Annotated in this window: 41 protein-coding genes; 12 read left to right on the top strand and 29 right to left on the bottom strand. The window is 74.9% G+C overall.

Going from position 1 to position 55,786, the window contains the following annotated elements; genetic code table 11:
- From GC722_RS17595 to GC722_RS04400, 10 genes are all read right to left on the bottom strand, one after another.
- Positions 1 to 1,019, bottom strand: a 1,019-nt coding sequence (locus GC722_RS17595; protein WP_197429775.1) for a hypothetical protein, incomplete at its 3' end; no start/stop codon positions are given.
- Positions 1,019 to 1,363: a hypothetical protein gene (locus GC722_RS04440; protein ID WP_156608292.1), complete on the bottom strand. Its 345-nt coding sequence runs from the start codon at positions 1,361 to 1,363 to the stop codon at positions 1,019 to 1,021. The genes GC722_RS17595 and GC722_RS04440, both read right to left, overlap by 1 nt.
- Complete coding sequence (locus GC722_RS04435) at positions 1,360 to 1,923, bottom strand: hypothetical protein (protein ID WP_156608290.1); 564 nt, start codon at positions 1,921 to 1,923, stop codon at positions 1,360 to 1,362. The genes GC722_RS04440 and GC722_RS04435 overlap by 4 nt, the downstream gene beginning before the upstream one ends.
- 43 nt (positions 1,924 to 1,966) lie before the next feature.
- Positions 1,967 to 2,542, bottom strand: coding sequence for a dCTP deaminase (dcd, locus tag GC722_RS04430; RefSeq protein ID WP_156608288.1), 576 nt, complete (start codon positions 2,540 to 2,542; stop codon positions 1,967 to 1,969).
- Between the two features lie 40 nt (positions 2,543 to 2,582).
- Positions 2,583 to 3,644: an AI-2E family transporter gene (locus GC722_RS04425; protein ID WP_156608286.1), complete on the bottom strand. Its 1,062-nt coding sequence runs from the start codon at positions 3,642 to 3,644 to the stop codon at positions 2,583 to 2,585.
- A gap of 145 nt (positions 3,645 to 3,789) precedes the next feature.
- Entirely contained in the window at positions 3,790 to 5,217 is a 1,428-nt protein-coding gene (locus GC722_RS04420; RefSeq protein WP_156608284.1) for an RDD family protein, read from the bottom strand.
- 135 nt (positions 5,218 to 5,352) lie between these two features.
- Positions 5,353 to 7,767, bottom strand: coding sequence for a transglutaminaseTgpA domain-containing protein (locus GC722_RS04415; RefSeq protein WP_156608282.1), 2,415 nt, complete (start codon positions 7,765 to 7,767; stop codon positions 5,353 to 5,355).
- The gene (locus GC722_RS04410) at positions 7,764 to 9,149 is read right to left on the bottom strand and encodes a DUF58 domain-containing protein (RefSeq protein WP_156608280.1); all 1,386 of its coding nucleotides are present in this window, start codon (positions 9,147 to 9,149) and stop codon (positions 7,764 to 7,766) included. The genes GC722_RS04415 and GC722_RS04410 overlap by 4 nt, the downstream gene beginning before the upstream one ends.
- Entirely contained in the window at positions 9,146 to 10,117 is a 972-nt protein-coding gene (locus GC722_RS04405) for an AAA family ATPase (RefSeq protein ID WP_156608278.1), read from the bottom strand. Before GC722_RS04405 ends, GC722_RS04410 begins: the two co-directional genes overlap by 4 nt.
- 46 nt (positions 10,118 to 10,163) lie before the next feature.
- A complete protein-coding gene (locus GC722_RS04400) occupies positions 10,164 to 16,292 on the bottom strand; it encodes an Ig-like domain-containing protein (protein ID WP_156608276.1) in 6,129 nt (2,042 codons plus the stop codon).
- A 158-nt stretch (positions 16,293 to 16,450) separates the two neighbouring features.
- Between GC722_RS04400 and GC722_RS04395 the strand changes: the two genes are divergently transcribed.
- Positions 16,451 to 18,112 (top strand): HNH endonuclease signature motif containing protein, encoded by a 1,662-nt coding sequence (locus GC722_RS04395; RefSeq protein ID WP_156608274.1) that lies wholly within the window; start codon positions 16,451 to 16,453, stop codon positions 18,110 to 18,112.
- On the opposite strand, the gene GC722_RS04390 is transcribed toward GC722_RS04395, so the two are convergent.
- From GC722_RS04390 to GC722_RS04375, 4 genes are read right to left on the bottom strand one after another with little or no spacing between them, the layout of a single operon-like run.
- Positions 18,093 to 19,718, bottom strand: coding sequence for an alpha-L-arabinofuranosidase C-terminal domain-containing protein (locus tag GC722_RS04390; protein WP_156608272.1), 1,626 nt, complete (start codon positions 19,716 to 19,718; stop codon positions 18,093 to 18,095). The genes GC722_RS04395 and GC722_RS04390 overlap by 20 nt on opposite strands.
- 49 nt (positions 19,719 to 19,767) lie before the next feature.
- On the bottom strand, positions 19,768 to 20,667 hold the full coding sequence (locus GC722_RS04385) for a carbohydrate ABC transporter permease (protein WP_156608269.1): 900 nt from the start codon (positions 20,665 to 20,667) through the stop codon (positions 19,768 to 19,770).
- Entirely contained in the window at positions 20,664 to 21,635 is a 972-nt protein-coding gene (locus tag GC722_RS18115) for a carbohydrate ABC transporter permease (RefSeq protein ID WP_156608268.1), read from the bottom strand. The genes GC722_RS04385 and GC722_RS18115 overlap by 4 nt, the downstream gene beginning before the upstream one ends.
- Entirely contained in the window at positions 21,632 to 23,128 is a 1,497-nt protein-coding gene (locus tag GC722_RS04375) for an ABC transporter substrate-binding protein (RefSeq protein ID WP_156608265.1), read from the bottom strand. The genes GC722_RS18115 and GC722_RS04375 overlap by 4 nt, the downstream gene beginning before the upstream one ends.
- Positions 23,129 to 23,272: 144 nt before the next feature.
- Here GC722_RS04375 and GC722_RS04370 point away from each other — a divergent pair, with 144 nt between their 5' ends.
- The 3 genes from GC722_RS04370 to GC722_RS04360 all read left to right on the top strand — a co-directional run bounded on the left by GC722_RS04370 (position 23,273) and on the right by GC722_RS04360 (position 26,804).
- On the top strand, positions 23,273 to 24,523 hold the full coding sequence (locus GC722_RS04370; RefSeq protein WP_156608263.1) for an ROK family transcriptional regulator: 1,251 nt from the start codon (positions 23,273 to 23,275) through the stop codon (positions 24,521 to 24,523).
- The gene (locus GC722_RS04365) at positions 24,520 to 25,998 is read left to right on the top strand and encodes a sulfatase-like hydrolase/transferase (protein ID WP_156608260.1); all 1,479 of its coding nucleotides are present in this window, start codon (positions 24,520 to 24,522) and stop codon (positions 25,996 to 25,998) included. The genes GC722_RS04370 and GC722_RS04365 overlap by 4 nt, the downstream gene beginning before the upstream one ends.
- A 158-nt stretch (positions 25,999 to 26,156) precedes the next feature.
- Complete coding sequence (locus GC722_RS04360; protein WP_156608258.1) at positions 26,157 to 26,804, top strand: class I SAM-dependent methyltransferase; 648 nt, start codon at positions 26,157 to 26,159, stop codon at positions 26,802 to 26,804.
- Here the strand turns inward: GC722_RS04360 and GC722_RS04355 are convergent.
- Genes GC722_RS04355 through GC722_RS04340 form a run of 4 tightly spaced genes read right to left on the bottom strand, consistent with a single transcriptional unit; the run spans position 26,801 to position 31,924 of the window.
- On the bottom strand, positions 26,801 to 27,670 hold the full coding sequence (locus GC722_RS04355) for a carbohydrate ABC transporter permease (RefSeq protein ID WP_156608256.1): 870 nt from the start codon (positions 27,668 to 27,670) through the stop codon (positions 26,801 to 26,803). The two genes, GC722_RS04360 and GC722_RS04355, sit on opposite strands and share 4 nt — an antisense overlap.
- A gap of 3 nt (positions 27,671 to 27,673) precedes the next feature.
- Positions 27,674 to 28,618: a carbohydrate ABC transporter permease gene (locus GC722_RS18110; protein WP_197429774.1), complete on the bottom strand. Its 945-nt coding sequence runs from the start codon at positions 28,616 to 28,618 to the stop codon at positions 27,674 to 27,676.
- Between the two features lie 46 nt (positions 28,619 to 28,664).
- Positions 28,665 to 29,987, bottom strand: coding sequence for an extracellular solute-binding protein (locus GC722_RS04345; RefSeq protein WP_156608254.1), 1,323 nt, complete (start codon positions 29,985 to 29,987; stop codon positions 28,665 to 28,667).
- On the bottom strand, positions 29,984 to 31,924 hold the full coding sequence (locus GC722_RS04340) for a glycoside hydrolase family 127 protein (protein ID WP_156608252.1): 1,941 nt from the start codon (positions 31,922 to 31,924) through the stop codon (positions 29,984 to 29,986). The genes GC722_RS04345 and GC722_RS04340 overlap by 4 nt, the downstream gene beginning before the upstream one ends.
- Positions 31,925 to 32,156: 232 nt before the next feature.
- On the opposite strand from GC722_RS04340, the gene GC722_RS04335 reads away from it, so the two are divergent.
- Positions 32,157 to 33,116: a LacI family DNA-binding transcriptional regulator gene (locus tag GC722_RS04335; RefSeq protein ID WP_331714373.1), complete on the top strand. Its 960-nt coding sequence runs from the start codon at positions 32,157 to 32,159 to the stop codon at positions 33,114 to 33,116.
- Between the two features lie 101 nt (positions 33,117 to 33,217).
- Positions 33,218 to 35,425, top strand: a complete 2,208-nt coding sequence (locus tag GC722_RS04330; RefSeq protein ID WP_156608248.1) for an outer membrane protein assembly factor BamB family protein — start codon at positions 33,218 to 33,220, stop codon at positions 35,423 to 35,425.
- A 57-nt stretch (positions 35,426 to 35,482) separates the two neighbouring features.
- On the opposite strand, the gene GC722_RS04325 is transcribed toward GC722_RS04330, so the two are convergent.
- The 4 genes from GC722_RS04325 to GC722_RS04310 are packed head-to-tail and all read right to left on the bottom strand — an operon-like array spanning position 35,483 to position 41,117.
- Positions 35,483 to 36,892, bottom strand: a complete 1,410-nt coding sequence (locus tag GC722_RS04325) for a serine/threonine-protein kinase (RefSeq protein WP_156608246.1) — start codon at positions 36,890 to 36,892, stop codon at positions 35,483 to 35,485.
- On the bottom strand, positions 36,889 to 39,291 hold the full coding sequence (locus GC722_RS04320; protein WP_156608244.1) for an FHA domain-containing protein: 2,403 nt from the start codon (positions 39,289 to 39,291) through the stop codon (positions 36,889 to 36,891). The genes GC722_RS04325 and GC722_RS04320 overlap by 4 nt, the downstream gene beginning before the upstream one ends.
- Positions 39,288 to 40,079 carry a PP2C family protein-serine/threonine phosphatase gene (locus GC722_RS04315; protein ID WP_156608242.1) on the bottom strand — a complete coding sequence of 264 codons (792 nt, stop codon included), beginning with the start codon at positions 40,077 to 40,079 and terminating at the stop codon, positions 39,288 to 39,290. Before GC722_RS04315 ends, GC722_RS04320 begins: the two co-directional genes overlap by 4 nt.
- Positions 40,080 to 40,139: 60 nt before the next feature.
- Entirely contained in the window at positions 40,140 to 41,117 is a 978-nt protein-coding gene (locus tag GC722_RS04310; RefSeq protein ID WP_156608240.1) for a bile acid:sodium symporter family protein, read from the bottom strand.
- 133 nt (positions 41,118 to 41,250) lie between these two features.
- Here GC722_RS04310 and GC722_RS04305 point away from each other — a divergent pair, with 133 nt between their 5' ends.
- On the top strand, positions 41,251 to 42,300 hold the full coding sequence (locus tag GC722_RS04305; protein WP_156608238.1) for a class I SAM-dependent methyltransferase: 1,050 nt from the start codon (positions 41,251 to 41,253) through the stop codon (positions 42,298 to 42,300).
- A gap of 14 nt (positions 42,301 to 42,314) precedes the next feature.
- Here GC722_RS04305 and GC722_RS04300 read toward each other — a convergent pair whose 3' ends face one another.
- Positions 42,315 to 42,929: a methylated-DNA--[protein]-cysteine S-methyltransferase gene (locus GC722_RS04300; RefSeq protein WP_156608236.1), complete on the bottom strand. Its 615-nt coding sequence runs from the start codon at positions 42,927 to 42,929 to the stop codon at positions 42,315 to 42,317.
- Positions 42,926 to 43,429, bottom strand: a complete 504-nt coding sequence (locus tag GC722_RS04295) for an RNA polymerase sigma factor (protein ID WP_156608234.1) — start codon at positions 43,427 to 43,429, stop codon at positions 42,926 to 42,928. The genes GC722_RS04300 and GC722_RS04295 overlap by 4 nt, the downstream gene beginning before the upstream one ends.
- Before the next feature lie 178 nt (positions 43,430 to 43,607).
- Between GC722_RS04295 and GC722_RS04290 the strand changes: the two genes are divergently transcribed.
- Genes GC722_RS04290 through ggt form a run of 3 tightly spaced genes read left to right on the top strand, consistent with a single transcriptional unit; the run spans position 43,608 to position 47,745 of the window.
- Positions 43,608 to 44,354 (top strand): class I SAM-dependent methyltransferase, encoded by a 747-nt coding sequence (locus tag GC722_RS04290; protein ID WP_197429773.1) that lies wholly within the window; start codon positions 43,608 to 43,610, stop codon positions 44,352 to 44,354.
- Positions 44,351 to 45,859 carry an FAD-dependent oxidoreductase gene (locus GC722_RS04285; RefSeq protein WP_331714372.1) on the top strand — a complete coding sequence of 503 codons (1,509 nt, stop codon included), beginning with the start codon at positions 44,351 to 44,353 and terminating at the stop codon, positions 45,857 to 45,859. Before GC722_RS04290 ends, GC722_RS04285 begins: the two co-directional genes overlap by 4 nt.
- Positions 45,860 to 45,918: 59 nt before the next feature.
- The gene (ggt, locus tag GC722_RS04280) at positions 45,919 to 47,745 is read left to right on the top strand and encodes a gamma-glutamyltransferase (RefSeq protein WP_156608232.1); all 1,827 of its coding nucleotides are present in this window, start codon (positions 45,919 to 45,921) and stop codon (positions 47,743 to 47,745) included.
- Positions 47,746 to 48,080: 335 nt separating this feature from the next.
- On the opposite strand, the gene GC722_RS04275 is transcribed toward ggt, so the two are convergent.
- Genes GC722_RS04275 through idi form a run of 5 tightly spaced genes read right to left on the bottom strand, consistent with a single transcriptional unit; the run spans position 48,081 to position 53,208 of the window.
- Positions 48,081 to 49,115 (bottom strand): DUF5914 domain-containing protein, encoded by a 1,035-nt coding sequence (locus tag GC722_RS04275; protein WP_197429772.1) that lies wholly within the window; start codon positions 49,113 to 49,115, stop codon positions 48,081 to 48,083.
- Complete coding sequence (locus GC722_RS04270; protein ID WP_331714371.1) at positions 49,112 to 50,038, bottom strand: phytoene/squalene synthase family protein; 927 nt, start codon at positions 50,036 to 50,038, stop codon at positions 49,112 to 49,114. The genes GC722_RS04275 and GC722_RS04270 overlap by 4 nt, the downstream gene beginning before the upstream one ends.
- Positions 50,035 to 51,510 (bottom strand): phytoene desaturase family protein, encoded by a 1,476-nt coding sequence (locus GC722_RS04265; RefSeq protein WP_331714370.1) that lies wholly within the window; start codon positions 51,508 to 51,510, stop codon positions 50,035 to 50,037. Before GC722_RS04265 ends, GC722_RS04270 begins: the two co-directional genes overlap by 4 nt.
- 2 nt (positions 51,511 to 51,512) lie before the next feature.
- Positions 51,513 to 52,634: a polyprenyl synthetase family protein gene (locus GC722_RS04260; protein WP_156608230.1), complete on the bottom strand. Its 1,122-nt coding sequence runs from the start codon at positions 52,632 to 52,634 to the stop codon at positions 51,513 to 51,515.
- Entirely contained in the window at positions 52,627 to 53,208 is a 582-nt protein-coding gene (idi, locus tag GC722_RS04255; protein ID WP_156608228.1) for an isopentenyl-diphosphate Delta-isomerase, read from the bottom strand. Before idi ends, GC722_RS04260 begins: the two co-directional genes overlap by 8 nt.
- A gap of 151 nt (positions 53,209 to 53,359) precedes the next feature.
- Here idi and GC722_RS04250 point away from each other — a divergent pair, with 151 nt between their 5' ends.
- Positions 53,360 to 54,088: a lysoplasmalogenase family protein gene (locus GC722_RS04250; protein WP_197429771.1), complete on the top strand. Its 729-nt coding sequence runs from the start codon at positions 53,360 to 53,362 to the stop codon at positions 54,086 to 54,088.
- A gap of 237 nt (positions 54,089 to 54,325) precedes the next feature.
- Positions 54,326 to 55,786: sugar transferase (locus GC722_RS04245; RefSeq protein WP_197429770.1), on the top strand; the 1,461-nt coding region annotated here is incomplete at its 3' end.

Here is a 55,786-nt window from a genome sequence, read left to right as displayed (position 1 = left end):
GTGGCGCGGGGGTAGCCAGGGATCTCGTCGTCGGTCCCGATGACGCTGTTGACACCGATCAGGTCCGCATCCAGCCGGGTCTGCCGGGTCGTGCCCTGGGCGTCCAGCCCCTGCCCGTCGGCCGGTGCGGCGGCCGCGACACCGGGATCGGTTCCGGTCGTGAGCAGGGAGGAGGCCCGGTCCATCCGGTTGGCCAGCCCGGTCATGTCACCGATCAGCGCCGTCATCGGCTCGATCGCGTCCTGGACGGTGTCGTCGATGTCGCGCAGGTAGCCCGCGACGAGAGCCCCGACCGCCGCCAGCCACAGCTCCATGGCCAGCCGCAGCCCCTGTTCGATCCCGCGCTGGAAGCCTTCTGCCGTGCCGTCCCAGACGGCACCGATCCCGCCGCCGCTGAAGGCGTCCCCGACACCCTGGACGAAGCCCCCGACCGCCCCACCGGCGGCGGCGCCGGCGATGGTCAGCACCCCGCCGACGACGGCGAGGCCGGCCGAGGCGATGGCGACCAGCGCCTCCCGGCCCAGCCGGGCCACCAGCTCGCGGACCAGCTCGATCACCTCGGCCCGGGCCAGGGCGACCCGGCCGCCGAGCTCGAGGTGCGCGGCGGCGAGGGCGTCGATGGAGGCCGCGGCCGCCAGCACGCACTGCGCCGCCGAACCCAGCGTGGCCCGGCAGGCCTCCGCGGCGAGCCCCTCCCAGCCGCCCAGCTGACCCCCGGCGGAGTCGACGGTGGACGCCTGGGCGCGCACGTGCGCGGCGACCCGGCTGAGCTGGTCGGCGTGGGCCCGGATGGCGCCGGCGTCCCCGGTGAGCGCCTCGATCACCGACTTCCCGGGCACGATGCGGTCCACGATGGCGGTCAGGAACACCGCGGGCAGCTCCGGCAAGGACTCGAAGACGTCGTAGGCCCCCTCGATGCCCTCCAGGGCCGCGTCGAGGAGACCCGGCCGCTCCGGCGTGAGCAGCTCGGTGGCGGCGGAGATGTCGGCCTGGGAGACCGCGGTCCCGGCGGCGGCCATCAGAGCGCCGTTCCCCGGTCCACCGCCGCGGCGCCGGCCTGGGCCGCGCCCGACACCCGGGCCCGCACCAGCTCGGCCGCACGCAGCTCGGTGTCGTCGTAGCGGCGGGCCGACGCCTCGCACCTGTCCGACAGCGACTGCCCGAGGGTGGCCAGGGCCCGCAGCAGGGTCGTGATGCTCTCGGTGTTGGCCGGCTCGGCGTGGGCGGCGGCGCTGCCGACGAGCGCGCCGTACATGCCCGGGTCGGGCGCGGTGACCGACACCCCGCCCAGGCTCGCGGGGACACCGCCCAGCGTGACGCGCGCGGTCTGCAGCTGCGCGGTCTCGACGCGGAAGGTGGTCATGCCCGCTCCCCGCTCAGCGCGCGGCGGAGCCGGTCGGTGCGCTCCCCCTCGGCCCGCCGCCAGGCGCCGGTGAGGCGCGCGGCCAGCAGCTCGGGTCCGGCCCGGAGGGCCTCGGTGCCGGCGCGGGCCAGCAGCAGCCGTCCCCGGCCGTCCAGCTCCACCTCCACGCCCTCGTCCCGACCCGCGAGGACCCACGCGGGGAGCGCGGCGGCGGCGGAGGCCGCCCGGGCGGCGGGTGCGTGGCTCCCCGGGGTGGTCGACGCGGCGCCGGCCGCGGCGAGCTCCGGACGTCCGGGGAGGGGCTGGACGGCCCGGCAGGCGTCGCGGTAGGCGGCCTGGACGGCCGCGGTGAAGGCCGTCGGGGTGGCGGTCAGCACCGCGTGGGTGAAGGTCACCTCCAGCAGGCGACCGAGGGCGTCGACCCGGAGGCGCAGCAGGGGGCCCTCACCGGTCCCGCCGGCGGCTTCCAGCCGGGCGAGGGCTCCTGCGGCCTCCTGCTCGGCGCGACGGGCGCCCTCGGCCAGGCCGCGGCGCAGGGAGTCCAGCACGTGGGGGGTCACGCCCCGACGCTAGACGCGGTGGAGGTCACCCCCGCGGCCAGCCTCAGACCTGGGTGCGGTGGAAGTTGAGGTGCGAACGCGACGGCGTCGGTCCGCGCTGGTTCTGGTAGCGGGAGCCGTAGCCGGTGGAGCCGTAGGAGCGCTCGGCCGGTGAGGACAGCCCGAAGAAGCAGAGCTGGCCGATCTTCATGCCGGGCCACAGCTTGATCGGCAGGGTGGCCACGTTGGACAGCTCGAGGGTGACGTGCCCGGAGAAGCCCGGGTCGATGAAGCCGGCGGTGGAGTGGGTGAGCAGCCCGAGCCGGCCCAGCGAGGACTTGCCCTCCAGCCGCGCGGCGACGTCGTCGGCCAGGGTGACCGTCTCCAGCGTGCTGCCGAGCACGAACTCGCCCGGGTGCAGGATGAACGGCTCGTCGCCCTCCGGCTCCACCAGCCGGGTCAGCTCCGGCTGGTCCTCCGAGGGGTCGATGTGGGGGTAGCGGTGGTTCTCGAAGATGCGGAAGTAGCGGTCCAGCCGGACGTCCACGCTGGACGGCTGCACCATCGCCGGGGTCCACGGGTCGAGCACGATCCGGCCCGACTCGGCGCCGGCGCGGATGTCTCGGTCGGAGAGCAGCATGGCCCGAACACTACTGCCGTGGGGCCGGCCGCCCCCGTGCTCACCGGGGGTTGGAGGCGATGAGGGTGTTGACCCACCGGTTGCGGGGGTCCCCGTCGACCAGCATGGTCTTGACGAACAGCGTGGCGGGCAGCGCGAGCAGGGCGCCGAGCGGGCCGAGGATGAACGCCCAGAAGGTCAGCGACAGGAACGACACCGCGGTGGTGACGCCCACGGCGTCCCCGGTGAAGCGCGGCTGGATCACCGTCTGGACCACGAAGTTGAGCACGGAGTAGACCACGACCACCCACAGCATGGTGGTGACGCCGCCCTCCAGCAGCCCGAGCAGCGCCGGCGGCACCAGCCCCAGGATGAAGCCGATGTTGGGGATGAAGTTGGTGATGAAGGAGACCAGCCCCCACAGCAGCGCCAGCGGGATGCCCAGGAACATCAGCGCGACGACGTCGAGCACGGCGACGATCAGCCCGAACACCGCGGTGACCACCCAGTAGCGGCGGATGCCGACGGCGAAGCTCTCCAGCGCGGCGACGAAGGCGGGGTTGGCGCGCGCCGCCAGCGTCAGCCGGCGCGGCATGTCGACGGAGTCGAAGATGAGGAACAGCAGCACCGTCAGCAGGATCACGAACAGCGAGGTGGCCCCCAGCAGCGAGGACAGGAAGCTCTGCAGCGCCGAGAACAGCGAGCCCACGTTGAAGCCGTCCAGCACCCGCTGCAGCTGGTCGCTGCCGAGACCGAGCCGGGCCAGCTGCGCGAGGGACTCCCGGTAGAGCTGGACGAACTGGGCCTCGTAGGTGGGCATCACGGCGATGAGCTGGCTGATGGACAGCGCCATCGCGGTGACGAGGCCGATCACCGTCACGTAGAGCACGACCAGGCAGATCGCGGCGGCGAGGGCCCGCGGGACCCGGCGGGCGACCATCCAGCGCTGCAGCGGGTGGACCGTGATCACCAGGGTGAGCGCGAGGAACGTCGGCGCCACGATGTCGGCCGAGGCCTTCAGGCCGGCGCAGGCCACCACCGCGGCCGCCACCCCCACCAGCAGCCGCAGCGAGCGGTTGCCGCGCAGCCGGTCGGCGGTGGGCTCGGCCCGGAGGTCACTCATGGGGGCGACAGTATCGGGCCGGACCGCCGCTCCTCCTCGACCGCGGGTCGACGCCCGCGCGGTCCCGGGCAGACCGCGGGGGCTTGCCGCCTGCGTCCGCAGCACTCCGGCGCACCCCCGGGTCCCGGTCGGCTGTCGGGGACGCTCAGCTGCTGAAGACCCGCTTGATCTCCAGCCGGTTCTGGCCGTAGGAGACGAGCTGGCCCTCACGGACCCGGACCACGTCGCCGGGCGCGCAGGGCTCGTACTCCCCCGAGCTGTTGGCGATGGCCGAGCCGTTGGTGGAGCCGCGGTCGACGACGTAGATGCCGCGCTTGTCGACGCCGATGGCGATGTGGGTCTTGGACACCGTCCGGGACTCGTCACCCACCTTCACCAGCTCGGCGTGCTCCTCCCCCGGGCGAGGCTGCGGGTTGCGCCCGATCAGCACCAGCGAGCTGACCGGGATCTGGCGGCCGTCCTCGAGCGCGAGCACCCAGCCCTCGTCGGGGGCGCGGCGGCCGAGGCTGCCGCGGGCCACCACCCGGGTGCCGTCGTCCAGCGGCTCCTGGGGCGGCGGCGGGGTGACCGAGGCGGCGCTGGTGGTGGGGCGCTCGCCCTCGGCGGGACGTCCCCAGCGGGAGCGCTCGTCCTGGGCCGGGTCGGGGGCGGCCTGCGGTGCCGCGGCGGGTGCGGGCGGGGGCGTCCAGGCGGGGGCGACGCTCGGGGTGGCCGGGCCCGCGGGCACCGGGGGCTGCGTGGCGGTGGGCCGCCAGTCGGCCGCGGAGGAGGCGCTGGCGGGTCCGGGCTGGTGCAGCGGGGCCTGCCCCTGCGGACCCGCGGCACCGGCCCCGTACGGGCCCGGTCCCTGGCCGGGCGTCCCCGGGTCGAGCGGGTTGCGGGAGCCGGGCGCCTGGCCGCCGGCGGGCGCCCAGCCCTCGGGGCGGGGCCCGGCCCACTCGCCGGCCGAGGAGGCCGACCCGGCGCTCCCTGCCGAGGACCCCGGCCGGCCGCTGAAGTCGCGCTGCCCGGTGAGGTGGGCGGGCAGGCCGACGGTGGAGCTGGTCGGCGGCGCCTGCCGGCGCGGGGACTGCTGCGCCGGCTGCTCGCGGGAGGGACGGGCCGCCCGCTCCCGGATCACCACGGCGTTGGCCACCTTGTCGTGCCAGCCCTGGCGGCGGACGTCGAGCACGAGCGTGACGACCAGGGCGACCAGACCGATCCCGGTGGCGGTGAGCACGGCCCAGACCAGCTGGCGGAGCAGCACCCGCAGCCAGCCGATCGGGCGGCCGTCCGCGAGCCCGACCAGCTGCAGCTTCATCAGCCGCATGCCGGGGCTGGCGGCGCCGACGGCGAGCATCCACCACACGACCATCGCCCAGAACAGGCTGAGCACGGCGGCGACGACGGACAGCACCAGCAGGGCCTCGAAGCGCTGCACCCACACGGTGACCGAGACCGTGTAGAGGATGCCGATCACCGCGGGGATGAGGTTGTCCACCACCGATGCGGCCAGGCGACGCTCCAGGGGTCCGGCCTCGACGCCGGGAGGAAGCACGGCCGGGACGGGTCCCGTTCCAGCTCCTGCGCTCATCCTCGTGCTCCTCCTCAGGCCGTGGACGTCCCCGCAGCCACCGTGCCGGCGCGGGCCCCCACATGATCCCGCACCCGGGGCGCAGGCACCACTCGACCGGGCCGACCCGCCGGGGCCGGTCCGCGCCGCCCCGGCCTAGCGGCGCAGCGAGGCCGGCGAGAGGGCGGCCCGCAGCCGGCGCCACCAGCTCACCGACTCCCCCATCGAGTGGCGGAGCTCGTCGACGCCCTGCCAGTACAGGTCCACCTGGGCCTGCGAGGGCTGCCGGGGCCCGAAGGTGCTGACGTCGGCCCGCCAGGCCAGGTCGTGCGGGTTGGCCGGGCCCTCCCGCGTGGTCGGGAAGTGCTGCACCACCGTCGCGGCCACCTCCCGGCGGGTGGCGGTGGGGGCGGGGGTGACGCCCAGGTCACGGGCCCGGTCGACGACCTCCGCCCAGCCGCCGGCCACCCGCGCCGAGGTGGTGGCGGCCAGCAGCCGCGCCTTGCGGCGCCGGGCCTTGAGCCCGAGCACGAGGGCCACCGGCAGCCCGAGCAGCAGCAGCGGGATCCCGACGGCCGCGGCCACCAGCCCGACCAGTCCCCAGTCGATGCGGCTGCGGTCGTCCTCGTCGGTCTTGGGCTCCTCCGGCGGGGTGTTGTCCGGCGGCTGGTAGTCGGGGCGCTCCGGGGGCGGAGGCGGGTTGTCCACCTGCGGGCGCGGGCGGGCCTCGCGCTCGGACTCGTCGGGTTCGGGGGCCTGGGACTTGTCGGGGGTCGGGCGCAGGATCACCCAGCCCAGCCCCTCCAGCTGCACCTCGGTCCAGGCGGTGACGTCGCGACCCTTGATGGCGACCTCGCCCGAGGACTCCGGCTGGTAGCCGTACACCACCCGGGAGGGCACGCCCAGCGAGCGGGCGGCCAGCGCCATGGCGACGGCGTACTGCTCCTCGTCGCCGATCATCTGGTCCTCGTCCAGCAGCTGCTGGATGCGGCCGGCGCTGTGCCCGGACGGGGACGGCGCGTCGCCCTCCAGACCGTTGGAGTAGAAGCCGCGGCGCAGCTCCTCCTCCACGGCCAGCAGCGCCTCGCCGGAGGAGGCGCTCCCCGCCGACCAGCGCTGGGCGGCGTCGGCCACCGGGTCCGGCACCGGCTCGGCGGGCGCGAGCTCGGCGTCCCCGGCCTCCGCGGAGCGGATCTGGTCGGTGGTGGGCTCGCGCGGGACCACCACGTCGAGGGTGTAGCTGTCGCCCTCGCGGACGCCCACGGTGGTGATGCCGGTGCCGGAGACCCGGTTGTAGAAGAGGTTCTCGCGGACCTCCTCGCCGCGGGGCGAGGTGAACCGGGCGCGGGTGACCTTGCCGACCGTGGGCAGCCAGACCCCGCTGTAGCCGTTGACGGTGACCGTCACGGTGGCGGCGGTGCCCTCGGTGTCCTCGGGGACGCTGCGGCCCATCCGCTTGAACAGCCCCGAGTCCCGGCCGGCGGACTCCTCGGAGGAGACGTTGAAGGTGATGCCGTCGTAGGTGTCGAGGGTGGCGATGCGGACCGCGGCGTCCTCCGGCAGCCCGGAGAGGGTCAGCAGCGTGTCCTCCTCGTGGTCCTTGATGTTGCCGCGGAAGGACTGCAGCGGGCTCGGGTAGTCCAGCACGTCGAGCGGCGGCTCGACCTCCTCCCGGAGCACGGTGCGGTAGCCGTCGGGCTCCACCAGCGGCGCGCTGGCGCCGGCCACCCCGGCGGCCACGGCGAGGACGCCCACCGCGAGCACCGCCGACTGCCAGCGGGTGGTGCGGCGCTGGCCCAGCAGCGACTGACGGATGGTGTCGCGGCGGTAGGCCGTCCAGGTCAGGGCGACGAGTGCGAACCCGACGCCGACCAGCACCGGCAGGTGGGCCTCGGCGATGCCGAAGGAGATGCCGACGCCGAGCGCGGTCGCGGGTGCGAGCCAGGCGAGGGTCGGCCGGGTGGAGCGCAGCGCCACCGAGGAGCCGACCACACCGGCCAGCAGCATGGTGATCAGCGGCACCACCATCAGCTCGCCGATGCCCTCGACGGGGGCGTCGACGGTGAGCAGCCCCCGCCAGGAGGTGACGACCCCGAAGACGAGGTCGGTCAGCGTCCGCAGCCCGGGCAGCCCGGCGGTCGTCGTCCCCGGCAGGGCGAGGGCCCCGCCGAAGAGCAGGTAGCCGGCGGCCACCAGCACCGCGACCTGCCAGGTGGGGAGCCGGCGCCAGGCACCGAGGACGCCGATCGCCAGCCCGAGCACCGCGCCGCCAAGGGCGGCGACCCAGACCTGGACGCCGCCGAAGGTGAGCTGGAACGTGACGGCCGCCAGGGCCAGCAGCACCAGCAGCGCCCCGGTGTCGACCGCCAGCCGGAGCCAGCGGTCGCGCCCGCGCAGACCGGAGAGTGTGAGCCCCGGCAGCGTGCCGTCGACCTGGTCGAGGGTGAAGCGGGAGGCGGCGAGGTCGGTGGCCTCCGGCAGCCCGGCGGCGCCGGTGCCGCCCAGCCGGCTGCTGCCCCGGGTCGACTGGTCGTGACGGGTGGAACCGTCGTGACGGGTCGGCTGGGTCACAGCGAGGCCCTCCGCACCGCGGGCGGCAGCGCGTCGAGGCTGCCCAGGGTCAGCACGGTGACGTTGGACAGCGTCTGGGTGCTGGTCTCGGCGCCCAGCTGGATCCGCACCGCGAGCACGCGGACGTCGAGGTCGAACAGGGTGCAGGCCCGGCGCAGGTCCGCGGGGGCGGGCTGGGAGCCGGTGACCACCACGGCGACGCTGGCGCCCGGGACGGTGCGGACGCAGGTGCGGACCAGCCCGGGCAGGGTGCCGCGGTTGACCATCGACACCCCGCACAGCTCGTCCAGGGTGCGGCGGGGGCTGATGGCCTTGAGCCGCTGGGTGGAGGTGAGCAGGCTCAGGGTGTTCTCGTCCCGCAGCGACTGCAGGCTGATCGAGCCGGCCACCGACACGGCGAGCTCGAACTCGTCGTCGGAGAGGTAGTCCTCGCCCGCGACGTCGAGGGCGACGGCCACGTGGCTGCGTCGGGTCTCCTCGAACTGGCGGACCATCAGCGTCCCGGTGCGGGCGGTGGAGCGCCAGTGCACGTAGCGGCGGTCGTCGCCGGGGACGTACTCGCGCAGCGCGTGGAAGTTGATGTCGGAGTTCGTCACCTCGCCGGTGGGCTGGCCCTCGAGGTCGCGGATGAAGCCGCCCTGGCGTCCGGGCAGCGGCACCGTCCGGGGGTGGACGTAGAGGTCGATGGCGTCGGTCCACAGGATCTCGCGGCCCATCAGCCGGAAGGGGTCGCCGCGGACCGTGCGCGCCGGGCCGACCCGGATCACCGAGCGACGGACCGTCGGCACGGCGAAGACCTCGTCGTGGCTGGCGCGCCCGCCGAGGGAGGGCAGGCCGAAGCTGGCCAGCCGGCGTCCGACCGGGAGCTCGATCCGGGCCGGCCAGAGCCGGCGGTCGGAGGTGTTCTCGACGCGGAGCTCGCCGAAGGCCCGCTCGCCGACCACCACGCGTCGCGACTGCAGCTCCAGCGAGACCGCGTAGGACTGGCGGCCGAGGGTGAACAGGACGGCCAGCAGCAGCACGACCAGGCAGGCCACCGAGGCGATCCGCAGCTCGGCCCAGCCCAGCCGGCCGCCGGCCCAGAAGGCGAGGGCGGCGACGACGAGCAGCGTCCAGCCGGCGGGGCTGACCCCCAGCAGCCGGTTGACCGCGAGCACCCGTCGTCCGGCCTCCCGGGGCAGCCGGCGCCAGGTGGGCTCGTCGGCGACCTGGACGGTGCGGGTGGCGGTGGCGGTGGAGGTCGCGGAGGCCTCGGTGACACCGGTCGGCTTGGTGCGCGCGGTCGCGGGCGACGGCTGGGCGCCGCCCGGCCCGGGGCGCGGGCCGTCCGCCGGACCGGCGGCACCGCCCGGCGTCGGCTGCAGACCTGGCGGGGCGGTCATGCGGACTGGCGCTCCTGGGGCGGCGGCACCTGGGCCAGCACACGGCCCATCACCTCGTCGGCGGTGACCCCGTTGAACTCCGACTCCGGGTCGAGGATCAGCCGGTGGGCCAGGCAGGGCTGGGCCAGCACCTTGATGTCGTCGGGGACCACGAAGTGGCGGCCCTGCGAGGCGGCCCACACCCGGGACGTGCGCACCAGCGCCAGCCCGCCGCGGATGGAGACCCCGAGCCGGACGTCGGCGGTGCGGCGGGTCTCCTCCAGCAGCCGGGCGACGTAGTCCAGCACGCTCTCCTCGATGTGGACGCCGTTGGCCAGCAGCGCCATCTCGGCCACCGCCTGGGTGGTGACCGCCGGGGCGAGCGCGGCCGAGCGGGGCCGCGAGCCGCCGGAGTAGAGCACGCGCAGGGTGTTCTCGCGGTCGGGGTAGCCGAGCGAGGTCTTGATCAGGAACCGGTCCAGCTGGGCCTCGGGCAGCCGGTAGGTGCCGGCCTGCTCGATCGGGTTCTGGGTGGCGATGACCATGAACGGGTTGCCCACCGTGTAGGGGCGGCCGTCCACGGTGACCCGGGACTCCTCCATCACCTCCAGCAGCGCCGACTGGGTCTTCGGCGAGGCCCGGTTGATCTCGTCGGCCAGCACGATGGAGGCGAAGATCGGGCCGTGGTGGAACTCGAACTGCCCGGTCTTCTGGTCGTAGATGTTGACGCCGGTGACGTCGGAGGGCAGCAGGTCGGGGGTGAACTGGATCCGGCTGCTGGTGCCCTGCACCGTCTGGGCCAGCGCCCGGGCCAGGGTGGTCTTCCCGGTGCCCGGGTAGTCCTCGAGCAGCAGGTGGCCCTCGGCCAGCATGCAGGTGACGGCGAGCTGGACGGTGTGGGTCTTGCCCAGCACCACCCGCTCGACGTTGCGCACGATGGCGGAGAAGCTGTCGGAGAACCAGCGGGCCTGCTCCGGGGTGATGGTCATGTCGTTCCTTCGTCGGGTGGCGGGCGGTCGGTGGTCACCGGGTCGGTCACGGCCACGGCCCGCTGCCGCCGCCGGTCGTGTTGCCGCACTTCGCCGCGGGCTTGCGGTCGTAGCCCCAGAAGCCGAGGTTGTTGGCGCTGCCGTAGGGGCCCTGGCCGGGGACGCGGGCCGTCCCGTCGCTGCTGATGCGGACGTCCCGTCCGGTGAAGGCGCCGCTCTCGGTCGGGACGCACCGGACCGTCGAGCCCGGCTCGAAGTTCCGCAGCTGGGCCCCGATCCAACGGCACCGGTTCGTCGAACCGGTGTTCTCGCAGCGCGGGGAGATGTCACCCGCGAAGACCTCCAGAGACGGTGGCGGCGGCCGGTTGTTCGTCCGGAACTGCGCCGACTGCTGCACCTGGCCCCGCCGGTTCTCCGCGGTCACCGTGATCGTGTAGGTGGTCTCGTACTCCAGCCCGCTGACGTTCTGCGAGCCGGAGGCGTCGCGGACCTGCCGCCCACCCTCGGGGCGCACGTCCACCCTGAGGTTGGCCCCGTCCCCGTTGCCCTGGACCGCCCACTCGTAGTAGCCGGCGCGGTCGCCGTTGGCCCGGGCGACCAGCTGGCTGATGATCGGCTTGCCGTACGGGGTGGCGGCGTTGGACGCCGGCGACCACCCCGAGCACTTGCCCTGCGAGCAGCTGCGGACCTCGGCCCGGTACGTCTGACCGTTGGTGGCGGGGAAGTTCTGCGGGTTGCTGCTCAACCCGGCGGCGGCGCCGCTGTTGATGCGGACCTCGTTCGCGCTCACCGGGGCACCGTTGGTCTTCCCGGGCTGCCAGGTCAGGCCCACGGAGCCGTCACCCTCGCTGAGCTGGGGCGCGGGCGGGGTGTCGGGAGCGCCGTAGGGGGTGATGGCCGGCGACGGCGCGCTCGGCTCGCCCTCCCCCGCCTTGTTGGTGGCGCTGACGGTGAACGTGTACTCGGTGCCGTTGTTGAGGTCGACGTCGGTGGAGGTGGTGCCGCCACCGACCTCGGCCACCCGGCTGCCGTTGGCGTAGACGGTGTAGGCCGAGACGGCGTCGCCGTTCGGGTCCGGCGAGGGCTGCCAGGACACGCGCACCTTGCGACCGAGGTTCCCGCCGGCGTCCTGGGCCTGCACGGCCTGGGCGGGCGCCGGCTTGCCCGCGGGCACCTCGGCCCGGGACTGCCCGGACCAGTCCGAGGGCTCCGGCGCCTTGTTCCGCGCCTGCACCCGGAACCGGTAGGACGAGCCGTTCTGCAGCCCGCTCCAGGTGTAGCTGGTCGTCCCCCCCGCGACCTCGCGCTGCTGGCGGCCCTGCGGACCGGTCAGCTCGACCACGTACTGGGTCACCGCGGATCCCCGGGTGGGGGCGGGCGTCCAGCTGAGGTCGATCTGCTGGTCGCCGAACTCGGTCTGCGGGGTGCCGGGCTTGCCGGGACGCACGTCGGGGCGGATCTCGGCCGACGTGCCCGACGGCTCGGAGTCCCCGATGGCGTTGGTGGCCACCACCGTGAACGTGTAGCGCACGTCGTTGGTCAGCCCGGTGATGGTGCAGGTAGTCGCGGGGCACTCCTGCTCGACCGACTGGCCGTTGGAGCCGCTGCCCGTGACGGTGTAGCCGCTGATCGGCTCGCCGTTGTCCGGCGGCGCGGTGAAGGTCACCCGGGCCTGCCGGTCGCCGACCTCGTCCACCCGGGGCACCCCGGGACGTCCGGGGACGCCCTTGACGGTCAGCCGGATCCGGGCCTCGCTGCGGCGCTCGGTGCTGCGGGTGGCGTCCTCGACGACGTAGCGCACCACCATGGAGCCGACGAAGGTGTCGTCCGGGGTCACCGCGACCGTGCTGCCGCTGATGTCGGCGCTGCCGCTGCCGGACTCGACGACGACGCTGACCACGGTCAGCGGCTCGTCGGGGAATGGGTTGGCGTCGTTGTCCAGCACCGACACCTGGCTGGTCTCACCCTGGACGGCGTCCGGGACCGCGTCGTCCACCGCCCGGGGCGGTGGCTCGGACGAGGCCAGCACCACCAGGTCGACCTCCAGGTCCGCGGTGCCGCCCTGTCCGTCGTCGACGGTCACGGTGAACCGGGCGGTGGTGCCCGGCGCCACGTCGAGGGCCGCGCTGGCGGTCACCCGGCTGCCGCTCTGCTGGACCTCGACGCCCTCGGGCGCCTGCCCCTGCAGCTCGCCGAAGTCGAGCGGGTCGCCGTCGGGGTCGCTGGCCGAGCGGGCCAGGTCGATCGTCTCGGGCTCCTCACCCGCGCCCACGTTGAGCGTCACCGGCAGCACCTCGGGGGCGGCGTTCGGCTCGACCGGCTCCTCGTCCTCCTCGGTGGGGGCCTCGGGTGCCGGGAGCACGGTGATCGGCACGGTCAGCACCGCGGTACGCCCGTCGGGGTCGGTGGAGTCGTCGCCGTCGGTGACCTCGAAGATGATCGCCGCCGGGCCGTCGTACTCCACCGGGGCGGTGAACTGCACGGTCTGCTCGTCGACCGCCGCCGGTGCCCCGTTGGAGGCCCAGATCCGCTCCTCGCTGGTGAGCTGCACGTCGCGGCCCTGCGTGCCGAGCACGAAGTCGCCGATGTCGAGGCGCAGCGGCTCACCCGCCACCACCTCCTGCGGCACCACGTCGGGCCGCAGCGCCGGGACGGCGTCGGCGCGGCCGGGCACCGTCACGACCGCCGAGGCGGTCATGCCGTCGGCGTCGGTGACCTGGTAGCGGATCCGCCGCATCTGCGCCCCGATGGTGACCCGCAGGTTCTGCCCGGCCACCACGGCCCGCTCCTCCTCCGGGACCGACTCGTCCTCGGTCACCGAGACCACCAGCTCGCCGGTCGGGCCGTCCGGGTCGAAGTCGTTGCGCAGCACCGGGACGTCGATCTGCTCCTTGGTCACCACGTCGGCGGCGGTGTCCACGTCGTCGCGGGCCACCGGCGCCATGTCGGGCGCGTCGCCGTCCACGGTGATCACCACGTCCCCCACGCCCTGGGCGTTGCGGGTGTCGGCGACCGTGTACTGCCCGGCCGTCGTGCCCTCCCGGTCGGGGGCGACGAACTCGATCGTGTCGTCGACGAGCCGGGCGTCGGTGGCGAAGGCGAGCGGCTCGTCGGCGTAGCCGAAGGGGTCGCCGTCGGGGTCGGAGTCGTTGGCCAGGGCGGCCACCCGCACGGTGTCCCCGGGCTTGACCGTCACCTCGTCCTGCACGGCCAGCGGCGGGGTGTTGCGGGCGCTGCGCGGCACCACGCCGACACGGATCTCGCCCACCGCACGGGCGCCCCGGGCGTCGGTGACGGCGTAGGTGAAGCTGTCGGTGCCGGTCGCGTCGGGATACGCCTCGTACTCCAGCCAGGCCTCGTCCACGGCGACCAGACGTCCCTTGCTGGGCCCGGAGTCGACGCCGAGGAGGCGCACCGAGTCGCCCTCGGGGTCGATGTCGTCCAGCGGGATCAGCAGCCGGCCGACCGATCCGGCCAGCACCCGTCCGGTCACCAGCTCCGGCTCCGGCGGGGTGTTCTCGACCTCGCCGGCGATCACGTCGATGCGGATGCTGGCCGAGGCGGTCTGCCCGGCGGAGTCGCGGATCTCGTACACGACCCGGTACTCGCCGGCCACGGTCGGGGCGGCGAAGCGCACGTTCTCCCCCGAGACCCAGGCCTGCCCGCCGCTGACCTCCGGCAGCTCCGGGTCGACGGTCAGCTCCAGCCCGGCCGGCGAGGTGTCGTTGGCCAGCACCCGCACGCTGCCCACGTCGCCCGCGCGGACGGTCAGCGTGTCGGGCTGGGCGTCGGGGCGCGACGACGGGGGTGCCTCGGTGGGGACCACCACGAGCGTCCCGGTGACCGAGTGCGCGCCGTCGCTGACCGTGTAGGCGACCGAGATCGGCTGGTCCGGGGTGGTCACCGCGGTGACCTCGAGCATCTGCCGGTTGATCAGCTTCATCCGCAGCCGCGGGTCGGACTCGACGGACTGGATCACCAGCACGTCGTCGTCGGGGTCCTCGTCGTTGGCCAGCGGGTCGACCAGCACCGAGCCGCCGGCCGGGAGCAGCGCCACGTCGCGGGTGGCCACCGGCGGGGACTGCTCGCCCCGCTCGAGCACGTCCACCCGGACCACGCCGAAGCTCGTCTTGCGGTTGGTGATGATGTAGCCGACGTAGTAGGTGCCGGGCACGTCGGAGCGGAAGGTGAACGACCCGTCGGGGTAGTCGACGCTGATCCGGGCGTTCTCCACCTGCGTCTGCACGGTGGCCAGGCTGACGTCCTCGCCGGTGTCGTTCTCCATCGGGCGGACCAGCACGTCCTCCCCCGCCGCCACGGACAGGAAGTCGCCGTTGGCCTGCGGCGGGACGTCGCCGTCGTCGCGGGCGTCGACCACCAGGGTGCCGGTCGTCTCGGCCAACCCGTCGGAGACGGTGACCTCCACCTCCTTGCGCCCCTCGTCCTTGCCGACGTCGACGAAGGTGAGGGTGCCGTCGGGGGTGAAGGTGACCTCGTCGTCGCCCGGCGCCCTGGCGTCCAGCAGCACCAGGTCGTCGCCCTCGGGGTCCCGCCAGTCCAGCAGCACGCGGCGGGTGGCCTCACCGCCGAGGGAGACCATCAGCGGCTCGGTGTCGGGCTTGGGCTGGGGCGCCTCGTTGGACGCCGCCTGGTCGGCGCTGCGGACGTCCAGCGAGACCTGCGCGCTGTCCTCGCCGCCCCGGCCGTCGGAGACGGTGTAGCTGAAGCTGAGCCGGGGCGGGGCGTCGGCGGGCACCGTGACCTGCACGGCCGTCCCGCCGCGGACCAGCTGCAGGGACGCGCCGCCGGACACCTCGGGCGGGCCCTGGACGGTGAGGATGTCGCCGTCGGGGTCGGAGTCGTTCTCGATGATCGGGATGAGGGTGGACCGTCCGGCCCGGACCGCGAGCGCGTCGTCGACGGCGGTCGGCTTGCGGTTGGGACCCGTCCGCTCGGGGCTGACCTTCTCGACGACGTCCTCGTTCTCGGACTCGTCGCCCTGGTCGGGCTTGGGCGGCGTGACCTTGTCCCAGCCCTTGATCAGCTCCATGTTCTCGGTGGGGAGCCAGATGTTGCCGTCCGCCTCGTCGTTGAGCACGACGACGTCGCGGTTGACCCGCCAGGAGAGCTCGCCGCCGGTCCACTGCGGCACCTCGGCCACCACGGGCGCGGTCCGCTCGCAGGCGAAGCCGACGCGGGCGCGCTCGCCGGAGGTGAAGGCACCGTAGGCGCACCCCTCGACGACGACCGGCTGGACGGGCGTGCCGCTCGCGCCCGGCGCGAGCGGCACCAGCTGGTCGTCCGACAGCCCCTGCAGACCCTCGGCGGTCGCCAGCACGGCCTCCACCGCGTGCTCGCTGGTGCGCGTGCCGCCCTCCGAGGCCGCCTGCAGGCGGGCACCCCGGGCGGCGGGCACCGTCACCGGGTCCGACCCCTCGCGCCAGATCGTGCCGGCGCTGCGGTCCAGCAGCACGGCGCGGTCCCCGACGGCCGACAGCTCGACGTCGAGCGGCTGGCCGAGCGGGGCGGGCAGCGGGACGACCTCGGGGTCCTCGCCCTCGGGGACGCCGCCGGCCGGGACGCGGACCAGCTCGTTGCGCGCCGCGGACAGCCCGATCGTGTCGCCGGCGGCCGTGACGACGGCCGTGCCACCCGGCCCGAGGTCGAGGTCGGCCTTGGCCTTGACGAAGTCGATGCCGAAGACGTCGGCCACCGGGCGGGTCCAGGCCCGCCCGCTCGGACGGTCGACCACAGCCACCCGGGTCTCGTTCATGCTGACCACGGCCTCGCCGGGGAGGATCACCGGCGTGGCCACCGCCGAGGTGGTCGGGTCGATCTGGACCAGCTGGGAGGTGACGTTGTCCCGCGTCAGGACCGTCTCCTCGTCCTGCCAGAGGTCGAAGTCGCGGTTGATCATCTGCGTCGACGTCTCGAGCTCGTCGATCTGCTTGTTCAGCTTGCCGGCCAGCCGCAGCGTCTGGTTGACCACCCACACCGAGCCGTCGTTGAGCCGCAGGTCGGCTGCCGGGTACCCCCGCGCCACCGCGGCGCCCACGACCAGGGCCACCGCCAGCACCCCCACCAGCGCGGCCGACCAGGACCGCCGCAGGAACCGGCGGGTGCTGCGGCCCGGCCGGAGACGGCGGAGCACGGCGGTCGTGCGCGGTGCGGCCACGGCGTTCTCTTCCCGGAGATGTCGAGGGCTGGGTACGGGTCACGGGGCAGCGCTGCCGCCCGCGTCATTCTGTCAAACGGGAGGCGCATCCCCAATCCCGTCGGACGGGGACGCTGCCGACCCTTGTATTCGAACATCTGTTCGATTACTCTAGCAGCATGGCAGCCGGCGCAGACACCGCGACGACCCAGGGGGTCGGCGAGGTGACGGGCGCGCTGGACGGGCTCGCCGCGGCCGTGGACGCGGTGCTGGCCGCCGGCGACGCCGCCTCCCTCGCGCGGCTCGACGACGACACCGTGGTCGGTCTGCTGCGCCGCCTGGAGCAGGTGCGCAACCGGGTCGCGGTGGCCGAGAGCGCCGTCCTGACGGAGGCGGCGGCCCGCGAGCTGCCCGAGCGCCACTGCCAACGCCGGACCAGCACGTGGCTCGCCCGGCTGCTGCGCCTCTCCCCCGGCGAGGCCGCCCGCCGGGTAGCCGCCGCCGACGCGCTGAGCCCCCGCACCACCACGACGGGTGAGCCGCTGCCGCCGCTGCGCGCGGAGCTCGCGGCGGCGCGGTCGGACGGCAGCATCTCGGCCGAGCACACCCAGGTGGTGCTGACCGCGCTCGACCGGCTGGAGCGCCGCGTCCTCGACCCGGAGGTCGTCACGCGGGCGGAGTGCACGCTCACGCGCTACGCCCGCGAGTTCGACCCGCCGCGGCTGCGCCAGATCGCCGACCACCTCCTCGAGGTGGTCGACCCGGACGGCGCCGTACCCGATGACGAGAGCCAGCAGCGACGCCGGTTCCTCCGGCTGCGGCAGCGCAGGGACAGCATGTGGGCGGGCGAGTTCGAGCTGACCGCCGCCTGCGGGGCGAAGCTCAGGACGGTGCTGCAGTCGCTCGCCGGCGACCGCAGTGCCCGGCTGGTCCGAGGTGACGCGGCCGGAGTGGGAAGGTCGGGCGAGGGCGGAGAACCCGGCGGCGACGCCGGGGAGCCGCTGGTCGACACCCGCGACCACGGGCAGCGGATGGCCGACGCCCTGGACGAGGCGTGCGACCTGCTGCTGCGCGCGGGCGCCCTCCCGGCCTCGGGCGGCACCCCCGCCACCGTCGTGGTGACCTGCACCGAGGAGCAGCTGCGCACCCGGACGGGTCTGGCCCGGCTGGCCGACGGCAGCGCGCTGCCGGTCCGCGACCTCTCCCAGCTCGCCGGCGGCGCCGACGTCTGGGCCGCCGTGGTCGACGGCGCGGGAGTACCGCTGCGACTCGGCCGCAGCCGCCGGCTGGCCAGCCCGGCGCAGACCGTGGCGCTCATCGCCCGGGACGGCGGCTGCTCCTTCCCCGGCTGCGACCGGGCGCCGCAGTGGTGCGAGCGCCACCACGTCACCGAGTGGTCGCACGGCGGTCCCACCGACCTGAGCAACCTGACGCTGCTCTGCCGCTACCACCATCGTCACCACCTGGGACGGGGGTGGCAGGTGCGGATCGGCGAGGACGGCCTCCCGCAGTGGACGCCACCCAGCTGGGTCGACCCCCGTCGGGAACCGCTGGTGCACCACCGGATCCTCGCCCGGCGCACCCACGGCACACCCGCGCCCCCTCCACCGCCGGTCTGCCCACCGCAGCAGCAGCCGCCCGGTTCCGGACGCGGTCCGCACGAGGGACCCGGCACCGCCACGGACGAGGACTGGGCTGCGTGGCTGGCCCACCTCGTCGACGTCGAGCCACCCGAGGACGACTGGGCGGGAGGCCCCGACCCGTCCGACGACGACCTGCCCACCGCCGGGGCGGTGGACTGGGACGCCGCATGGGTCGAGCTCAGCGGAGGTCGAACGTGAGCAGCGTGATGCTGTGCGCGCCGAAGGTCATGCGTGCCTGGTCGAGCTCGACGGTGCGGGCCGGGCTGAGCGTGACGCGTCCGGGGTCGTCGATGGTGTTGACCGCGAAGAGGTCGTCGGCGTCCGCGCCGAGCGTCCGCACCTCGACGGTCCCCGGCAGCCGGTCGGTGCGGCCGTCGAGGGTGAGCTGGGTGGTGAGGTCGGTGTCCGGGGAGCGGTTGATCACCGCCACGGTGAGCCGGGAGCCGTCCTCGCTCAGCGCGGCCGAGACGTCCAGGTCCGGCACGGTGGTGGGCGCGGTCAGCAGCTCGCCGCGCAGCCGGCGCTCGTCGCTGAGCCTGGCCTGCGCCCAGCGTGACGGCGCCCGCAGCCCGACCGCGGTGGGGCGGGTGCCGAAGTGGTTCTGGTAGAGGTCCCAGACGAAGTAGGTGGTGGTGCGCACCAGGCCCTCGGGACGCACGTTGAGCAGCCCGTTGGCGTTGACCAGGTTCACGGTGTTGGCCATCGCGACCGGTACGGGCAGCTGCGCCGTCCGGTGCATGGCGTGGAACACGCCTGCGTAGAACAGCGCGTCGGCCAGCGTCCGCGGGCTGTGCCGGTTCACCCGGCGGGGCGTCTCCTCCCCCGGCTCGGTCAGCTCGCGCGGGGCGACCCCGCCGTCCGCGCCGGGCTGGGGCTCCGGCCACGACGCCGGTTCGAGGTGGCGCATGTTCCACTCGTCCATGGCGATCGCCGGGGGCCGTCCGACGCCGTGGCGCTCGGCCGCCTCGGCCACCAGCTGGGAGTAGGAGACCAGGGCCCGCTCGAAGAACAGCGACTGACCGACCACCGCCTCGAACTCGGCCACGCTGGGGTCGACCAGGTGCAGGCTGGCGCCGTAGTGGTGCACCGACACGTAGTCCGCGACCTCGCCGAGCCCGGCGACCACGGCGTCGGTCCACTCCTCCCGGTCCCAGCCGACGGCGACGAAGCTGAGCGACGGGTCCACCGCGCGCATGAACCGGGCGTGCTCCCGGGCGTCCTCGACGTAGCGGCCGACCGGGCGGTGACCCATCTGCCAGGGCCCGTAGACCTCGTTGCCCAGGCCCCAGTAGCGCACGCCGTACGGCTCGGGGTGCCCGTCCTCGGCGCGGAGCCGGGCCATCTCGGTGGTGCCCCGGTAGTTCGTGTACTCCACCCAGCGGACGGCGTCGTCCACGTCGCGGCAGGAGTGCGCCAGGTACGGCTCGGCACCCACCGCGTCGGCCCAGGCGAGGAACTCCGGGGTGCCGAACCGGTTGCTCTCCTCCGAGCCCCAGGCCAGCTCCAGCCGGCGAGGGCGCCGGTCCCGGGGGCCCGTGCCGTCCCGCCACCAGTACGGCGAGGTGAAGTTGCCACCGGGCCAGCGCAGCACCGGGACCCCCAGCTCCGCGCAGGCCTCCAGCACGTCGGCCCGGCAGCCCTGCAACGGCCCGTCGTCGGCGACGGCCAGCGGCGACCCCTCGTCCAGGACGCCGCCCTCGATGTTGCCGTAGAAGGCCGACTCCAGGAAGTGGCCGTAGATGTTGCGGTCGATCGGCTGCGGCAGCGGCGTGCTGGACAGGTCGAGCTGGGCCTGGCAGGTCATCGGTCCTCCGGGAGTGCGGGTCGGGTCGTGCTGGGCTCGGACGGGGTGGTCACTGCTTGACGGCGCCGGCGATGCTGTCGACGAACTGCCGCTGCAGGGCGACGAAGACGGCGAGCACTGGCGCCAGCGAGATCACCGCGGCCGCGGCGAGTCCCGTGTAGTCGGTGCCGTACTCGCCGCTGAACGCCGTCATGCCGACGGCCAGCGTGCGCAGGTCTGGCTGGCTGAGGGTGAAGACGAGGGGCAGCAGGTAGGCGTTCCAGGCGTTGAGGAACTGCAGGATGACGACGGTGGCGGTGACCGGCACGGCCAGCGGCAGCATCACCGTGAAGAAGATGGTCAGCGGTCCGGCCCCGTCGACGCGCGCGCACTCCTCCAGCTCCTTGGGCAGGCTGCGGAAGTAGCCGGCGTAGAGCAGGGTGGCGGCCACCTGACCACCGGCGCCGAGACCGAGGATCACGCCGAGGTGGGTGTTGAGCAAACCCAGCTGGTCGGTCAGCTGGGTGATCGGGATGATCGTGTACCCCTCGGGCAGGAAGAAGGTGATGAGGAAGACCGCCATGATGCCCTTCTTGCCCGGGAAGTCGGCCCGGCCCAGCACGTAGCCGGCCAGGGCGCTGCGCACCACCACCAGCAGCACCGTGCCCACGGTGATGAGCACCGAGTTGAGCATGTAGTCGGAGAAGCCCACCTCGTTCCAGGCCCGGGCGTAGTTCTCCCACACCAGCCGGTCCGGCAGCAGCGACAACCCCTTGCCGAAGATCTCACCCGGGGTCTTGAGCGACGCCGACAGCAGCCACACGAACGGGTACACCCAGATGGCGCAGAAGACGGCGAGCACGCACCCGGTCAGCACCCGGCTGCGGCGGGGGCCACCGCGTCGGGATGGCCGGCCGGCGGCGGCGGCCGGGCTCGTCCCGGGTGCCACGGCGAGCGGGGTCGTGGTCATGACTGCCTCCTGCGGACGGCACGGACGCCGAGTCCCTGGGCCAGGGCCAGGGCCATGGTCATCAGCCCGAAGAGGACCGCCGCCGCGGAGGCGTAGCCCAGCTCGGGGACGGTGGCCTGGAAGGCGGTGCGGTAGATGAAGATCTCCATCACCTCGGACGAGAACGCGGGCCCGCCCCCGGTCAGGGTGACCGCTAGGTCGAAGACGTTGAGGGCGCTGATGACGTCGATGAGGGTGATGATGACCAGGAACGGCACCAGCATCGGCAGCGTGATGTGGCGGAACTCCTGCCACACCGACGCCCGGTCCATCCGGGCCGCCTCGCCGATCTCCGGCGGGATGGTCTGCAGCGCGGCCAGCCAGTAGATCATCGTGATCCCCAGCCACTTCCAGACCCAGACCGCCACCACGGTGACCAGCGAGGTGCCGGAGTTCGCCGCGAAGTTCACCGGTGACTCCAGCAGCGCCATCGACACCAGGGCGGTGTTCACCGGGCCGCCGGCGTCCAGGATCAGGGTGAAGACGACGCCCACGATGGCGCTGGTGGTGACGACCGGCAGGAAGATCAGCGTCCGGAACAGGCTCCGCATCGGCGCGAACCGGCTGTTGAGCACCAGCGCCAGCAGCAGCGCCCCGCCGACGCGCAGCGGCACCGCGATCACCAGGAACAGCATCGAGTTGGCGAAGGCGTTCCAGAACAGGTCGTCGGTCAGCAGCATCCGGAAGTTGTCCAGACCGACGAACGTGCCCCGCAGGGCGAAGCCGGGCCAGTCCAGCAGCGCGTACCACCAGCTGGCCAGCAGCGGGTAGACCGTGTAGGCGCCGTAGCCGAGGAAGGTCGGCAGCAGGAACAGGTAGATCCACCAGCTGCGTCGCAGCCGCACCCAGAACGAGGGGGCCGGCCGCCGGACCACCGCATCGGCTGCGGACGGCCCGGCCGGGACCGCCGGGGTGGGGGCCGTGGTCACGGGGTCCAGTCCTGACCCGGCTGCCAGTCGCTGAAGACCCAGTCCTCCACGCCGACCGCGGCCCCGTCACCGCTGACCGCCTCGACGGCCCGGTCCCGTTCGGCGGTGAGCTGGTCGCTGAGCGTCCGCAGGGCGGAGGCGTAGTCCGAGGTCGAGCCGGTGAGGACCGCCTGGGCGATCTCGCCCAGGTTCGGGTGGACGTCGCGCATCTCGGCCTGCACGCGGGCCACGTCGGGGTTGCGGACCTGCGGCTGCGGTGCGGTGCGGACGTCGCTGGCCATGTACTCGATGTTGGTGCGGTAGGCCTCCTCGACGTCGGCCTCGGCCACCAGCTCGTCGAGCACCGGCGGCTGGTCCATGGCGCCGGCGAGGGTGCGCATGAACTCGGGCTCCAGCATGGCGGCCATCACCTGCGCCCCGAGCCTCGGCAGCCGCGCCTGGGCCGACACCCAGAAGGTGCCACCGGGAGGCGGGCTGTAGATGACCGGGGCGCCGCCGTCGGGCGTCGGGATGTGCCACACCCCCACCCCCTGCTCGATGGCCTCGGGCTCGTTGACCTTGAGGCCGCCGATGAACCAGGGGCCCCACAGGTACACCGCCGCCTCGCCGGCCGCCCAGCGCGCCCGGGCGTCGCGGGTGTCCATCGAGGCCGAGGCCGGGTGGACGACGCCGTCGGCCTGCAGCGACACCAGCAGCTCCATGGCGTCCAGGTAGGGCTGGCTGGCGTAGGCGTACTCACCGGTCGACGGGTCGACGGCACCCACCGCACCGGCCGACATGGCCAGCCGCTCCACCAGCTGCTGGAGGTAGGAGGGGACCTTGCTGGGCACGACCAACGCCGAGGCACCGTCCGGCAGCCCGTCCCGCAGCTGACGCATGGTCGCGCGGAAGTCGTCCCAGCTGCCCGGGTCCGCGGCCGGGTCGACCCCCGCCCGCTCCAGCAGCGTGCGGTTCGACCACGGGACGGCGTCGTGCCAGCGTCCGCTGAAGACCGGCAGCGAGTAGAGCCTGCCGTCGAAGCGGTGGATGCCCTCGAGCAGCTGGTCGGCGATGGGCAGCGCCGCCACGTCGACGAAGTCGTCGATGGGCTGGAACCACCCGTTGGCCACCAGGGCGGCCGGCGTGCCGTCCAGCCCGGCGAGGGAGTGCACGTCGGGGGACTGGTTGCTGCGGCGGGCCAGCTGCAGCGCCTCGCCGAGGGCGGGGCCGTCCATCTCGCGCCGCTCGATCGTGACCCCCGGGTGGGCCGCCTCGAAGGGGCGGAAGAGCTTGCTGTCGAAGGTGGCGGTGAGGGGGCGGAACTGGTCCCACCACTGCACGGTGCCGGTCTCGGCGCCGCCACCGCTGGCCACCGGGGCGGCCGGGTCGCCGGACCCGGTGCAGGCGCTGAGCAGGGGGCCGGCCGCGACGGCGCCGGTGGCCAGCCCGGCCCCGGCGAGCAGGCGGCGACGGCTCAGGGCGGCAGCGGGACGCGCGGCGAGCGGATCGTTCATCGGAGAACCCCTTTGTCCAGGACGTGGTGCGACGGGCACGACGGTAGGCAATTCGCGCGACTTCCGTCAAGGCTTCGACATTAATGCGTCAGCACATGTGTCGATGTGTTGATGGAAAACGACGCGCACCCTAGAGTGGGGCACATGCCGGCGGACAGCGGGCTGCAGGCGCTGCGCCGCGGCCACGAGCAGAGGGTCGTCGACGCCCTGAGGGTGTCGGGGCCGCTGAGTCGCGCCCAGCTGGCCGAGCGGGTGGGGCTCTCCCGCGCGACCATCTCCGAGATCACCGCCGACCTGCAGTCGCGGGCCGTGCTCGTGGTGGTGGAGGAGTCCGCCGCGCACCGGCTGGCTCCGGCCCGCAGCGGCCGCGGACGACCGGCCCAGCGGCTGGCGCTGAACCCGCTCTCCGGGCAGCTGGTGGGCGTGGACTTCGGTCACCGCCGGGTGCACGTCGTGGTGGTGGACGCCTCCCACGAGGTGGTCGCCTCCGGGGCGCGCAGCTACGCCGGCGACTCCGACTGGCCCACCCGCGTCGACCGGGCCTTCGCGCTGCTGGACGAGCTCGCCGAGGACGACCGGGTCGAGCTCGCCGGGGTCCAGGCGGTCAGCATCGGCTTCCCCGGCCCGTTCTCACCCCGGTTGCCCGCCCCGCCGCCGGGCGACACCGAGCCGGCCGAGACCTCCAGCGACTTCGTCCGCGCCCGCTTCGGCGAGCGGTTCGGCGTCCCGGTGATGGTGGACAACAACACCCGCTTCGCCGCCCTGGCCGAGGCGATCTGGGGCAGCGGCGCGGAGACGGGCGACCTGCTCTACGTCCGCCTCGCCGACGGCGTCGGCGGCGGTCTGGTGGTGCAGGGCCGGCTGGTCACCGGGTCCGCGGGCTTCGCCGGCGAGCTCGGCCACATCTCGGTCCGGCTGGACGGCCCGGACTGCCGCTGCGGCAAGCGCGGCTGCCTCGAGACCATCGCCTCCGTGCCCTCCCTGCTCGCCCGCTGCGAGGAGGAGGGCGTCCGGGTCAGCACCCTGGCCGAGCTGGCCGAGGCCGTCGGGCGGGCCGACCCCGTGGTGGACCGCATCCTCCGCGACGCGGGCGAGGCGCTGGGACGCGTGCTGGGCACGCTGGCCGTCGCCCTCAACCCGGCCGAGGTCGTCGTCGGCGGCGAGGTCGTCCACCTCGCACCCGCGCTGCTGGCGCAGGCGCAGGCCACCATCAGCTGGGAGCTGCTGCCCATGCCGCAGGTCGCGCCCACCATCCGGACGGCCCAGCTCGGCGACGAGGACGGCGCCCTGGGTGCGGTCGCCGCCGTGCTGCACTCCTCGCCGCTGCTGGCCAGCTACCCCGAGCTGTCACCCCCTCCCCCGCCCCCTCCCGGAACGGACCGAGACGCCTCATGAGGACGAACATCCTCTTCCTGATGACCGACCAGCACCGGGTGGACACCCTCGGCTGCTACGGCAACCCGGTCGTCGCCACCCCGAACCTGGACCGGCTGGCCGCGACGGGGACGCGGTTCGACCGCTGGTACACCCCGACGGCCATCTGCACACCGGCCCGGGCCAGCCTGCTCACCGGCCAGTCCCCGTTCCGGCACAAGCTGCTTGCCAACCAGGAGCGCAACGTCGGCTACCTGGAGGACCTGCCCGCCGGCACCTTCTCCTTCCCGCAGGCGCTGCGGGAGGCGGGCTACTCGTGCGGGCTGCTGGGCAAGTGGCACACCGGGACGGAGCGTGACGCCGCCGACTTCGGCTTCGAGGGCCCCGACCTGCCCGGCTGGCACAACCCCGTCGACCACCCCGACTACCTCGCCTACCTGGCCGAGCGCGACCTCCCGCCGTACGCGATCAGCGACGAGATGCGCGGCACCATGCCCAACGGCCGGCCGGGCAACCTGCTCGCCGCGCGGCTGCACCAGCCGGTGGAGGCCACCTTCGAGGCCTACCTGGCCACCCGCGCGATCGAGATGGCCCGGCGCTTCGCCGAGACCGGCGAGCCGTTCCACCTGTCGTTGCACCTCTTCGGCCCGCACCTGCCCTACGTCATCCCCGACGCCTACTTCGACCGCTACGACCCCGAGCTGGTCGAGCTGCCGGCCTCGGTGGCCGAGACCTTCGCGGGCAAGCCGCCGGTGCAGCAGAACTACAGCGCCCACTGGGCCTTCGACACCATGAGCGAGGCCGACAGCCGCAAGCTGATCGCGGTCTACTGGGGCTACGTCACGCTGATCGACGAGCAGATCGGACGCGTGCTGGACGCCTTCGACGAGCTGGGGCTGACCGACTCGACGGCCGTGTTCTTCACCGCCGACCACGGCGAGTTCACCGGCGCCCACCGGCTGCACGACAAGGGCCCGGCGATGTACGAGGACATCTACCGCATCCCCGGCATCATCCGGGTGCCGGGCGCCCCGGCCGGGCAGGTGCGCCCGGAGCTCGTCAGCCTGACCGACTGCACCGCCACCATCCTCGAGCTGGCCGGCTGCGACCCCACGCCGGCGGTCGACTCCCGCAGCCTGCTCCCGCTGGTGCGCGGTGAGGACGTCGACTGGCCCGAGGACCTCGTCTGCGAGTTCCACGGCCACCACTTCCCGTACCCGCAGCGGATGCTGCGCACCGACCGGTACAAGCTGGTGGTCAACCCCGACTCGGTCAACGAGCTCTACGACCTCGACGAGGACCCGGACGAGCTGGTCAACCGCTACCGCGACGAGGCGCTCGCCGGGGTCAGGCAGCGGCTGATGGAGCGGCTCTACACGCTGCTCCGCGACCGCGGCGACAACTTCCACCACTGGATGACCTCGATGTACGAGATCGGCGACGACGTCCGCGAGAACCCGTCGGCGGCCCAGATCGAGGCCGCACCCCGCGCCTGACCTCCTCCGAGGCCCCTCGCCCCCGCCCACCCCTGACGGCTGTATGTCGTCGCGGTCACGGCCGGCGTGGCGCGGCGTGTCGCGGTGTCCGGCAGCCACGGCGGACACGATCCCAGGGCGTGGCAGCCTGGACCTCCGACGAGCTCCGGAGGTGAGCCATGACCCCTGCCCGGGACGACCTGCCCCGGCCCTTCTTCGCGCGCCAGTACGCCCGGCTCAGCCCCGGGCTGGAGGCGGCGGGGATGGCCGGGCTGCGCACCGAGCTGCTGGCCCCGCTGACCGGTGAGGTGGTGGAGGTCGGCGCCGGCAACGGGCTGAACTTCGCCCACTACCCGCCCGCGGTCCGCCGGGTCGTGGCCGTCGAGCCCGAGCCGCGGCTGCGGGCCCTGGCCACCACCGCCGCCGCCCGGGCGGGCACACCGGTCACGGTGCTCGCGGGTCGGGCGGAGCTGCTGCCGCTGCCCGACGACAGCGTCGACGGGGCGGTGCTCTGCCTCACGCTGTGCTCGGTCGCCGGGCGGCGCCGCGCGCTGGCCGAGCTGGTCCGGGTGCTGCGCCCCGGCGGCACGCTGCGCTTCCTCGAGCACACCCTCGCCAGCACCCCCGGACGCCGACACCTGCAACGGCTGGCCGACGCCACCCTGTGGCCGCTGCTGGCCGGCGGCTGCCGCACCGCCACCGACCCGGTCGCCGACCTGGAGGCCGCCGGGCTGGCGGTGCAGCAGGTGCGGTCCTTCCCGTTCCCGGCCACCGGCCCGTGGCTGCCGGCCACCCCGCACGTCCTCGGCAGCGCCGTCGCGAGCTAGCCCTTGACCGCCCCGGACGCCAGGCCCGAGACGTAGAAGCGCTGCAGCGCCACGTAGAGCACGATGCACGGGATCATCGCCACCACCGCCCCTGCGACCAGGAAGCCGAAGTTCACCTCGCCGTAGGCACCGCTCTGCACGTTCACCAGCGCCACGGGCAGGGTGTACAGCTCCTGGCTGGTCAGGAAGGTCAGCGCGCCGAGGAACTCGGTCCAGGCCGAGAGGAAGGCGTAGAGGGCCACGGTGGCCGCTCCCGGCACCACCAGCGGACGCAGCACCGACACGATCATCCGCGTCGTCCCCGCCCCGTCGACGTGCGCGGAGTCCTCGAGCTCGCGGGGCACCGCGGCGAAGGCGTTGCGCATCACGAAGACCCCGAACGGCAGGTTCACCGTGGTGTAGAAGAGCACCAGCCCGAGCAGGCTGTCGGTCAGCCGCATCACGTTCATCTGCAGGTACAGCGGGGTCAGGATCGCCTGGAAGGGCACCATCATCGTGATCACCACCAGCGCGAACAGCACGGCGACACCCCGGAAGCGGAACCGGGCGAAGCCGTAGCCGGCCATCGTGGCGACCAGCGCGGTCAGCACCGCCGTGCTCACCGACACCAGCAGGCTGTTGCCCACCGCGCGCAGCAGCTGGGTCTGCCCGGCCAGACCGGCGAAGTTCTCCACGGTGAGGGAGAAGAAGCCGCCGCTCTCGCCGATGATCACCGAGTTCGGCTGCACCGAGCGGAACGAGGACCACAGCAGCGGGGTGAGGAAGACGATCACCGCCAGCACCGCCCCCACGAGGTAGAGCCCCCGCTTGATCCCGGTCTCGCCGCGGTCGTTGTGCACCGGCACCGGCACGGTCACGGTCGCCATGGGTCAGTCCCTCTCTCGGAGCAGCCAGAACTGGGCGGCGGTGACCAGACCCACCACCACGACCAGCAGGATCGACAGCGCGGTGGCCGAACCGAGCTGCAGCTGGATGAAGGCCCGGTTGTAGATGTACTGCACCACCGTCGTGGTGGCCGATCCCGGCCCGCCCTTGGTCAGCACGTAGAACTGGGTGAAGGCGAGGAAGGAGCCGATCACCGAGATGATCAGGCACATCGCGATCGTGCGGCGCAGCAGCGGGACGGTGATCAGCAGCTCCTGCGACCACCAGCCCGCGCCGTCCAGGGACGCGGACTCGTAGACCTCCGACGGGATGCCCTGCATCGCCGACATCAGCAGCATCATGGTCAGCCCGGGCACCGCCCAGATCACCAGCGCCGAGATCAGCCCGGTGGCCAGGTTGCCGTCCACCAGCCAGGCCGTCTGGCCGTCGGTGAGGCCGAGCCGGGCCAGCACGAGGTTCACCGCGCCGCTGCCGGGCTGGGCCTCCAGCACCAGCATGAAGCTCAGCGTGGACAGACCGACCACGTAGGGCAGGAACAGGATCGTCCGCAGCGCGGTGACGCCGCGGCGCCGGGCCCGCACCAGCACCGCCATGAAGTAGCCCAGCAGGAAGATGGGTGCGGTGACGATGGCGGTGTACAGCAGGGTGTAGCCGATCGCCCGGGCGAAGCCGGCGTCGCCGAGCGCCCGGGTGTAGTTCTCCAGCCCGATCCACTCCACGGTGCCGATCAGCGGCCAGTTGGTCAGCGAGATGACCACGGCGAACAGCAGCGGCAGCAGCACGAAGACGCTGACGAAGGCGACGGCCGGGCCGACCAGCACCACGCCGGTGCGGGTCGGGTGGGTCAGCGACCGGTGGCCGCGGGTCCGGCTGCGGGCGACCGGCTCGGCGGTGGCCGCGCCGAGGGCGGACGTGGTGGCACTGCTCACGGGTGCACCCCTTCCGTGGGTGGACGACGGTGTCCGGTCGGGCGGGTCATACCTGGGCCTGGCTCAGGATCGCGTCCCAGCCCTGCTGGCCCTGGACCAGCGCCCCCTCGAGGTCGCCGTCGAAGACGGCGCGGCGGAACATCGACAGCCAGGGACCGTCCGGCTGGTTGTAGATCAGGTTGTAGGCGAGCGTGGACGGGGCGTAGCCGGCGTGGAGGTTGTCCAGCGGCACGCTGGCGTGCGGGTAGGTCTCGCGGAAGCGGTCGTCGGCGACGTCGGCCCGCACCGGGGTGTAGCCGCCGGCCGGCAGGTCGAACTGCTGCGGCAGGTCGAGGGCGTACTTGACGAACTGCCAGGCCCCGGAGGCGTTGCGCGCCCCGCGCGGGATGCACATGTTGTCCCCGCCGTCGAAGAAGGAGCCGCCGCCGTCGGGGCCGGGCAGCAGCCGGGAGGTGATCTTGTCGGGGAAGTCGTCCTCCGCGCTGGTGACGGCGACCGCCAGGTTGGTGGGGAACATCCCGATCCGCCCGCCGCGGAAGTCGCTCCCCCAGCGGCTGGCGTCGTCGGAGAAGCAGGACTGCGGGGCCAGGTCCTCCTGCCACAGCGTCCGGTAGAGCTCGAGCATCGCGCGGACGGCGTCGTTGCCGACGATGTGGCCCGACTGCGCCCCCACCTCACCGGTGATGAAGTCCGTGCCGGCGGCCCACACCATGGGCTGCACCACGAAGCCGAGGGCGCCGGTGTTGTTGCCGGGGAAGCTCCAGGCGTAGGTGTCGGGGCCCAGCGCACGGATGGCCCGGGCGGCGTCGAGCAGCTGGTCGAAGCCCTGCACGGCCGTGTCGGGGTCGACCCCCGCGGCCTCGCACAGCTCGAGGTTGAACCACAGCAGCGAGTTGTCGGCCAGGTAGGGCACGCCGTAGACGCGGTCGTGGCGGGTGGCCAGCCCCAGGTGGCCGGGGCTCAGCTGGTCGGCGTAGGGCAGCTCGGCGATGAGGTCGGTGAGGTCGGTGAACGCGTCGCGGTAGATGAACAGCATCGAGTTGATGTCGTCGATGTCCACCAGGTCGGGCACCTCGCCGCCGCGGATGGCGGTGGCCAGCTTGGTCACGTACTGCGCGTCCAGCACCGGGGTGAGCTCGACGGTGAGCCGGTCCTGGCTGGCGTTGAACTGCTCCACCAGCGAGGTCAGCCCGTCCTGGGTGGCGGCCCGGCACCACACCCGGACGGTGCCGGTGGCGTCCTCGCCGAACCCCGGTGCGCTGGTGTCGGGGGCCGGCAGCACCGAGCTGCAGCCGGTCAGCCCGGCCACCCCGCCCAGTCCGGCGGCGCCGGCCAGCGCCAGCAGCCGACGTCGCGTGAGGCCGCTCATGCAGGGGTCCCGTCAGGGGCGAGGGGCACCCAGACCCGCATCGCGTCGATCTCGCGGTTGGCCCAGGCGTAGTAGGGCACCGCCACCAGGTCGACCGGCTCCCCCACCCGCGGCGAGCCGCCGTCGGTGGGCCACGGCCAGGCCGCGTACTCGTCGGGGGCGGTGAGGTGGCGACCGCGGGCGTTCAACGGGGTGACACCGGCCAGCAGGTCGCTGCGGTGCTCGCCGGCCCGCGCGGTACCGGGCAGCAGCGCGATGTCGTCCAGCTCGACGCCGGCCGGCTGGTCGGCGTGCTCGAAGGTGTAGACCAGCGGTCCCCGCTCCAGCGCCACGCAGCCGCGCACCGCGTCCACCCGCGGGTGGGCGGTGACGGTGCGGACCTGCAGCGGCAGGGTGAGCACCACCTCGTCCCCCACCCGCCAGTCCGCGCTCACCGTCGCGTACCCGCCGGGCGTGGCCGGACGCTCCTCGCCGCGCACCGAGACGGTGGCCCCGGTGGCCCAGGCCGGCACCCGCAGCCTCAGCTCGGTGGCCGGGTCGTCGACGGCGGTGACGGTGAGGCGGATCTCGGGCGTCCACGGGTAGTCGGTGACGACGTCCACGGCGAGGCCGCCGCCGTCGAGGCTGGCGGTGGCGTACTGGTGCACCTCCAGCGCACCCTCGGAGCGGCTGGCCAGCAGCCCGGCCAGGCTCGCCATCGTGCGCATCACGTTGGGCGGGCAGCAGGCGCAGGCGAACCAGCCGCGACGCCCGTGCGCGGGGCTGCGGTTCTCGTCCGGGGTGGACCCGCCGCGCAGCTGCAGCGGGTTGACGTAGAAGTACTCCGCACCGCCGAGCGACACCCCGGCGAGGAACCCGTTGAAGAGGATCCGCTCGATCGCGTCGCCGTAGGACGGGCGTCCGGTGGCCAGCAGCATCCGCCACGCCCACTGCACCACGCCGATGGAGGCGCAGGTCTCGGCGTAGGCCCGGTCGGGGGTCAGCTCGTAGGGCTCGCCGAAGGCCTCGTAGTCCCAGCGGGAGCCGAAGCCGCCGGTGACGTAGGTCTTGGCGGCCCACATGTTGGCGAACTGGCCGTCCAGGGTGGTCAGCAGCGACTCGTCGCCGGTCTCGGCGGCCAGGTCGGTCGCGCCGGCGGTCAGGTAGACCGCGCGCACCGCGTGACCCTCGACGGTGGTGGCCTCGCGGACCGGCACCCGGTCGGAGAAGTAGGCGGGCTCCTTGCCGTAGGAGGCCATCAGCCCGTGGCCCCGGGCGTCGACGAAGTAGCGGGCGAGCTCGAGGTAGTCCCGGTTCCCGGTCTCGCGGTACAGCTCGACCAGCGCCATCTCGATCACCGGGTGGCCGTCGACGTCGTGGCGCCGGTCCTCGCCGAAGGTGGCCACCAGGTGGTCGGCCAGCCGGACCGCCACCTCGAGCAGCTCGCGGTCGCCGGTGCAGCGCACCTGGGCCACCGCGGCCTGGATCAGGTGACCGGCGCAGTAGTGCTCGTGGCTCCAGGGCAGGTCGGTGTAGCGGCCCTCGGGGCCGAGGCGGACCTGCACCACCGAGTCGAGGTAGCCGTCCTCCTGCTGCGCCGCGGCGACGACGGCGGTGACCTCCCGCTGCAGGGCCAGCAGGTCGTCGTCGGGCTCGCGGGCGAGCTCCCAGGCGACCGCCTCCAGCCACTTGTAGACGTCGGAGTCGGCGAAGATCGGACCGACGGCCTCTCCCTCGGCCTGGCCGGCGGCGATCCGCAGGTTCTGCAGGTTGCCGGCCCGCTCGAGCTGCTCGTAGCCGGCGCGGATGCCGGTGCTGACCGCCTGCTGGCGGTCGAGCCAGAAGCCTCCGGTGATGCGGGCCCGGTCCAGACCCAGCGGGGTGCTCACCCCCGTGGCGGACTCGGTGGGGCGGGCCGGGCTGAGACCCGGGCCGGTCGTCGGAGCGGCAGTGCTCATGCAGGGAGGTCCTTCGGAACGGGAGGAATACGTTTTCCTCCCGAACGCTAGGACCGTTCGATCCACCCGGTCAACCCCTTCCGCCAACTTCTGCTCGTCGATCTCGTCGTTGCGCTGGCGGCGTGCGCCGCTTATCCTCTGCACACTCGGAAAACCCGGGGAACGACCGTGCCGGAGGGGGTCCGCCATCTCGACGTCTGCCCGCGCCGGGAGGGCGCCCCGGATCACCGACGTGGCGGCGCTGGCGGGGGTCTCGGCCGGGACGGCGTCCAAGGCGCTCAACGGCACGGGGTCGCTGCGGGCCGAGACCCGGGAGCGGGTCCGCGACGCCGCCCGCCAGCTCGGCTTCACCCCCGACGCCCGCGGGCGCTCGCTCTCCTCCGGGCGCAGCTACACCGTCGGCCTGGTCACCACCGACAGCTCGGGACGGTTCAGCATCCCGGTGATGACCGGGGCCGAGGACGCCCTCAGCGCCGGTGAGCTGATGCTGCTGCTGTGCGACACCCGCGACGACCCGCTGCGCGAGCGGCACTACCTCACCACCCTGTCCGCCCGGCGGGTCGACGGCCTGATCGTCACCGGCCGGCGCACCGAGCCGCGGGAGCCGGTCCGCAGCGACGTCCCGGTGGTCTACGCCTTCAACCCCTCCACCGACCCCGAGGACACCTCGGTGGTGGTCGACGACCACGGCGGCGCGGTGGAGGCGGTGCGCCACCTGCTCGGGCTGGGACGGCAGCGGATCGTGCACGTCACCGGGCCGGCCCGCCACCTCTCGGCCACCGAGCGGGCGGCGGGGGCGCGGGAGGCGGCCGGGGCGCAGCTGGTGCTGGAGCCGCTGTTCGGCGAGTGGAGCGAGCGGTGGGGACGTCAGGCCGTGGAGCTGGCGCTGCGCCAGGTGCCCGACCTGGACGCCGTGGTGTGCGGCAGCGACCAGATCGCCCGCGGGGTGTGCGACCGGCTCCGCGAGCTGGGACGGCACGTCCCGGACGACGTCGCGGTCACCGGCTTCGACAACTGGGCGGTGATGGCCGAGGCGTCCCGACCGCCGCTGACCACGGTCGACCTGCGGCTGACGGACCTGGGGCGGCGGGCGGCGCAGCTGCTGATCGAGGCCATCGACGGCCGCCGCCAGCCCGGGGTGCAGCGGCTGCCGACGCGGCTGGTGCTGCGGGAGTCCACCCTCGGCGTCTGAGTCGACGGGGCGGGCGCGTTCACCGCCGCGTCGACCGCCGTTGGGGTGCCGGTCGGGGGCGGCCGGTGCTCGCGTCACCTGCGACCGCGAGCCTGGGGCACATGACCCACCCCACCTCCGCTCCCGCCGGCTCGGCCCTGCTGCGACGACGCTCCCTCCTCCAGCTCGCCGGCGCCGGCGGTCTCGCCGCCCTGGCCGGGGGCGGGCTGTGGCCGACCACCGCCGCCGCCGAGGGCGAGGCCGCGGGCCCGCTGCGCTTCGCGGTGGTGACCGACACCCACGCGGACGTGGACGTGCCCACCAACCTGGCCAACCTGCGGCGGGTGTTCACCGCCGTCGAGGCCGACGCCCCGGCCTTCGTGCTGAACTGCGGCGACATCACCGAGTACGGCGCCGTCGACGAGTACGCCGCGTACCGCGCCACCGTGCCGGACTCGCTGTGGCCGCTGCTCAAGCACGTCCCCGGCAACCACGAGTCCCGCTGGGACCCGACGGCGGGGCAGGCCTACCGGGCGGTCTTCGGCGACCCCACCTTCTCCTTCGACGCGGCCGGGCTCCACGTGGTGGGGCTGGACGCCACCCAGGTGCTGCAGGAGCCGGGGCTGTTCGGGCCCGAGCTGCTGGAGTGGCTGGTCGACGACCTGCGCACCGCCGGGCGGACGCCCAGCGTGCTGTTCCTGCACTACCCGCTGGGTGGGCGCAACGCCTACGTCAACGACACCGAGGCGCTGTGGAGCGCGATCGAGCCCTTCGACGTCCGGGGCGTCTTCGCCGGCCACATCCACCGCGAGGAGGTCAGCCGGATCAACGGGCTGACCCAGGTCACCGGGCTGCCGACCAAGGGCAATCCCTTCTACTACCGGGTGGAGCGGGTGGCCGGCGAGCGGGGCTCCGTGCTGGAGGTCACCCACGTCACCGTCCCGGCCGACCCGGCGGCACCGGTGCAGACCCGGCCCTTCACCACCATCCCGCTGGCCGCACCGCCGGCCGGCCTCGGCCCGCTGCAGCCGCGGGTGCGTTCCACCGGCGAGCGGTTCAGCCTCACCGTCCCGGCGCTGCGCGGGGTGGCCGAGGTGTCGGCCAAGGTCTACCCCCAGGGCGTGTTCGGGGGCACCGACAGCACCGTGCCCACCCCGCTGACCCGGCGTGGCCGCGGGATGTTCACCGGCGAGCTGGACGCCGCCGCGCTGCCCGCCGGGACCCACCGGGTGCAGGTGCGGGCCACCGCGGCCGACGGCCGCGGCTGGGAGGCCGTCGTCCCGGTCGAGCACGGGCGGCCGGGCGGCGCGCTGCCGGTCCGCTGGACGCACCGCGTCGGCGGCCGGGTGCAGGGCGCGCTGGCCGAGCACGAGGGTCTGGTGGTGGTGGCCAGCACCTCGGGCACGGTGCAGGCGCTGCGCCCCGACGGCCGGCGCCCGGGTCGGGTCTGGGAGCGCCGGCTCGGCCCGGTGCACCGGGGCCCGGCGTTCTCCGCCGACGCCGCGAGCGTCCTCGTGCCCGCCGCGGACTCCGCCCTGCACGCCCTGGACGCGGCCACCGGGGAGTCCCGCTGGCGGGCCGACCTCGGCGTGCCGGTGCTCTCGGCCCCGCTGGTCACCGCGGTGGACGGCGAGGAGACCGTGCTGGTCACCGCCGGGGACACCCTGTGGGCGCTCGACGCCGGCGGCCGCACCCGCTGGCGGGCCGAGGTGCCGGTGATGTCGGCCGGCCGGGTCGCCTGCGACGGCGAGCGGGTGGTGCTCGGGGCCGGCGACGGGCGGGCCTACGGCCTGGACGCCCGGACCGGGGAGCGGCTGTGGGGCTTCAGCACCAACACCCGCACCACCGCCTACAGCCGCCTCATCTACGGCCCCTGGGACGCCACCGTGGCGCTGCTGCCCGGCGGCGCCGCGCTGGTCGCGACGGTGTCCAACGCCCACGCCCTGGACCCGGCGACCGGCGCCCAGCGCTGGAGCCGGGCCGGCAGCTACGTCTACACCCCGGCGCTCACCGTGGCCGGGGAGCGGGTGCTGCTGGTGGACGAGCGCGGGGTGGCCGCGCTGGTCGACCCGGCCGACGGAGGCACCCTGTGGACGGTGCCCACCGCACCCCGCAGCCTGAACGCCGGTCCGGTGCTCTCCGACGACGCCGCCACGGCCTGGCTGGTGGGGACGGCGGGTCTGCTGGTGGAGATCGACCTGGCCGCCGGCGTCGTGCGTCGCCGCCGCCAGCTCTTCACCGCCAACACCTTCTCCACCCCGGTGCGGGTCGGCGAGCTGCTGCTGGTGGGCGACCAGGCCGGCGACCTGCACGCGGTCGACCTGTCCTGAGCCGACCGGTCCCGCGGCCCCGGCGGCGGGACGGGCGGCGTCCCGGGTGGCGTCGGGTCAGGCCGCGCAGCGCACCACGGGGTCGCTGGTGCGTCCCGACACGAGGGTCTGCACGCTGACGCAGGGGGTGACGCCCTCGGGCACCTGGGCGGCGAACCGTGGCGTCTCCACGGTGGTCGACTCCGCCGGACGCTCCTGGAAGGCCCACCGGTAGCGGACGCCCTCGCCCTCCACCGGCGTCCAGGCGCAGCCCAGCTCGTCGCCCTCGAGGCTGCACTCCACGTCGTCCGGCGCCACCGGGACGACCGGCGGCAGCACGTCGGTGGGTGCCGCCGCGGAGGCGCTCGGTCCCGCCCCGGGCTCGGGGTCCGGGCCGAACACCAGCACCCCCACCACCACGCCGACCACGGCGACGGCGGCCACCAGACCCAGCACCAGTCCGAGCGGGCTGCGCTGCGGCTCCTCCTCCGCCGGCGGCTGGGCCGTGCCGCCGGACCAGCCGGTGGCCGACGGCCGTCGTGAGGAGGGGTCCTCGTCGATGGTGATGACGCCCCGGACCCGGGTCTCCTCGGCCTCGTCGCCCACCGGCCCGCTCACCAGGCTGTCGCGGACGTCGATGGAGGTGGGCGGGAAGCCGAGCTGGCGCTCGATCCCCTGCAGCGCCTGAGCGAGCTCCAGCGCGCTGCGCGGACGGGCCTCGGCCCGCTTGTGCATGGCGCGGGCGAGCACCTGCTCCAGCTGCGGCGAGGAGTCCATCCGCCCGGTGGAGGGCACCGGCGCCCGCTCGATCCGGCCCACGACGGCGGCGGCGGAGTTGTCCCCCGGCACCTCGAAGGGCGAGCGGCCGGCCAGCAGGGCGTAGACGGTGGCGCCCAGGGCGTACACGTCGGTGCGCCGGTCGCTGCGGGGCTCGGAGTCGAACAGCTCGGGCGCGGCCCACAGCAGCGACAGCCCCGCCGCCTGCTCGGCGGAGGTCTCGATCTGGGCGGCGATGCCGAAGTCGGTGAGCGCGGGCCAGCCGTAGTCGGTGACGAGCACGTTCGCCGGCTTGATGTCGCGGTGCAGGATGCCGGCCTGGTGGGCGGTCTCGACCGCGCTGGCCAGCCGGACCCCGATCTGCAGGGCCTCGGCGACCGGGATCTGCTCGCGCCGGAAGCGGACCGCCAGGTTGGGCCGGGAGCAGTACTCCATCACCAGGTAGAGCCGCCCGTCCGGAGCCACCCCGGCCTGGTAGATGGTGACGATGCTCGGGTGGGCCGAGAGCTGGGCCATGGCGTTGGCCTCGGAGACGAAGCGGCGCCGGACGTCGTCGCTGACCACCCGGTCGACCAGCACCTTGACCGCCACCCGGCGGCGGGGCAGGTCCTGCTCGTAGAGGTACACGTCGGCGAAGCCGCCGGACCCGAGGTGCTGCAGCGGGCGGAACCCGGGGAGGTCGGGCGGTGGTGCGGGCGGGCGACGGCTCAAGGCAGTCGTTCGATCGCGATCGTCACGCCGTCACCCAGGTCGAGCACCCAGCCCGGCTCGACCGACACCGGCTCGCCGGGGGTGAGCCGCTCCCGCTCGGGGTCCTGCCCCGGGCGGATCAGCGTGGTGCCGTTGGTGGAGTGCAGGTCGGTGACCACCAGGTTCCACCCCTCCGGCGCCACCTGGACGTGGGTGCGGGAGATGTCGTGGCTGGGGCTGGGGACGGTGAGCAGCCGGGGCAGGTGCTCGCGGGCGACCCGGGTGGCGGCGGGCGAGCGTCCGATCAGCACGGTCCGGTCGACCTCCACCGGCGCGCCCGAGGACGGCCGGAGCTGGGCCAGCACCGGGCGCGGCACCAGCCGCGGGTTCTGGCTGTGAACCGTGCCCCCGCAGCGGCGGCACTGCTGGGCCTCCGGCGGGTTCGGGTGCTGCAGCGCGCACATGGCGGCGAGCACCAGCGCCTCACCCGGGGCGGCGCCCTGGGCCGGCGGCTTGTTCCGCCGTGCCAGACCGGTCTGGAAGATGGTGGCGCCGTCGTGGTCGGCGGCCGACTCGGGGGCGGTGGGTCCGGTGGCCGGCTGCGGCCGGGCGGCCTCGCCGAACTGGGGCACGCCGCGGATCAGCCCGCCCTCCTCCGGCCCGGCGGCCTCGCTGGGGGACGGCTGCCACTGGGGTGCCGGCGGTCCGCCCGCGGGGACGCCCGGACCCTGCGGCGCGCTGCCGGTGGGGCCGTCCGCCTGGCCGCGGAGCGGCTGCCCCGGGTCCGCCTGGCCGCGGAGCGGCTGACCCGGATCCGCCTGGCCGCGGAGCGGCTGATCGGGGTAGGCCTGGCCCGGGTAGGGCTGCCCCGGTGCGGCCGGGTAGCCGGGACCCGGGCCGTAGCCCGGAGGCGCTCCGGGCGGCGGCGCCATCGGCGGCGGGGCGACGGGGAAGCCGGGGCCGGGACCGCCCGGCACCGCCAGTCCGGGCCCTCCGGGGACGCCCGGGCCGCCGAGGACGCCGGGACCGCCCGGCCCGCCCGGCCGGGGGCCACCGGGACCCTGCGGAGCGCCCTGCGGACCGCCGGGGTACCCGCCACCACCCTGCGGGCCCTGCGGTGCCGGGCCCGGGGCGCCGGGACCCGAGCCGCCGGGCCGGTGCTGCTCCGGGCCGCCGGGGGCCGGCGGCCCGGGGCGGTACGAGCCCGTCGGGACGGGCTGGCCGGCTGCCGGCTGTCCCGCCGAGGGGTCGGTGCTGCGGGGGTCGGTGGTGCGGGGGTCGGCGCTGCGGGGATCGGCGCTGCGGGGGTCCCAGCTCCGCGGGTCGGTGCTGCGCGGGTCGCTGCTGCGGGGGCCGGAGGCAGCCGGGTCGGCGCCGGCGCGGGCGTTCCAGGCGCCGGTCATGGCCTCGGTGCGCGAGTCCAGGAGCTCCAGCTCCTCGTCGCCGCCGGCCGAGACCGGTGAGGCGGCCAGCGCCTGCGCCGTGTCCTCGGCGGTGCCGACCTGGTCCCTGGGGTCCCCGGGGGCCGCCGGGCTCTGGTCCGGAGCGGCGGTCGCGACAGACTGCTGCTGCCCGGGCGCGGCCGGCTCCGCCGCTGCCTGCTCCTGCCCCGGCTCGCCGGCCCGCACCTGCTCGGCGTCCTGCTCCTGCTCGCCGACCCGCTCCGGGCCGCCCGCCCGCGCCGGCTCACCTGCCGCGGGGGCGTCGCGGGGTGCGGGGGCCTCCTCGGGCGCGGGGGCCTCCTCCGGCGTGGGGGCCTCCTCGGGCGCGTCGGGAGCCGTCGCCGCGGCGGACTGCGCGGTCCCCTCCCCCTCGTGGGCGGTGTCCTGCCCGGACCCCTCTCCCGGCGGGCCCACCGGCACCGTGGCGGCCACCGGAGGAGCGGCCGCCGCGGCGGCCACCTGGTTGCCGGGCACCGCGGCGGCGGTGACCACGAACGTCTGCGGCGAGGAGACCGGTCGGGTGGCGTCCAGCACGACGGCGGAGGCCTGCACGGCCCCGACCACCAGCGGCAGCGCGAGCACCGCGTCCTGGTCCACCGGCTCGAGATCGACCCGGACCTGGCGGACGTCGCCGAGCCCCACCTCGCTCCAGGTCAGCACGCCGTCGCCGTCGGCGACCACGTCACCGGTGGCCAGGTCGACCACCCGCACCGCGCCGCGCACCAGCGAGCGCATGCCGGAGCCGTCGAAGAAGAAGACGCCGAGGTGGGGCACCTGGTCGATCCGGAACCGGACCAGCCGCTCGGCCAGGTCGCTGATGTCGGCGGCGGCGACGACGTCGTCCCACAGCGCGTTGAGCAGGGTGGCGTGCTGGGGTCGCGCCGGCGGCATCACCACCAGGGCGGTGGGCCCGGCGAGCACGACCCAGCGTCCCGGGGTGTAGGTGGCCCGCCACTGGCCGATCTGCGTGCTGCTCATGGGTGCCTGCTCACCTTCGTCGCTCGAGGTCCCGGACCGTCGTGGCGATCCTCGACCCGTTGGGTCAGAACATCAACCACGACGACGCTGACATCATCACGGGCGCCGCACCGCAGGGCGACCTCGACCAGCTCGGCGGCGACCTCCTCCGCGGGACGCCGGGCCCGGGCCACCAGGCCCACCTCCACCTCGCCGCCGTCGCGGAGGAGGCCGTCGCTGCACACGACCAGGCGCTCCCCCAGCACCATGGGCAGCAGCCAGAAGTCGGCCTCGAACTCCCGCTGCCGCATCCCCACCGCCCGGGTCAGCACCGTCCGGTCGGGGTGCACCATGGCCTCGAGCCGGCTGAGCCGGCCGGCGTCCACCAGCTCCTGGGCGTGGGTGTGGTCCACGCTGACCTGCTGCAGGCGCCGGGTCTCCACGCCGGTGACGCGGTACACGCGGGAGTCGCCGACGTTGAAGATCATCCAGTACGGCTGGCCCTCCAGCTCGAGCCCGACCGCGCCGGCGGCGGTGCTGGCCGCCACCCGTCCCAGCCGGTCCTGCAGGTCGAGGACGCGGTCGTGGGCCGCCCGCAGCGCGAGCACCACCCGGTCCGGGTCGAGCCCGGGGTCGGCGGCCAGCCGGGTCAGCTCGGCGGCCACCACGGCGCTGGCCCGTGCGCCGGCACCGTCGTCGCCCATGCCGTCGGCGACCGCGAAGACCGGGGACGCCGCGACGGTCACGTCCTCGTTGCCCGGGGCCGCGCGGCCGCGCGCCGTCGCGGCCCCCGCCTCCAGACTGAACACGGCGGCGAGCCTAGGACACCGGCGGTGCACCCACCGGGCCGGAGCCGCGCTGCGGGTGGCTCAGCTCCGCCCGGCGGGAGCCGCCGCGTCCTCACGCCCGACGCGGGCCGGGCGGCGGGACCAGAAGCTGGCCAGCAGCGACCCCGAGACGTTGTGCCACACCGAGAACAGCGCACCCGGCAGCGCGGACTCGGGCGTGAAGTGGGTGCGGGCCAGCCCCGCCGCCAGGCCGGAGTTCTGCATCCCGACCTCGATGCTGACCGCCCGGCGGGTGGCCTCGTCCATGCCCACCAGCCGGGCGGCGAGGTAACCCAGCCCGAGCCCGCAGACGTTGTGCAGCACGACCACCAGGGCGACGAGCAGCCCGGTGCTGAGGATGGCGCCCGCGCTGCCGGCGACCACGGCCAGCACGACGAGGGTGATGCCCACCACCGACACCAGCGGCATCCAGGGCAGCAGCCGCTCGACCAGCCCGGGCGCGAAGCGGCGCAGCAGCAGCCCCACCACGATCGGGGCGATCACGATCTGCACGATGGAGACGAACAGCCCCGTCGCGTCCACCGGCAGGTAGCTGCCGGCCAGCAGCAGCACCAGCAGCGGGGTGAGCACCGGGGCCAGCAGGGTGGAGACGGTGGTCATGGCCACCGACAGCGCGGTGTCGCCCTTGGCCAGGTAGACCATCACGTTGGAGGCCGTCCCGCCCGGCGCGGAGCCGACCAGCACGACCCCGACGAGCAGGGCGGGCGGCAGCTGGAGCAGCAGGGCCAGGGCGAGGCCGAGCGAGGGCATGATCACGTACTGGGCCACCACGCCGATCACCAGCGCCCACGGCCGGCGGACCACCACGGTGAAGTCGGTGCCCCGCAGGGTCATCCCCATGCCGAGCATGATCAGCGCCAGCAGGTAGTTGACGGCGGGCCCGAGCGTCCGGAACGGCGCGGGGACCATCACCGCGATCGCCCCGGCGACGAGCACCACCACCGGGAACCAGGTCCCCGCCACCGTGCTGATCCGTGCCGCCGTGCTGCTCTGGGCCATGTCCGTCCTCCGCCTCGCGAGCGCGGCCCAGTGCCGCGACGCCTCCGGCACGCTACCGGTTTTGAGACAGCCGCCCAGCATGTGGGACGACGTCCCCGCCCGCGGTCCGGCTCGTGTGCCCCACAATGCCTGCATGAGCTCCCCCGCCGACCCGGCCCTCGACCCGGTCGCCCGGCTGGTCCTCGACGAGGCCGTCGCCGTGGCCGGCGACCTGGCGGGGCGTGAGGTGCTGGTGGTGGACGACGTGGCGCTGGCGGCGGCGGCGCGCGACGCCGGCGGGCGGGTGCGTGCCTGGCTGGACGACCGCCGCGACGCGGACGCGGCGGAGGCCGCCGGCGTGGTCCTGGCCGACCCCTGGGCCGAGGACCCCCTGCCGGTCGAGCTGGTGCTGGGCCGGCTGCCGACGGCGCTGTCGGCGCTCGACGACCTGGCCGAGCGGGTCGCCGCCCGCGCACCCGCGCAGGTGCGGGTGGTGCTGGGCGGGCGGGTCAAGCACATGACCCGCAGCCAGAACGACGTGCTGGCCCGGCACTTCGGCGAGGTGTCGGCCAGCCTGGGCCGGCAGAAGTCCCGGGTGCTGCACGCCGCCGGGCCGCGTCCGGGTGAGCGCCGCTGGCCGCGGACCTCGGTGCTGGACGAGCCCGCCCTCGGCCAGCCGCTGACCCTCCTCGGCCGCGGCGCGGTCTTCGCCGAGGGACGCCTCGACGCCGGCACCCGGCTGCTGCTGCAGGCCCTCTCCCCCGCCCTCGACCGGGGCCCCCGGGAGGCAGACGCCCTCGACCTGGGCAGCGGGTCGGGGGTGCTGGCCACCTGGCTGGCTCGCCGGGGGCTGGCGACGCGGGCGGTCGACGTCAGCGCCGCCGCGGTCGAGTCGACCCGGCTCACCGCAGGGGCCGCGGACGTCGAGGTGGACGCCGCCTGGTCCGAGGGGCTGGCCGAGGTCGCCCCGGCGAGCGTGGACCTGCTCGTCAGCAACCCGCCGTTCCACCGCGGCGCGGCCAAGGACTCCACCCCGACCCTGCAGATGATCGACGACGCCGCCCGGGTGCTGCGGCCCGGCGGGGAGCTGTGGCTGGTGTGGAACGCGCACCTGCCCTACCTGCCGCGGCTGCGGCGGGCGGTCGGGCGGACCGAGGTCGTCCGCCGCGACCCCCACTACCTCGTCACCCGCAGCGTCCGCTGACCGGCGGGCGTCCCTCAGGCCGCCGGCCGCTCGCCCCGCTCCAGGGCCAGCAGCAGCTGCTTGACCGCCGGACCGCCGCGGTAGCCGCCCGTCGTCCCGTCGCCGCGGACGACCCGGTGGCAGGGCACCACGATCGGCAGCGGGTTCGTCGCGCAGGCGCTGCCCACGGCGCGGACCGCACCGGGGTTCTCCGCCGCCACCGCCACCTCGCGGTAGGTCGCCGTGCTGCCGTAGGGGATCCGCGGCAGCTGCTGCTGCACCCGGCGCCGGAACGGCGTGGACAGCCGCTGGTCCAGCGGCAGGTCGAAGACGCGACGGCGTCCGGCGAAGTACTCCTCCAGCTCGCCCACCACCGGGTCCAGCCGCCGCGACGCCCGCAGCAGCCGCGGGCTCACCCGGCGGGCGAGGTCGGCCAGCACCGCGTCGGGGTCCTCGTTGGCGAAGGCCACCCGCAGCAGCCCGCGGTCGGTGGCGGCCAGCAGCAGCCGTCCCACCGGGGACTCGACGGTCCGCCAGGCCACCTCCAGCAGGCCCTCGGCCTCGGCCCGCTCGGCCAGCCTCCGGCCCAGCCGCTCCAGGTCCTCCTCCGGGCCGGCGAACCGGTCCAGCAGCTCACGCTCCTCGCTCATGCCCTGCTCCTCCCTGCTCGTGCCATCGCCCGCCGCAGCGCCGCGATGCCGTCGGCGGACGCGCGTCGCGCCGCCTCGGGGGTGCCGCCGACCAGGGCCGCCACCTCAGCGTGCGGCAGGCCGGCCAGGTGGTGGTAGGCCACGCACCGGCGCTGCTTGTCCGGCAGCGAGCGCAGCGCCGACCACAGCTCCTCGTCGGGCAGCTCCGGCTCCCCGTCCCCCCGGGCCCCGTCCCCGCGCTCCCGCTCCGGCGGCTCGGCCACCGGCACCGCCCGCCGGCCCCGGGCCCGCACCGCGTCGATCGCCCGCCGGTGCGCGATCGTCACCAGCCAGGCGCGCACGTCGGCCGCCGGGTCCAGCTCGGGCCAGGCCCGCAGCGCCGAGACGAAGGTCTCCGACCAGGCGTCCTCGGCGTCGGCGCCGGGACCCAGCACGGCACGGCACACCCGCAGCACGACGGCGCCGTGGTCGCGCACGGCCACCTCGAACGGCTGGTCCATCCCCCTCCTCCCCTCCTCCGGCAGACGTCCGGGCGGGCCCGGGTGTGAGGTCGCGCCCGTCCTCCGCCTGCGATGGTGCCCCAGCGGCGGCCCGGGTGCCCCCCACTAGGGTGATGGCGGCACCGGCTCCGGCACGTCCGCGGGCGGGGTGGCGCACCACCGACACGCGGAGGACACGTTGCTGGACCGAGCTCCTCGATCTCTGGACACCGAGGTCACCGACGCCTTCACCGAGACCGCCGAGCACTACGACGCGCTGGTGGCGCTCAACCCCGGCTACCACGAGCACCTGCGCTCCTCGGCGCGGGCGCTGCTCGACGAGCTCGCCGGCGAGGAGGGTCCGCTGCGGCTGCTGGACCTGGGCTGCGGCTCCGGGGCCTCCACCGACGCCCTGGTCACCGCGGTGCACGAGCACGGCCGCGGCGACGAGTGCCAGGTCGAGGGCGTCGACGCCAGCGAGGGGATGCTGGCGCAGGCCCGGGCGAAGAGCTGGCCGGGCTGGGTCCGGTTCCGCTCCGGGCGCGCGGAGCAGCTCGGCGCCGACGGCGGCGGCTGGGACGGCGTGCTGGCCGCCTACCTGGTGCGCAACGTCCCCGCCCGCGACGAGCTGGTCGCCGACCTCTACCGGGCGCTGCGGCCGGGCGGTGTGCTGGTGCTGCACGAGTACGCGGTGCGCGGCGACCGGCGGGCCACCGCGGTGTGGACGCTGGTCTGCTGGCTCGTGGTCATCCCGCTGGCCGCGGTGGTGACCCGCCGCAGCGGGCTGCACCGCTACCTGTGGCGCAGCGTGCTGGACTTCGACTCCGTGGACGAGCTGCAGCAGCGGCTGCACCGCGCCGGCTTCATCCAGGTCCGGCGCCGCACCTTCGGCAACTGGCAGCGCGACATCCTGCACACGGTCGTCGCCGTGAAGCCACGCCCGTGAGCTCCCGGCGCTGGCGCCCGGGCCGGGACCGGCGCGCGGTCCGCCACCCGGCCGAGCCGCCCCGCACCGGCGCCGACCCGCACCGGCCCCGGCACGCGGTGGTCGCCGGCGGCGGCATCGCCGGACTGACCGCGGCCACCGTGCTCGCCGAGCAGGGGGTGCGGGTCACGCTGGTCGAGCCGGAGGCCACGCTGGGAGGCCGGGTGCGCTCCTGGCCCGTCGGCGACGGCCGCACCATGAGCCGCGGCTTCCACGCCTTCTTCCGCCAGTACTACACGCTGCGCGCGCTGCTGCGCCGCACCGACCCCACCCTGTCCCGGCTGACCCCGGTGCCGGACTACCCGCTGCAGCTGGCCGGCGGCCACCGCGACTCCTTCGCACGCGTCCCGCGCACGCCGCCGCTGGGGATGATGGCCTTCGTCGCCCGCAGCCCCTCCTTCACCGCCCGTGACCTGGCCCGGGTGGACGTCCGCCGCGCGCTGGCGCTGCTGCGGGTGGACTTCCCCGCCACCTTCGCCGAGCTCGACGGCACCAGCGCCTCGCAGGTGCTGGACCGGCTCCGCTTCCCCGCCCGCGCCCGGCACCTGGCCCTGGAGGTCTTCGCCCGCAGCTTCTTCGCCCACCCCGACGACTTCTCCGGCGGCGAGCTGGTGGCCATGTTCCACAGCTACTTCCTCGGCTCCGGCGAGGGGCTGCTCTTCGACGTCCCCGACGGCGACTACGACCGGGTGCTGTGGGCGCCGCTGGGCCGCTACCTGTCCGGCCTGGGGGTGGACCTGCGCACGCGAGCCCGGGTGGAGGCGCTGGCCGAGGACGGCGAGGGGCTGCGGGTCGCGGTGTCCGGCGAGGAGCTGGCCGCCGACGCGGTGGTGCTGGCCACCGACCAGCGGCCGCTGCAGCAGCTGGTGGCGGCCACCCCCTGGCTGGGGGACGAGCCGTGGCGGGCCCGGATCGCGGAGCGGCGCAACGCCCCGCCGTTCGCGGTGTGGCGGATGTGGCTGGACCGGCCGTGCCGACCCGGTTCGCCGCCGTTCCTGGGGACGTCCGGCTTCGGCGGCCTGGACAACGTCACCCTGGTGCACACCTTCGAGGCCGAGGCCCGCGACTGGGCCCGGGCGACCGGCGGGTCGGTGGTGGAGCTGCACGCCTACGCGGTCGGCGCGCGGGGGGCGTCCCCCGACGAGGCGACGCTGCGCCGGGAGCTGCGGGCCGCGCTCAGCAGCCTGCACCCCGAGCTGGACGGCGCCGCCGTGCTGGCCGAGGAGCTGCTGCTGCGCGACGACTGCCCGCTGGTCGACACCTCGCCCTGGCACCGGCGGCCCGAGGTGGCCACCCCCGACCCGCGGGTGGTGCTGGCCGGCGACGGAATCCGCTGCGACCTGCCCGTGGCGCTGATGGAGCGGGCCGCCGTCACGGGGGTGCAGGCGGCGAACACGCTGCTGTCCGGCTGGGGCCGGACCGGGGAGGACATCTGGTCGGTGCCCACCCGCGGGCTGCTGGCCTGACCCCTGGACCATCCGCGCCGGCGGGTCTAGCGTCAGGAGGACCCCACCAGGAGGACGCCATGTCTGATCACCGCGACCGTTCCTGCTCCTCGACCCGGATCTGGTCCGGCCTGCTGGCCCTGGGCCTGGCCGCCGGGCTGCTCACCGCGGCACCCGCGGCGGAGGCCAGGCCGCGGGCACCCGAGAAGGTCCCGGTGGCCGAGGGCTACGGCGGCGCGGTGGCCACCGTCGACCCCGACGCCACCGCCGCCGGGATCGAGATGCTGCGCCGCGGCGGCAACGCGGTCGACGCGGCGGTGGCGGCCGCGGCCACCCTGGGCGTCACCGAGCCGTACTCGGCCGGGATCGGCGGCGGCGGCTTCTTCGTCTTCCACGACGGCCGCACCGGCGAGGTGCACACCCTGGACGGCCGCGAGACCGCCCCGGCGGCGATGCAGGCCGACTCCTTCACCGAGGACGGCGCCCCGATCCCCTTCGCCGAGGCCGTCACCAGCGGGCTGTCGGTGGGCGTGCCCGGCACCCCGGCGACCTGGGAGACCGCGCTCGAGCGCTGGGGGACGGTGTCGATGAACCGGGCGCTGTCGCGCGCCACCACCGTCGCCCGCCGCGGCTTCGTGGTGGACGAGACCTTCCGCCAGCAGACCGCGGACAACGCGGAGCGGTTCGCGGACTTCCCGGCCACCGCCGAGCTGTTCCTGCCCGACGGCGAGCTGCCCGAGGTGGGCACCCGGCTGCGCAACCCCGACCTCGCCGACACCTACCGGCTGATGGCCCGCGAGGGCGCGGACGCCATCACCACCGGCGAGGTGGCCGAGGACGTGGTGGCCACCGTGCAGGACCCGCCGCTGGCCGAGGACTCCGACCGGGTGGCCCGTCCCGGGCTGATGACCCTGCAGGACCTGGCCGGCTACGAGGTGGTCGACCGCGAGCCGACCGTGGTGGGCTACCGCGGGCTCGAGGTGTACGGCATGGCCCCGCCCTCCAGCGGCGGCACCACCGTGGGCCAGGCGCTCAACATGCTGGAGCAGGTCGAGCTGGGCGAGCTGGACGAGACCCAGGTGCTGCACCGCTACCTGGAGGCCAGCGGCATCGCCTTCGCCGACCGCAACCGCTGGGTCGGCGACCCGGAGGCGGTCGACGTCCCGGTCGAGGAGCTGCTCTCGGACGAGTTCGCCGCCGAGCGGGCCTGCCTGATCTCGCCGGACTCGACGCTGCCGCGCCCGATCGCGCCGGGCAGCCCGGACGGCGACTACGCCGACGCGTGCCCGGAGCCGGGCGAGGCCCTCGGCCCGGCCGGGCCGGAGGGGCCGTCGACCACGCACCTGACCACCGCCGACCGGTGGGGCAACGTCGTCTCCTACACGCTGACCATCGAGCAGACCGGCGGCAGCGGGATCGTGGTGCCCGGGCGCGGCTTCCTGCTGAACAACGAGCTCACCGACTTCAGCTTCACCGACACCCAGGGCGGCGACGACCCGAACCTCCCCGGCCCCGGGAAGCGGCCGCGGAGCTCGATGTCGCCGACCATCGTGCTGCGCGACGGCGAGCCCTGGCTGGCCCTCGGCTCCCCCGGCGGGGCGACCATCATCACCACCGTGCTGCAGACCCTGGTGAACCGGGTCGACCTGGGCATGAGCCTGCCGGAGGCCGTGGCGGCCCCGCGCGCCAGCGAGCGCAACGGCACCAGCACCCAGGCCGAGCCCGGGTTCGAGACCGCGGAGCTGGTGGCGCTGGGGCACGCGTTCAGCGCCACCCCCGAGATCGGTGCCGCCACCGGCGTGGAGCTGCTCCCCGACGGCCGCCTGCAGGCCGTCGCCGAACCCGAGCGCCGCGGCGGCGGCAGCGCCATGGTGGTCGACCCCGCCGAACCGGAGCGCCGCCGCTGACCCCGCCTCGCACCTCCCCTCCCCCCGCCCACCCCGCACCCTGACCGCGTGTATGTCGTTCCGGTCTCGCTCGGTGTGTCGCGGCGTGTCGGGGTGTGCGGGCGTCACCGCGTACACGTCCTCAGGGTGAGCCGCCCGCACCGGTGATCGCGACCGGCCCCCGGCGGCTACCCGTCCGCGAGCGGGTGCCCGGCCGGCAACCCTGGGAACGTGTACGCCGTCGGGCCCGGACACCGCGACACGCCGCGACACACCGGCCGAGACCGGAACGACATACAGCCGTCCAGGGTGCGGGCGGGGAGGGTGTGCAGCTGGGCGGGCAGGGCGGGGCGGGGTCAGCGGAACTCGCCGCGCCGGCGGACCTCGTAGCGGCGCTCGGCGTAGACGAGGTCGTCGACCCAGAGCCGGGAGGCGGTGCGGCGCATGGCGGGCCGCACCAGGGCCTGCAGCCGGCGGGCCACGGCGAACCCGGGACGCCCGGAGTGGGCCACCGTCGCCTCGGTGACCATGGTGCGGGGGCGCCCGTGCTCGTCCGGACCCAGCGGGGTGGCGTGGGTCTCCACCACCGAGCCGGTGCCCTCGCCGTCGACGATGGTCATCACGATGGTGCGTCGGTCCGGCGTGGTGAAGGTCGCCCGCACCGGGACGCCCCAGGTCCGGCTCAGCCGGAAGGTGACGTCCACGACGAGCCGGTCGTCGGAGCTGGCGCCCTCGTCGACCTCCAGGTGGCTGAACGCGTACGGGTGGAACCAGCTGCCGTGCCAGGGGTCCAGCCGGTTGGCGATCACGTCCCGCGGCTCGCACACCCCGGCCAGCGCCACCACGGCGCTGATCGAGCGCTCCAGCGGCGGGCGCGGGGTGATCATCGGACGCTCGGTGGGGGTCTCGCCCGGCACCGGGCGCCGCACCCACAGCAGCACGCCGTCGTCGTAGGCGGGGAAGGTGCGCCACCGGCCCCAGCCCTCACGGCCCAGCGCCAGCCCGTGCCAGCGGCAGTAGACCTCCCCCTGCATCACCTCGCAGCCGGTGAGCAGCGCACCCAGGTGCGGGCACGACCCCGGCCCGGCCAGCAGCGACCCGTCGACGTCGCGCCACAGCGTGATCTCCACCCCGTCGACCACCCGCACGACCGAGCGCTCGGTGCCGACGTCGGTGCTGGCGCCGACCACGAACCAGCCGCCGGCGTCGGCGGCCATGGCCAGCCGCAGCGCCGCGCGGATGCGGCTGGGCCGGGCGTCCCGCCACGAGGGCAGCAGCCGCTCGCGGTCCTCGACCGGCCGCAGCGCGATCGGGATCCGGGCCCGCACCTCGTCCAGCAGCCCCAGCCGGCCGCCACCGGCCGTCGGGTCGTCCACACCCTCGGCGCTCACGCCGCCACCTCCGTCCTCGGCACCCGTCGCGGGTTGACCACGGTCGCCGCCGCCACCCAGGCCTTCTCCGGCCGCGGCACCCGGACCCGGGCGGAGAACACGTCGTAGTCGCACCTCTCGATGCGGTCCAGGATCCGCGAGTACAGCACCCGGGCCGTGGCCACGCAGCGCGCCGACGCCGGCGGCAGCATCGCGATCCCCGGGTCGGCGCGGGCGTACAGCTCCCGGTTGCGCTCGATCTCGAACGCCAGCAGCGCCCGCCACTGCGGGGTCACCCGCCGCAGCCACGGGTCGGCGTCGAAACGGCGCAGGTCGGCCTGCGGCACGTACACCCGGCCGCGGTCCAGGTCCTCCCCTACGTCGCGCAGGAAGTTGGTCAGCTGGAAGGCGAACCCCAGCGAGCGCGCCGGCTCACGCGCCTCGGGCCGCAGCGGGCGGAGCACCGGGAGCATCATCTCCCCGATCACCGCCGCCGACCCCTCCATGTAGCCCACCAGGTCGTCGAAGGTCTCGTAGCGGGTGGTGGTCAGGTCCATCGCCATCGCACCGAAGAAGCGGTCGAAGCACTCCCGCTCGATGCCGCTGGCCCGCACCGTGTCGGCGATGGCCGCCATCACCGGGTCCTCGACCAGCCCGCCGCGACGGGCCACCTCCACCGCGGCGGTGAAGCGGTCCGCGAAGGCGTGCAGCGCCTGCCCGGTGCCCGCGGCGTGGGCGCCGGTGGTCGCCTGCGGGGCGTCGACGATGTCGTCGGCCAGCCGGCACAGCGCGTACACGGCGTGCACCTGGCGCCGCTGCGCCCGCGGCAGCAGCATCGCCCCCCACCAGTAGGTGGTGCCGTACTCGCGGGTCAGCCGGGCGCAGCGCCGGTAGCCCTCGGCCAGCCGCTGGGCGCGGTCGGTAGTGGCCGCTGCGCCGCTCACGGGCGCCCCAGCCAGGCGTCGACCCGCTCGGCGGCCAGCTTGCCGCTGACCAGCACCATCGGCACCCCCACCCCGGGCACCGTGCCCGAGCCGGCGAAGAACACCCCGGGACGGCGGGGCTCCACGTTGCCGGGACGGAACGGCCCCGTCTGGGCGAAGGTGTGGGCCAGCGCGAACGGCGTGCCGTGCTCCATCCCCAGCCGCTGCCAGGTCAGCGGGGTGAACAGCTCCTCGGTGACGACGTCGGTGGGGTAGCCCTCACGATCGAGGAAGGCCAGCAGCCGCTCCCGCATCCGAGGCGTCTCCACCGTCCAGTCCACCGGGCCGGTGAGGTTCGGCACCGGCTCCAGCACGTACAGCGTCGAGCAGCCCTCCGGCGCCAGCGAGGGGTCGCTCGCCGAGGGCACGGTGACCAGCCGCGACGGGTCGGGCATCAGCTCGCGCCGGCGGATCAGCGCCTCGAACGCCTCGTCCCACTGCTGCCCGAAGTGGATGTTGTGGTGGGCGCGGTCGGCGGGCAGCCCGCCGCGGACGCCGAGGTGCCAGACCACCGCCGACGGGGAGTAGCTGCCGCGGCGGACGGCCAGCGGCGGGGTGAGCTCGGGGAAGAAGGTGCGGTAGGCGGCCGGCAGGTCGGGGGTGAGCACCACCGCGTCGGCCCGCAGCACCTCCCCGTCCGCCAGCCGGACGCCGGCGACCTCGCCGCCGGAGCCGAGCACCGCCTCGACGTCGACCCCGTAGCGGAAGGTCACCCCGGCCCGCTCGGCCGCCGTGGCCAGCGCGGTCGGCACCGCGTGCATCCCGCCCTCGGGTGCGTAGACGCCGGCGATGGAGTCCATGTAGGTGATCACCGCGTACAGCGCCAGCGCGGTCTCCGGCGGCAGCCCCGCGTACATGGCCTGGAAGCTGAACAGCCGGCGCAGCCGGTCGTCGTCGAAGAACCGGCGCACCGCCGGGCCGAGCCGGCCGAAGCCGCCCAGCCCCAGCAGCCGCGCGGCGGGCCCCGGACGGGTCAGCAGGTCCAGCGGGGAGTCGAAGTTGCGGTCGATGAAGTTGTCCATCTCGACCTCGTAGAGGGCGCCCAGCCAGGCCACGAAGTCGTCGAAGCCCTCGGCGTCGTCCGGCCCGCTGACCGCGGCGATCTCGGCCCTCATGTCCTCCGGGGTGGCCCGGACCCGGATCCGGGAGCCGTCGGCGTACTGGGCCTGGTAGGCGGGGTCGAGCCGCTCGAGGGTGATCACCTCCGGCAGCCGGGAGCCGGCCGCCGCCACGGTGTCGGCGAGCAGCCCCGGCATGGTCATCACCGTCGGACCGGTGTCGAAGGCGAACCCGTCGCGCTCGATCCGCCCGCCGCGACCGCCGGGGATCGGCTCCCGCTCCACCACGGTGACCCGGTGCCCGGCGCCGGCCAGCCGGCAGGCGGTGGCCAGCCCGGCCAGCCCCGCCCCCACCACCACGACCGGTGCCGCCACCCTCAGGCCTCCCGCCACGCCATCGCGCGGGCCATGGCCAGCAGCCCCTCGGCGGCCTCCGCACGGACCGGTGCCTGCTGCAGCGCCCGCTCGGCGGCCCGCACCTCCACGTCGATCATGTCCTCCACCTCGTCGCGCACACCGGCCTCGACCATCGCCGCCAGCACGTCGGGCACCTGCCCGGGGTGCAGCGGGGTGACCGCGCGGCCGTCCACCAGGGGGCGCCAGCGTCCGGGCAGCCGCTCGGCGGCGAGCGCGAGCAGCACCGTGGGCTTCCCGGCGAGCAGGTCGTCGCCCACCGGCTTGCCGGTGCGCTCCGGGTCGCCCCACAGCCCGAGGACGTCGTCGCGCAGCGCGAAGGCGGCGCCGGCGTGGTGGCCGTACTCCTCCAGCGCCTGCTGCAGCCCGGGCGCGGCGGCACCGACCTGGGCGCCCAGCTGCAGCGGCCGCTGCACGGTGTAGGCACCGGACTTCGCCCGGGCCACCGAGAGCGCGTGGTCGAGGTCGCGGCGTCCGGACGCCGCACCGGTCAGGTCGAGCCGCTGGCCCTGCACCAGCTCCACCACCATCGTGCGGTAGGTGTCGCGCAGCGGGGCGTCGAGGCCGGCCACCAGGTGGTCGGCCTCGGCGTGCGCCAGGTCGCCGACCAGCACGGCGATGCTCTCCCCGAACCGCTCGGCGTCGCCGTGGCCGCCGGCCCGCCGGTGCAGCGCCGCCACCCCGACGTGGGTGGTGGGCTGACCGCGGCGCGACAGCGACTGGTCCATCACGTCGTCGTGGACGAGGGCGAAGACGTGCAGCAGCTCCAGGGCCGCGGCGACCCGCACCATGGTCTCGCGCTGGGCCTGCTCGCGGTCGGGGTCGACGCCGGTGGTGGCCGCCCAGCCCCAGTGCACCATCGCCGGGCGGATCCGCTTCCCGCCCGAGCGCACCATCCGGGCCAGCAGCAGCGGCAGGTCGTCGGCGTCGATCACCCCGGGCCGGACCCCGCGGGCCAGCCGCCGCCAGGTCTGCTCCACGTCGGCCAGCACCGACTCCAGGTGCCGGTCCAGGGCCGCCCGGGTGGTCTCCCAGTCCGGGCAGGCCGAGCGCCCCGTCGCCTCCGCCGCCACCGTGTCAGCCACCGGCACCTCCCGCCGCAGGCGCTGCCGGCCCGGGAGCGGGCGGCCGCCCGGGTCCGAAGCCCGCCGCCGTCAGCTCGGGCACGGCCTTGGCCGCCCAGGGGCTGAACGCGGCCGGCACCGCGGTGATGGCCCGGACGAGGTCGGCCCAGTCGACCCACGTCCACTCGGCCACCTCGTCGGGGTCGGCCAGCACCTCGCCGTCCACCCGGGCCACGAAGACCGGGCACAGCTCGTTCTCGACCATGCCCGAGGCGTCCACGGCCCGGTAGCGGAAGCGGGGCAGCAGGCACTCCAGGGCGGTGACCCCCACCCCGAGCTCCTCGCGGACCCGACGGACCACGGCCACCTCCAGCGGCTCGTCCGGACGCGGGTGCCCGCAGCAGGAGTTCGTCCACACCCCCGGCCAGGTCCGCTTGGTCAGCGCCCGGCGGGTGAGCAGCACCCGGTCCCGGTCGTCCAGCAGGTGCAGCGAGAAGGCCAGGTGCAGCGGTGTGTCGGAGTCGTGCACCGTGGCCCGCGGCGCCTGCCCGATGGCGTGCCCCTCGGGGTCGACCAGCACCACCGCATCCGTCATGCCGACTCCTCCTGCGCCTCGACCGGCGAGCACGTCCCGTCACCCTACTTGCCGGAACCGGCCCTGGCAGGAGGCCCTGCGGAGTCCCGACTTCGGTTCCCAGACGTCGTCGGGTCTCGCCGAGACCCGTCGCTGGGGCCATACTGGGGCGGTGCCCACCGCCGCCACGCCCGCGCCGAGACGCTGGCCGGCTGCGCTCTTCGTGCTGGTGGGCGCGGTCCACCTGGTGGCGCTGCTGCTGGGCTGGCCGACCAGCACCTACACCCAGTGGCTGCTCGTGCCCCCGCTGATCGCCCACCTCCTGCTGCGGTGCCGGACGGTCCGCAGCCCCCTCGTGCGGTGGGGGGTGGTGGCCCTGCTGCTGTCCTGGCTGGGCGACTCCGTGCCCACGCTGCTGCCGCCACCGGCGCGGCTGCCCACGAACATGGTCTTCTTCGGCCTCGCCCACGCCAGCTGGATCATGGCCTTCCTGCCGTGCTGGCGCCGCAGCATCGTGGGCACCCGCCCCCAGCTGCTGGTGCCCTACGCCATCGGCGTCGTCGGGCTGATCGGGCTGTGCCTGCCGGGGTCGGGGTCGCTGTGGCCCGCGGTCGTCGCCTACGGGCTGCTGCTGGTCACCATGCCGGTGCTGGCCACCGGGGTGGACGTGCTGACCAGCTGGGGAGGCATCGCCTTCGTGCTGTGCGCCGGGCTGCTGGGCTGGCGGGCGTTCCGCCCCGGCTTCGACCTGCCGGCCGTGGACGCGGTGATCATGGCCGCCTACCTGTGCGCCCAGGCGCTGCTGGTGGCGGGGACCCTGCGGGCGCAGTGGCGCCGGGGTCCGGGACCGGCCCTCGGCCAGGCGCCCGTGGGCCTCACCGGGCGGCCCTCGTCGGCCTGAGGCGCTCGCCGCCGAGGGTGCCCTGAGCCCCGCGCGGGACGCCGGGAGGGCCGTCGCACGAGGTGACCGGCAGGCGTCCTGGGGTTGAACGGCAGTCGTCCACCCGAAGTACGCGAAAGTCCTGCGGGAGGCCCCCGGGCCCCGTTAAGGTGTGACGTGCGCCTGTCGGGGGACGGCGCACCCCCTCCGGGGGGACTGATTCGGGGGAATCAACGCATGCCACTGATGGACTCTGCCGTGCCTGCGCACGCCTCGTCGGTGCTGTTCCGCGAGAGCGACAGCGCCGGCACGAAGGCGCAGCTGCGCTGGGACGTGCGTGACCGGCTGGCCGGTCCGAGCGGTCCTGAACGGCGGGGCGACTGGGCCGGCCGCTACACCGCGCTGCTGGTGGCGGCCGACGCGGCCTGCGGAGCGCTGGCCTGGGCGCTCGCCCTGGTGGTGACCGACGTGCTGCTCGGCGCCAGCAGCGCCCCGCTGTGGTCGGCTCTGGTCGCGATGCCCGTCTGGGTGCTGATGATCGCCCTCTGCCGCGGCTACGAGCGCTCCAAGGTGGGCGTGGGCAGCGACGAGATGCGCGCCGCGCTGCGGGCCAGCGCCCACGGCATCGTGCTCGCCGCCCTGCTCGCGACGGTCACGCAGGACACCCTGCTGCTGGCCACCAGCGTGCTGGCGGCCGTCATCGCCCCGGTCGGCGGGCTGCTGACCCGCGTCGGGCTTCGGCGGTGGCTGCACCACCGGCAGCGCCACGGCGTGGACCTGCGCGACACCGTGGTCGTCGGGTCCATGCCGCAGGTGCAGGAGCTGGCCGAGCAGGTGGCGGCCGAGCCCAACGCCGGGATGCGCGTGGTCGGGGTGTGCGTGCCCGAGCAGGACGTGGCGCGGGCCCGCGCCGCCGGTCTGGTGGTCCTGGGCCGCAGCGACGACGTCCGCAGCGCCGTGCAGCGCCACGGCGCGGCCGTGGTGGCGGTGACGGCGGGTCAGCCCCAGCACTACCTGCGCGAGCTGGCCTGGTCGCTGGAGGGGCTGGACAGCCAGCTGCTGGTGCACCCCGGTCTGGTCGAGGTGGCCGGGCCGCGGCTGCACATCCGTCCGTTCATCGGACTGCCGCTGCTGGCCGTCGAGCAGCCGCACTTCTCGGGCTGGCGCATCCCGGCCAAGCGCGCGACCGACCTGGTGCTCAGCTCGCTGGGTCTGCTGCTCGCCGGGCCGTTGATGCTCGTGCTGGCTGCGGCCATCCGCCTCTCCGACGGCGGGCCGGCGATCTTCAGGCAGACCCGGGTCGGGCGCAACGGGCAGACCTTCACCATGTACAAGTTCCGCTCCATGCACGTCGACGCCGAGGCCCGGCTGGCCGACCTGCTGGCGCAGAACGAGGGCGCCGGACCGTTGTTCAAGATGGTCGACGACCCGCGGATCACCCGCGTCGGCAAGCTGCTGCGACGCACCTCGCTCGACGAGCTGCCGCAGCTGTTCAACATCCTCAACGGGACGATGTCGGTGGTCGGGCCGCGCCCGCCGCTGCCCAGCGAGGTGCGGGAGTACCAGCGCCCGGTGAGGCGCCGGCTGCTGGTGACCCCCGGCCTGACGGGGCTGTGGCAGGTCAGCGGGCGCAGCGCGCTGAGCTGGGACGAGTCGGTCCGGCTCGACCTGCGCTACGTCGAGAACTGGACGCTGGCCCTCGACCTGCTGATCATCTGG

Source organism: Auraticoccus cholistanensis, from assembly GCF_009742705.1.
GTDB classification, from domain to species: Bacteria; Actinomycetota; Actinomycetes; order Propionibacteriales; family Propionibacteriaceae; genus Auraticoccus; species Auraticoccus cholistanensis.
Note: the sequence above shows the minus strand (reverse complement) of the source record. Positions and strands in the feature narration are given on the sequence as shown.

Coding starts and splice junctions, on each gene's coding strand:
- GC722_RS04440 (WP_156608292.1), bottom strand. CDS start 1,363: ATGACCACCTTCCGCGTCGAGACCGCGCAGCTGCAGACCGCGCGCGTC.
- GC722_RS04420 (WP_156608284.1), bottom strand. CDS start 5,217: ATGAGCGCAGGAGCTGGAACGGGACCCGTCCCGGCCGTGCTTCCTCCC.
- GC722_RS04390 (WP_156608272.1), bottom strand. CDS start 19,718: ATGACCTGCCAGGCCCAGCTCGACCTGTCCAGCACGCCGCTGCCGCAG.
- GC722_RS04410 (WP_156608280.1), bottom strand. CDS start 9,149: ATGACCGCCCCGCCAGGTCTGCAGCCGACGCCGGGCGGTGCCGCCGGT.
- GC722_RS04355 (WP_156608256.1), bottom strand. CDS start 27,670: ATGGCGACCGTGACCGTGCCGGTGCCGGTGCACAACGACCGCGGCGAG.
- GC722_RS04345 (WP_156608254.1), bottom strand. CDS start 29,987: ATGAGCGGCCTCACGCGACGTCGGCTGCTGGCGCTGGCCGGCGCCGCC.
- GC722_RS04300 (WP_156608236.1), bottom strand. CDS start 42,929: ATGAGCGAGGAGCGTGAGCTGCTGGACCGGTTCGCCGGCCCGGAGGAG.
- GC722_RS04305 (WP_156608238.1), top strand. CDS start 41,251: ATGAGCTCCCCCGCCGACCCGGCCCTCGACCCGGTCGCCCGGCTGGTC.
- GC722_RS04395 (WP_156608274.1), top strand. CDS start 16,451: ATGGCAGCCGGCGCAGACACCGCGACGACCCAGGGGGTCGGCGAGGTG.
- GC722_RS04340 (WP_156608252.1), bottom strand. CDS start 31,924: ATGAGCACTGCCGCTCCGACGACCGGCCCGGGTCTCAGCCCGGCCCGC.
- GC722_RS04375 (WP_156608265.1), bottom strand. CDS start 23,128: ATGAACGATCCGCTCGCCGCGCGTCCCGCTGCCGCCCTGAGCCGTCGC.
- dcd (WP_156608288.1), bottom strand. CDS start 2,542: ATGCTGCTCTCCGACCGAGACATCCGCGCCGGCGCCGAGTCGGGCCGG.
- GC722_RS04295 (WP_156608234.1), bottom strand. CDS start 43,429: ATGGACCAGCCGTTCGAGGTGGCCGTGCGCGACCACGGCGCCGTCGTG.
- GC722_RS04425 (WP_156608286.1), bottom strand. CDS start 3,644: ATGAGTGACCTCCGGGCCGAGCCCACCGCCGACCGGCTGCGCGGCAAC.
- GC722_RS04320 (WP_156608244.1), bottom strand. CDS start 39,291: ATGAGCAGCACGCAGATCGGCCAGTGGCGGGCCACCTACACCCCGGGA.
- ggt (WP_156608232.1), top strand. CDS start 45,919: ATGTCTGATCACCGCGACCGTTCCTGCTCCTCGACCCGGATCTGGTCC.
- GC722_RS04360 (WP_156608258.1), top strand. CDS start 26,157: ATGACCCCTGCCCGGGACGACCTGCCCCGGCCCTTCTTCGCGCGCCAG.
- GC722_RS04385 (WP_156608269.1), bottom strand. CDS start 20,667: ATGACCACGACCCCGCTCGCCGTGGCACCCGGGACGAGCCCGGCCGCC.
- GC722_RS04330 (WP_156608248.1), top strand. CDS start 33,218: ATGACCCACCCCACCTCCGCTCCCGCCGGCTCGGCCCTGCTGCGACGA.
- GC722_RS04365 (WP_156608260.1), top strand. CDS start 24,520: ATGAGGACGAACATCCTCTTCCTGATGACCGACCAGCACCGGGTGGAC.
- GC722_RS04405 (WP_156608278.1), bottom strand. CDS start 10,117: ATGACCATCACCCCGGAGCAGGCCCGCTGGTTCTCCGACAGCTTCTCC.
- GC722_RS04310 (WP_156608240.1), bottom strand. CDS start 41,117: ATGGCCCAGAGCAGCACGGCGGCACGGATCAGCACGGTGGCGGGGACC.
- idi (WP_156608228.1), bottom strand. CDS start 53,208: ATGACGGATGCGGTGGTGCTGGTCGACCCCGAGGGGCACGCCATCGGG.
- GC722_RS04370 (WP_156608263.1), top strand. CDS start 23,273: ATGCCGGCGGACAGCGGGCTGCAGGCGCTGCGCCGCGGCCACGAGCAG.